The sequence below is a fragment of the Dictyobacter kobayashii genome, from assembly GCF_003967555.1.
Lineage (GTDB): Bacteria > Chloroflexota > Ktedonobacteria > Ktedonobacterales > Ktedonobacteraceae > Dictyobacter > Dictyobacter kobayashii.
In genome coordinates this window covers 2,768,227-2,822,873 of the sequence record NZ_BIFS01000002.1, presented here as the reverse complement: position 1 = coordinate 2,822,873, position 54,647 = coordinate 2,768,227, and the positions used below count along the sequence as shown (strand labels likewise).

Sequence of the window (54,647 nt, the reverse complement as noted above, 5' to 3'; positions counted from 1 at the left end):
GCAAATAACCACCTAGGGCAGGATTGGGATTAGATCTCTGGAGCACGCGGAACTCATGAACACGATATGACATCTGCGAGGAGAAGACGATAGTATGTGCTATATACCTCAATCGCGCCTTCCGAGTATAAGCTAAAGTAGTCAACAGACTAATGCACCAGCGACACACGCGCATCGCTATCAAGCAACAGATCACCCAACAATTCTGGAACTGTATCGAGGTCGAGAGCGAGTGGATCCCGTAGACCACCTCTTCATAAACTGTGTTTGTCCGTGGAGACAGAGTCAGCTGATTTGCCCATATAGCCTGGGGCATGAGCTTGGACTTCGCACATGTCGCGAACTGCGCTTTTCTTCTATACTGAGAACTGAGTAGATCCTACAACCTAAAGAGAGAGAGGAGGCTGGGCAAGGCCAACCTCTGAAAGATGGATACGGAATGCCTTCCGCTATGACATACACTTTCTCCAGACACGATGGCAGGTACTCATGGTGATGTCTCCGAATACGCGCTGCACCAGATGCGCAGTGTTGAGCGCTACTCTCACTGTTCCCACATCATACGAAGAGCACATGATACAACGCTACTCCGAGATATATCGGTCTGTGCTGCAGAGATAGTTGTGTATGTATTAGGTATATCTATATGAGGTGACTGAGAAGTCTCTTTATCGACTTCCTTGCACGTGAAGGTAATCATTGGTGAGACAAACGAACGATCCATTTATGCCCCCTCCTTGCGACACCATTTTTAGTTTCCACAGAGTGACGGTCCCATCGGCAGTGAATGAGGAGCAGTATAATGTAGACAGTGCTTATCAGTCGATTCGGAAAATTAAAACTCTGGTTAGGCTTCAATTGCTGCGCCGTCATGTGTGCTGATAGAGCGGTATTTCTCTCGGTTCAGGCGATTTGCTTGTGGTACCACGTATGTGGCGCGCTACCGCATACGATGTTATTACGCTCGGTTGATGTCTGTGTCATGACCGCTATCACCACTTCATCTCTATGTTACAAGACGAGATGCATATTGCAAGAGAACAACAGCTAGAGTAAAATTTGCATCTGGTGATAATGCAACATATTGATTTGGAAGAAAGACACAGTGCGATCTACTGCAATGCATATGAATCTAGGAGCCAGCCACTATTAACAAAGACTGGGTATTAGAACGCATGATGTAGGCTGTGTCAACCATTGTCAGTGAGAGTTCAAGTGAGAATAGAGCTGCTATGCGAGCAACCAGAAGAAAGTTGGGGCACAAATAAATAGCAACGATAGATTTTTCGAAGCGATCGATCCTTGTGGCTATGTGTCATTTTTTGATTCTATGGAAAGAGCATGCAGCAAGCGCTCCTCTCTTATGTTCACAACATTCATGTAATATTATTTATCGTGGAGCGATGATAGTGTATTATCTATTAGGGCAGCGAGAGTGGATAATTAGATAATTTTTCACAATGTTTAGTATCTTAAATCATTGTGTCATCTTACATAGCCGTGGAGGGATTGGCATCAGTTTATGGCAGAAAGAAGGCAGGGGCAAATGCCAGCACATTCAGCACACATGGCAGAGATTGGTATCATCCATAGATTATTTTGCGCCATGGCAATAAAATGATTCTTATAACTACAAAAAATGGCAAGAAAGATATAAAGCAATTTGATCCTCACAATGCCAATATAGCACGATCTATTCCGTGTTCGTACATCAGGCGTGAAATACGAGATGAAGTTAATCAATCTCTCATGATACATAACTATCAGTCTCCCTCACATTTAGATTTTTTTTGAAAAAAAGTACGATGATAGGGCATAATGAATATGTAGTACAGGTTCAGCTGAGAAAGGAGGAACGACTTGGCTCTTGAAGGGTCGTTCACCCGTCGACTAGTCTGGAGAGCTGTTGTCTTATGAAGTCGGAAATCTACAGAACGAACAATGCGACCCCTATTTCCTCTCGGGTTGTCTTATGATAATCATCATTAGTATGAACAATGAACGCGGAGGTCTCGGAGGTGCATAAGCAGTTCACCCCGCTGGCGTCACTGTGTTTGTAATTAGGCCCCGATTACGAAGCTCCATATGAATTACCGCGTGTACACTGACCAGTGGCAATGGGAGCATCTTAGATCACTGCGTCGCACGAGATAGTGATGTGTGCTACACCATCCCTAAGAAAATATTTCGTGCGCTTGTCTCGAGCGAAATTGTTTCGCGAAATTTTATCTATGAGGTTATGCTTATCGCCTGATATCGGTATCAGTTCGAGAGAACGCCTGATTACGCAATCAAGAAATGACTATTCCTTATGCTTTCACCAGAGCAATATCGCCGTGAAAAATTTGTTTGACTGCCGCACGGATCAGTTTGCAGTCTCTGTCATTCTTTACCAAATGCTCACAGGAGAATTCCCGTATAGCCAATATCCGAATGTAAATCCTCGTGTTCCTGTGATACCTCCAGAACGCATAAACAAAAATGTTGGTACAGAACTTAGCCACATAGTCATGAAAGGACTAAGTCTAGACAAAAATCAACGTTATGATACTAGTCAGGCCTGGCTCCAAGCTTATCTTTCTATTGAAGAAAAATTTAAAGCTCAAAATCACCAATCACCATTAACACCAGTATTAACACCATGGCAAAAATTCATGTCGATATTTTAAGTAATCACTTAAATATCGACTCGATTTACAATTGATTGTTAACATTACTTGCTCTGTAAGGTGCAACGCATGAAACGAAATTTTTTTTACAGACTTGCCCAGACACTATTCTCACAGCCAGTTATCCGAGTGAGGATCTCCACCACAGATCATAAATGTGCAACCATTACAAAAAAATCGAAGCCGCATGGTGGCTGACCATAATGATCCTGGATTTCTGTTAGCTTACTTGCCGAGAACACTTATTGTCCTCGTGCTGGAATCATTCAATTTGAAGAGAATTTAGAAGATGTCGGTGAAGAAGATATGTTTATCGGCAGCGGACAGAAACAAACGGAGTTGTTTTATGAACTTGCCAGATTAAAACAAACGATTGACCAACTGAATAAAACTATACGTCATAGCTGGAAGATTTTTCTTTGGTTAGTTGCTAGCATATTCATCTCTCTTTTGGCTGCTAACGTAGTAGCTATTATAGCAAATGCACTTAATGCTAGTTCTATTGGGACTATAGTTATGAATTTACTAGGATTTTTATATCTTGCTATTTTTATTGCTATTATCATATCTATAAGCTCACTAACATCAAAGTATTTTTATAGACATGAACTAAAAAAACAATACAATTATGCCATAAGCGTACATGCTTATATTCCTCTTTTTGATCATTCGCAACCCATTCAATTATCCTGGTGGAATTTGATGAATGCTGGCTTCCAACTTGTAAGGCCAATTGAACAATATCGCGATCCAAAATGGCATCTCGCCGGGAGACCCTGGCGCATTTTGGTTCGAGGGGATGTACGTATTCCAGTTTTCCGCCGTCGACCAAACCGCAATGATAAAGGCAATCGATTATTCAAACAACATTTTGTTCGTATGGCGGCATATTGTCATTTATTAGAGAAGTGCGAGCATGGTAAAAGCCCATTTGGGCTTGTATTAGAAAAAGGAACATATAGCTGTGTGACAGTTCCTTATAATCCATCATCTAAAAAAGCATTTCATGATAGTTTGATCCAAGCGCGCAAAACTATTTGTAATATAGGTGTGCTTTTCCCTCCTCCTGCACGCAATTGGCAAGCTTGCATTTTTTGTCCTCATAGTCGTCGTGAACGTTACACAATGGCTAGCACATGTGGAAATCGATTCAATTGGATTCCACCTAATTATAGAGATCAACAAAGTTACTATTGATCGAGCTATTAGCTATACAAAATCACTACGATCAGCATACTTAAGAGGAGCTTATTTGTATCATGAATAAGAAAACAGAGGAAGAGTCAAAAGATTCTTCAATTTTCAGTGCCATCAATACTATTGCCAGTTCTGCCCAAAAGCTTACAGGAGCAGATCATGGTTCAATACTCGTGTTACTTATATGCCTCCTCGTTATTATAGCCCTGCTATTTTTCTGGAAATCCTCAAACCCTTTAACGATAACAGTCGTCATATTAATTCTTCTTCTTTTCATTGGTACTTCTATATACGTTATCGCAAAAATGTATCATAAAGACAAAAACAACACAAAAATAGAAGAAAGGCGCAAAGACAGAGAAGCTAAATATACGGGCATACCATTGAGATTGTTGTCGCAAAAGAAAAATCCCCAGCTGACGTCATACCTGATGCCGAGGTTATTTTGAGCACAACAGATAGAAGGCAGGAGAAAACAGATCGAAATGGCCGTACATTAATTAAATTCAACCCACAAGATATGGATAAAAAAAATGGTTAACAATACGTGCAAACGGGTTTGAGGAAAAAAAATTAAACATTTTACTAAAACCAAGTGATGAATATCACATTGAACTTAAACCCATCCAACATAAAAATAGGTACTTTGACCAGATTGATGCCCTGGATTTCATTTATGTTTCAGATGCTAAAATTGCCAAACAACAGCAATTAATATGGCAAGAAGAACATATACCAACAATTCCACATCGTATTCGCGATCTAGATACAGTTCTGGCCCATTTACAAAAAAACAAACGCATTGGAACTATTCAAAGTGATAAGGGCTTTATTGAAGGGGAATGTGAATTACGATGGGGTGTAGTAGAATGGCAAATAAATGACAATGTTCCTTCAGCCTGTTTCTTCTTTTCTATCGACACCGATCCCATGCTATTAATGGCTGGATCTATGTATCATCTTTACGACAAAAATCCCCAGAGAGCATACAACTATAGCATGTCACCCAGCAGCATTCCATCTATGTTTCAAGCAATTAAATTTGCCATTTCACAAAACCAAACTTGGGCTAATGCGATCAGTGGAAATGCTTATGACTACTTATTTGCGCTTAGCTTTATGCAAGATAAACAACTTGACAATCTACGTATCCACAATCTATCGACAGATTTTCAAAAACAACGAATGAGATTTGTTGCCCGAAGCCATAAAAAGCTCATCCCACCCACGAACGAACAAATACAACAGCTTTTTATCAACCATACAGTCAAGGAAAGCGACAAAATATCTATAATAAAATTAATGGCAAATGCTCGAGATATTCAAATTTGCTCACCTCTCTATGTACTAGAAGTTAAGTAACATAGAGTCTTATAGAGAAGTGATGATTAGATATATTACTCATTAAAGATTCTTAATAACCCTGGTTTCTTGCACAGAGACCCTTCTTTTGAAGAGTCCCTGCGTGATTCATTGTACAATCTTAAACCAGGCACTCGTTCTTTGCTCGTTCGGCCAGTTCATGGCTGAACAGTTGGAAGGTGATGGCCTGATAGTTTCGATCGGGTCTGGCTTGCTGTAGGAAAGCAAGGGCTTCTTCTTGTCGATGGAAGCCTGTGTGGCGTTTCTCGATGGGAGTGTGGTCGTCGACAAAGTAGCGTATGGCCAGGGTTCCTAGTAGATCTATTTGCCAGATGGCATAGCGTATGGTGGGTTTTGAAGATACTGCAGGGTTTGTATGCTCTGGGTTTTGGTGGTCTGATATGTGTTCTGGGACCTGCGTATCGACATAATCCCAGAGTGACGGCGCGGTTGAAACCTGCTTGCTCTTTTTCTGAGATGCATGACTATGGGTGGCTTCATGGTTGGCTGGACCTCCTCTGATGGTGTGATGACGGGAATGTCGCGAACGTGAACCTGGATTTTGCTTTTCGGATTCCGGGTGGTAGCTTTTTTCTTTTTGCTAGTAGAACATTGACGCGCCAGCGCGATGTGGTCAATATTGCCAAAGAGCAAGGTAGGCGCTATCGAATTCACCACGGGCGCTTTATTAGATGAAGCTACAGGTATTAATGCCATGGGCGAAACGATCTCTTCCTGTGATGTTTCAGGCTGGTGGATGTGATCATCGTGAGCGGGCAACTCGCTAGAAGGTAAGATCCCTCTGCTAGAGGTGGCCGTTCTTGCGATGGCTCCGAGGTACTAAGTCTGGTATCTCTGCGTGGTGGCAAGATGGAGTGACGCTCGAGACGCTGGACAGGTGTTTTAGTTGGTGACTTGGCCCAGACATCTGGATGCGTTGAACTATAGAAAACAGGCAAGCGGTCAGGGAGCATATCGCTGGCTCCAAACCAGGTGCGGCCGTGCTTGAGTGCCTGGGATTCTTCGTTAGCGCGACGCGCAAAGGCCTGGGTCAGTTCGCTGGCATCATCGTTGCTGAGTAGGGAGAAGAGCGATGAGGAGGATGCATCCTCGTCAATGAGGAGTTCTGCCTCAACAGTTGCGGAGAAGCGGGCAAGCGTGGTCTCGTCAGCGCCGGCTTCTTCAATGAGGGCTCCTCGGGCTGGTTCTCCGGCGAATGCAGCAGCGGCCCACTTTGAGCTCCAAGTTTGCGCATCTTTTGATGTCCGACGGTCCCGGCATAGGCCAGATAGTAGATACGCACTTCTTCGCGTTTGCCTAATCGCCAGGCTCTCCTGGATGCCTGCTCAAGCATGAACAGGTTCAAGGCCATTTCCACCCAGATGATGGTGTCGACCACACTCTGGAGGTTGATGCCTTCGTTGACCCGAGAATATGGAACAATGGCTACACTCACAGGTGCGCCACCTTCAGAAGCCATACTCATGGCCTCGATGATACGCTGTTGCCGATCTTCCGGTTTGACGGTGTTGGGTAAGGTCCAACTTTTGACGCCAGCTTGTTGTAATACCCATTCCAGGCGACGAGCGGTGGAGCGTTCCTGATTCTGGTCGATGTATAACATCAGACGGCGGCCCTCCGCACGTTCTTTCTGGACGACTTCAAGCAGGCGCTTTTCCAGAGGATAGACATACTCCCAGGCTAATTGGGGCGTTTTGAGCAGGTATTGTTTTTCCTGGGCATCCCCCAGATGGACCGTTTGGTTTGCCAGAGTTCATATGGTTTCTCGCAGGGTAAAACTGCAAACCAGCGCGGAATTGTGCCCTGAGCCATACGGGCTGCTGGATTGCCTTTTTGGGCTCGATCGGCCAGCGACTTCACCACGCCCAGATAGGCTCCAAGCAAATCATGCTCGTGTACCCAGGCTTTCAGTTGCGCGCTCTCTTCTTGTGCTTGGACCAGGGCCAGTTGGGCCTGCTCCTCTTGTCGACTCCACTCCTGCAAAGCCTCACGATCGGTCACGCCATCACGTACGGCATCGAAAAGTCGCTGTTTTTCTTGCTGTAGAGCGGCCAGAGCCTTGCGCGGTGCAACCAGGATCTCTTCTGCTTGCCGCGCCTTTTCATCCACCTGCGGATCTTGCATCGAGACAATCTCTGGGATCTCTACTTTCGCAGGCATAAATGCTCCGACATCCAGCACAGTCAGAAAACAGAGATCTTCCAGCAAAGAGGGGAGTAATTTGGCGGAAAGGCCTGGAGCAGGTACGGTAGAGACCTGGACATTGGATTTACCGCTGCCACGCCTGGCGTCCGCTTCATATTCCTTAACCCACATCTGTATCACCCGTAACGGTGGAGTGCCTCCGACACCTGCTTCCAGTATTAAGGACGGTGTATACTCGAGCCGGTGAAGAATTGACCGACCCCAAGAAGGCGGTAGACTGAGGATATAAACACAACAATATTCTCAGGAGACCGACCATGCTTAGGAGTCAGACAGTGCTAACAATACACGATCTTTACACACAGGGGAAGAATGTACAGGAAATTGCTCAGGAGTTGGAGATCTCACGCACAACGGTACGCAAATACTTGAAACATCCCGAGGCGGTGATCCCGAAACCGCGTCCGGTGCGTCCCTCCAAGCTTGATCCATTTAAAGAACAGATCAAGAAGTGGGTCATGGAAGACCATTGCACCAATTGCGAGGTGATCTTCGAGCGGTTACAGAAGATGGGCTACACCGGCAGGATCAGTATCCTCAAGGAATACGTGCAGCCGCTGCGGGCTGCAGTGGCTGGCCACGCGCCCGTACAACGATACGAAACCAATCCAGGAGAGCAGGTTCAATTCGATTGGGGCGAGTTTGTATACGAGCATGAGGGTCAGATGCGTAAATTTTATGGATTTACGGCTATCCTTGGCTATTCACGCATGCGCTTTGTGACCTTTGTGAAGCGTTGCGACACACCCACGCTCATCCGCTGCTTAATGGAGGCATTTGAGTACTTTGGTGGCTTAACGAAGGTTGCGCTGACGGATCGCATGAAGAGCGTCCTCTTAGAAATGGAGGAGAACAAGCCGCGGTGGAATCCCCGCTTTGCCGATTTCATGGTTTCCATTGGAGTTGGCGCACGCGTCTGCAAGCCGTACACACCACAAACGAAGGGCAAAGTCGAGCGTACAGTCAGCCATGTCAAGAAGAGTTTATGGGGTGGGGTCACCTTTACCGATCTGGATGATCTCAATCGCCAGGCGCATGCGTGGTGCGAGCGTATCAACTCCCGTGTGCATCGCACGACCCATGCACGGCCCGTGGATCGCCTTGCCGAAGAGAAGCTGCTGCCCTTGCCCCAAGACTTTGCTTGGGAACGCTTCGCCACCGAAGAGCGCAAAGTCACCTGGGATGGCTACGTCTCCTACGATGGCGTGCTGTATGGGCTGCCAGGGACGCTGCAACTGGCAGGCAAACAGGTCCAGGTACGTGAGCGCAAGGGCTTGCTCACCGTCTGGTCGGCTGGCACTCAGGTGTTTGCTATCGAGAAGCGACCGCGCTCGCAAGAGAGCGTGCCGCACGCGGACCAGTGGAAGACCGTCGCCTCCGTCTCAGCTACCCGCCGTGCGCCCACGCCCTTAGGCCATTTGCAGCCTGCCCCGGACGTCGAAAGCCGTCCCTCCAGGAGTATGATCAGTATTGTGGAGTCGTGACCATGCAGGAGGTGGTCGCATGAAGAAAGGAGTATACAAACAACTGAACTTAACGCACTTGGAAGCAGCACTGCCACACGTCCTAAATGCGGCCCGGCACGAGCAGTGGACCTATGAGATGTTGCTGGAACGAGCTCTGGCTGCGGAGTTAGATGGACGTGAGCAGAAGGCCATCGCTCGGCGGCTCAAAGCGGCGCGCATTCCTGGAAAAAAGACCTTGGATGGGTTCGATTTCTCCTTTCAGCCGACCCTTTCCGAACGGCGACTGCGGGAACTGGCGGATCTCTCGTTTGTGCGAACCTGTACCAATGTAGTCTTCCTCGGCCCTCCGGGGACAGGCAAAACACACTTGAGCTTGGCGTTGGCGGATCGAGCGCTCGCAGCAGGGCATTCCGTGTTGTTTACGACCCTGGCTGAGCTCGCACAGGCCCTGGAAAGTGCATCGCATCCTGGCCTCATGCGGCAGCGTCTGCGGCGCTATATCGCGCCCAGTCTGCTGGTCATCGACGAAGTCGGCTACACCAAGCTGTCACAGGAGCAGGCGCACCACTTCTTTGAGTTGGTGACGGCACGCTATGAGCATGGCTCGATCATCCTGACCTCCAACACGAGCTTTGCTCAATGGGGCGCTCTCCTGGGGATGAAGTGCTTGCCACAGCACTGCTCGACAGGCTGCTTCACCATGCTGAGGTTATCCCCATTAATGGGCGCAGTTATCGCATGAAGGAGCGTCAGACCGAGCGTACGAGCCTCTCAGCCTCACCGGAAGTGGCTCTCAGCGCCACCGGCGGCAAATCTACCGGCGTTCGGTAAGCGGCGTTTGTGCGCCGGCGTTGGGATCACTTGATTCTGGCGCAGTTTGGTCGGCATTTGTTCGCCGGCGCTCATGGAATGTTGTTCTTTGGAGTTCGTTTCACTAGGGCGGCCAATTCTCAATCGGCTCGTGATTACACCGGCCTTGACATCTTGTCAGCGCCGACGCAAATGTGAGCCGATCCTGGCGCGTTTTGACTCAATGACCCAGGGAGTGTAGCAGGCTTCTCACCTGGTATAAAGGCCGCTGCGCTTTACCTTGACACCAGGTGAGAAGCCTGCTCAGATAAATGAGAAGCCATTGAAACGAAAAAAATAATCATTTCTTTCTTTGTTCAAAAAAGCACGCATTTGAGCTCGACACCGGCTCACATTTGCGTCGGCGCTAATAATCTGCCTGGTCGTGGCGTTCAGGCGATTAAAGAGGTTGGTGGTAGCAATCATGAGAATAATCGCCGCCAACTCCTTTTCGTTGTAGTGCCGGCAGGCCTCTTCCCAGATCTCATCGGGGACCGCGTCAGCCTGATCGGCCAGACGTGTGGCTGCCTCGGTGAGCGCGAGCGCGGCACGCTCCGCATCGGTGAAGTAGGGCGTTTCTCTCCAGGCAACCACGGCAAAGAGCCGCTCATCTGTTTCTCCGGCCTTCCTGGCGCTACGCGCGCCATAGTCCACACAGTAGCTACAGCCATTAATCTGGCTCGCGCGCAAATGGACCAGCTCAAGCGTCTTCTGTGGCACACCACCCTGTCGAGTGGCCTTGAGCAGCGCCTGGATGGGCTGCAGAACCTCCGGAAGGATGGTTGCCGGGTTGCTCATTCGTGCTTGCATGATGAATAGTTCTCCTTTAGGCGTTTTCAGTTCTGTCTGTTTCGATGAAGCTACATCGGGATGGTCTGCATCCCGCCTTCGCCGTTCTTGCGCTTCGGCGGCCTCATATGTCTCAAGGGAGAGCAAGATCAAACCCAAACGGTGGATCTTGAGCAGCACCCCAAAGAGGGCCGCCTGATCAGGCAAGGGCCGACAAGCCTCGTGGTTCCAGCTGGCTCATGGACCATCATGAGTCCAGCTAACCAGTCCTGTCAGAAAGGATCAAGGTATCCTTTGATCCGAATGTGATAGTGCATCAGCCGCTTCTCCCTGTGTGGTTCTCTCCACACACACAAGCATAGCGCATAGACAGCCTGGAGACAGTCGTCAAAAGTCTACCGCAGGGAGAATATTGCGAAGGGAAAGAGTGGTGTGTTGGGGTTCTCCGTTGGGGAGGAAAATCGAAGTCGATACCGCCTGCCACCTGGGAACCTGCTGTCGCGCGTCCCAGGTGGTGGTGGAAGCTGTTTAGAGGAGAGAGGCGGCACGTGCCTGGGCAATCGCCTGAGTGCGGTTCTCTGCTCCCAGTTTCGCGAGCAGACTGCTGACATGTTTCTTAACGGTGGATAGCTGGATCACGAGTTCGTTGGCGATCTGCTGGTTGGAGGCACCCTCTGAAAGCCACTGCAAAACCTCCTGCTCACGCTCGGTCAGCGGCTCGATGATCTGTGATGAGGCAGATGCAGCGCGTTCTGGAACAGGCACAGCTTGAGATGCTTGGATTAGAGGGACATGAGGCGAGCTCTCTGACTTTTCCTCTTGTTCAAAGGCAGCCAGCAGGCGCAAGATGTAGGGCCGAGAAACGGCCACAGCCGCTCCATCGGGTTCATCATCCTTCGGCTCTACGTCCAGCAGCGCTGCCAGAGCCTGGTGCATCGGTCTCCCTTCATCGAGATAGACACGCAGATGGCCTTCTGGTTCTGTGAGCGCAAACAGGCGTGCCGCGACGCACATTGCTTGCGCACTCTTGCCCGCGTGATGCAAGGCGAGCAGGTGTAAGGCGAGAAACTCGACTACCGTGTCAACAGAACCTTCTCGATCAAGGTGGTGACTGAAGCGCGAGAGCATCTCGCCCGCCTGCTCGTAGTGCTGTTGGGCCACGAGTACCCGCACCAGCATCAGCAGTTCCCAGCGACGTAAGGGATTCCAGGCATCGGAGGAGAAGGTGGTTTGCGCCGCCCATGCTGCTGCCTCTGCCAGCTTCCCCTGAGCCAGCCACAATTTGACGCGCAGAACAGTGACCCAGGGAGCATGATAGGCCAGCCCACCTTGCTCAAGCAGGGCTTTAAGCTGGTGTAGAGCCTCTTCTGCTGCTGCCAGATCTCCTCTTGCCAGCCCAAGCTGGGCTGAAAAAATCTCGGTAACGGCCAGGAGTTGCATGTGTTGCCAGTTTTGCGCAAGACGTCGCAAACGCTGGAGCCAGTCGGGGGCCTCTTCCAGCCGATTCCAGGCGTAGGAGATCACGAACAGGCAATAATACAGATAGCCTTCCCAGGGAGTATGCGCACCAATCTGTTCAGCCAGGGCGAGGGCTTCCAGACATTCCTGCTGTGCCTGATGTAATTGGATGGCATATGTCGAGCGGATTTGAGCTGACCAGCTTAAGACACGGGTCGCCATCAAGAGATCTCTTTCTTCCAACAACTGCTGCTTCGCCGCGCTGAGCCGGGGAAGCAGGGGAACCCCGTATTCCTGGTACATGGTGGTCAGCCAGAAGGTGAGGTAGAGCGGGATAATGTTGCAATGGGTATCCTCATCTGGAGGAAGCGCATCAAGTTCACGAATCAGATTCCGCAAGCGCCCGGCATCGTTCTGCCTGAGGATTCCTCTGAGTTCGATCAAGGCTCGCAACTGGAGCAGACGCTGCTCGATCCATACCGCCTCGGATTTGGAGATCTCGCGGTGTGGTTGTTCCTGCCGCAGCCGTGTATGGGGAGGAGGAAGGAGCGCTTCGAGGCGTGTAAAGGTGTGCTCTACCTGGGCAACTATGCCAACATAGATCTCCTGGCTACTCAAATTCACCGCGTCGAAGAAGCGAAATGCGGCACCAAGAGCCAGGTACAAGTGTTCACACAGAACAGCGTCTGGCAGCGAGAAGACCCAGCTATGCAGCGTTTTTGTTTCTCCACGAGACCAGAACGATCCCGAAGCCCTCTCCATCAAGGAGGCGGCATAGACGTGGTCAGAGGCAGCCAACGCGTGGGTAATAGCCTCGCGCCACTCACTTCGAGCCTCATAGAATCTGGCAGCTCGCAGGTGCAAGAGCGGCACCAGTTGGGGATGGCTGGAGTGGAGACGAGCGAGCAGGGCCTCTCGAAAGAGATCATGATAGCGATACCACTGGCGCTGCTCGTCGAGCGGGACGAGAAAGAGGTTGGCCTGCTCCAACGCCTGTAATCTCTGCTGGCTCTCAGACTCGCCTGAAGCATCGGTAACGGCCTGGCAGAGAGCCGCATTCATGCGAGGGACAATCGCTGTCTGCAGCAAAAAGTTTTGGAGGGACTCAGGTAGCGGCGCGAGAATGTCCTGCTGCACATAATCCAGCAAATGCCGATGGGTACCCGCAAAGTTTTTCACAAAAGCAGCGTGATCTGACCGTTTGCGCAGGGAGAGCGCGGCCAGATGCAGCCCGGCGATCCAACCCTCCGTCCGCTGGGAGAGGGTGCTCACGTCGTCTTCCGAGAGAGGCAGGCTCATGGCATTACGCAGAAAGCTGGCAGCTTCAAGCTTGCTGAAACGCAAATCCTGGTCGCGAATCTCCAGGAGTTGTCCACGCACGCGTAAACGCGAGAGCGGAAGATCAGGGTCGGTGCGGCTGCTCAAGACCAGGTGCAGGCTCGTGGGCAGATGCTCGACCAGAAAGAACATGGAATCAATGATGGCCTGGTCAGCGATCACATGGTAGTCATCCAGAAGCAGGATGAGGCCTTGCGCGTTCTGTTCCACTTCCTGAAGCAAGGCTGCAAGACAGATTGAGAGCGGCAGAGATTGGGGTGAGTGCAACAGGGTGAGTGCCGTCTCTCCCAAAGCGGGATGGCACCTGCGCAGGGCTGCAATGACCAGGTCCCAGAAGCGAATCGGGTCATTGTCCAGCTCCTCAAGAGAGAGCCAGGCCAACGCCTGCTCGCTTGCTTGTGTCCTCCCGCCGCGTTCCTGTCCCCTCTTTGACGCTGCCCATGCCGAGAGCAGGGTGGTCTTGCCACTCCCGGCAGAGGCTGAGATGAGTGTCAACGGGTGAGTGCTGATGAGATCCAGTTCAGTCAGCAAGCGAGCACGCTCTACCAGAAAGCTCGGTGGACGGGGGACCGAGAGTTTGCTGGAAAGGAGCAGGCCCTTCAACTCAGATGATGGCGCATCTGGCCTGGGCCGAGCTGTGGCAGACACAGGTTCTCCGATCAGGGCATGTGCCTCCTGCTCTAAGCGAGCGAACGTGACCTGATCCGTGCGTCCGAGATAGCGTTTGCGGGTGCGCTGACCCTGCCTATGATAGGCGTACCAGTAGCTGCTTCCACGAGGTCGGGCTTCTTTGAGGACTGAAAGCCGTCCAGCCTGCCCCACAAAAGCAAAGGCGGTGTGTATTTCCAACCAGCCAGAGAACGCGGAGTCATCTCCTGAGTGAAACCATTGAACAGATTGTCCCTGGGTTTGGAGTTCATAGCGCGGGGGGTCGTTTGACCAGATGAGCGTGTGTTGAGGTGGTTTGGGCATAGTATCCTTCCTATGATGTTGGGAATCATCTCGTTAATACCCAACAGAGGCGAGTATACCACAGAACCAGGGAAGCGAGCAAAGAGGCGGCCGGAGACCCGCGCATCCCTCAGAGAAACACAGACGGAGGAAGAGCCATTTCTCCTCTCTCTCCGATGCCTTGTAGAGCCTCTCAGCGAAATGGCCCACTCTTCTTTGAGTCAAAATTTCTACTCTCTATAGATCTCCGGACTGACATAGTCAAGGGCTAAATGACACCATTTCCGGCTGCAAAAGGCTTCCAGGTAGGATAAAATCGCTTGCCCTGCTTCTTTTCAAGTCCGATCGGTCTGGCAATCGACACACTCTTCCATATTGTCTATAGATCACTTTGTATACCATGTTATAATAAATGAACAAACGCATCGATGAATGGCACATTGTTACGATGAAACTTCTTGTAGATACCTACCAAGACATACCATGGGCAGCTGTTTGGTATGTGATGTCTGGTAGCAACAAACCCGTACACATGTTCTGTGACCTGGTAAAGAATACTATATAATCCAGGAATTGAGGCCAATCATTGCGGGAACAGTGGAATCAACAAGAGAACCCCGAGTTAACAACCCTCTTTCAGGCAGTGTTTGAACCGATGACTGTTGGTGTATTCCTCTATAATCGGGCGGGTTATGTTGTGCACATTAATACGGCTTCACAAAAAATGCTTGAGCTACAACCAGAAGAAATCATTGGACGATACTATTCAGAGTGGCCTGAGCGTTTTGGAGCACGAACCGAACAAGGGCAATTACCTGTCGACAGTAGCCTTCAGCACACTCCTTATTATCATGTTCAGCAGCAAGACGCCTGGATGCATCTCTCTTCAGGCCGGGAACTACTGGTCAATGTAACCAGTTCACCTCTCTTTGATCAGCACAATCGGCTCATTGGATACGCATCCCTCATGCGTGATATCACGCACGAATGGGAGAAAGAGCATCACACACTGAATGCATTTACCTCCCTCCTGAAACTCGTAGAGGAGTTCGCAACGATTCCCGATCAAAAGCATTTCTTTGGACAGGATGAAACTGGGGAAGTGGCTCCTATTATGGCGGCTGGGCAGTTACTTGCTGAAGTGGTTTCACAAGTTATCAGTTGTAGCTATATTGATATCTTCATGCTTGAGGCCCCAGATGAACGCCAACATATCATTGGTATCAGCGGCCTTTCTGCTCGTGAGCAACAACAATTGCGTAAAGAAGTAGAGGGTACTCCGCTCAGGGACTATATCGATGCAACTGCTATTGCAGATCTCCATGCCAATCATGTCGTCCCCCTTGATCTTCAACAAAAACCATATGTGACAACTCATACACACTTTGGCGCCCGCTACCGCCTGATCGCGCCGATGGTCTTGCATGGCCAATTAATTGGAATTTTAGTGATTGCCAAAACGGATGCGACATATGCGCATGTCACCATGGCTTATCCTCAAGAAGAGATTGCGCTGATTGTAGGAACGGCGAAACTGATTGCGCTGGTAATTGAGCGCGTCCATTTATTGCAAAACTGGGCTGAGGTACGCGCGAGTGAAATGGCATTGAAAGAATCGAACCGGCGGTATGATCTTTTTGTGAATCTGGCCAGCCATGAGCTGAGAACGCCACTTACCACCTTTAAAGGCAATGTTGACCTGGCATTACGCCGACTCCATAAAATGAGGCAGCAACATGCAGATAAAAGTGCGGTGCTGGAGAAATTGGCGTGTATCCAGGAACCTCTAGAACATGCCGTGGTAGGTGCCAATATGCAGGCACGCATGATTAGCGACCTGCTCGATACGTCTCGGATTCAAAGAAACACGTTCACGCTACAGATGGCACCTTGTAACCTGCAAGATATTGTAAGAACCGCCATTGAAGGTGCTCAAATGTCTATGCCTGAGCGCAAGGTGGTACTGCATCCACCAGAAGAGAAAGCAACACTTCTCATCGCCGATGCCGATCGCTTGACGCAAGTGGTCGCCAACTATCTCAGTAATGCACTGAAATATTCGCCCGTGAATACATCCGTTGAAGTGAACATCATGTCTACTAATACCGATGTTCGCGTGTCCGTGCATGACAAAGGGCCAGGTTTAACTGCTGAGAATCAGCAGAAGATTTGGGATCGATTTTATCAGCTCCCGGATATTATCGTACCGGGGAACTTTGCCATGAATGGTTTAGGACTTGGTCTCTATCTCAATCGCATGATTATTGCGTTGCATCAGGGGCATACCGGAGTCATCAGCACTCCCGGTCACGGATCGACGTTTTGGTTCCAAATTCCACGAGTACCTGAACCAGATCCACCACCCACACATGAAATGTCCACGCTAGTCTGATCAATTCGTACCAACAAACACTTTCATGCCACTGTTCAATAGTAACAGCAATCTATTTGTCTTTGATCGCTCGTTTGGAGTGAGTGTAGCAAGTGTACCTCGAGCCATAGCAAACGCACGTCCCTTTGGCCCGCCCAGGCGATTTTCCGCGTGGTTTGGGCGCCCACGCAGGTGTGCCCAACTGAGCCAAAATGGCAGGCATGCATCGGCGTACTTGCCGAGGGGTGACAACCTCATTTCATCAGCGTTTTCCTCTCTCGGTTGATAGGGAATATTCCTTTCCACCACTGCTCATCACTACATTGCGGTAAGTGACCACAGCGTTTCGAGCGTCGTATTACCACCACTCGCGATCGCGACTACCGGTTTGCCCGCAGGCAATGAGCCTTGATAAGATCGTGCTGCTGCCAAAGCAACGGCACCAGCAGGTTCAAGAACCAGATGTGTTTCAGCCAGCGCACTGAGGGTTGCCATAGCAATCTGGGTTTCACTGACCGTCACGATCTCATCAACATAGCGGCGAAGAACGACATAGGGTAACTCGCCGACTGCTTGGACGCGAATCGCATCCGCAATGCTCTTGCTCGCCGCCGGCAGCGAGACCAGCTTTCCTTGCGTGAACGATTGCCAGGCATCATTTTCCCATTCTGGTTCCACACCAATGATCTGAATGGAGGGATGAACGAATTTGATCGCAAGCGCGATGCCGGCGATTAATCCGCCCCCACCAATCGGGACAAAGACAGCAGCGGGAGCACACTGCTCCATGATTTCGAGCCCAATGGTTCCCTGTCCCAAAAGAATGTCTCGGTGATCATAGGGGGGAATGAGCGTCAGTTGGTGTTCTTCTGCCAATTTCTCGGCGAGGTCTCGTCGTGCCTGAGACATAGGTTCAGCCCACACAATGGTTGCTCCTGACTTCCGGGTGCGTTCGACCTTTAATGCGGGTGCATCGGGAGACATCACAATGGTCGCAGGCATCTGCTGGAACTGAGCGGCCAATGCCACTGCCTGCGCGTGATTGCCGGTGGAATAGGCGATGATTCCTCGTCTGCGCTGTTCTTGCGTCAGTTGTGCAATGCCATAGGAAGCCCCGCGCATTTTGAATGATCCAGAGCGTTGGAGGTTCTCGGCTTTGAGCAGGATGGAGTGCCCTCCAGGAGTCAACAACGAAGGAGCTTCCAACACAGGTGTCGTGATGATATATGGAGCCAGCATGGTCTGAGCCATGCGAAGATCAGAAAGCGTAATGTCCAGGTTCATCGGTCTGCTCCTCAATGCGCAGTGGTTATTCAGGAGGGGTGAGCGTTCCCTCTAACAAATGACGCAAGGGTTGATGGGGGTCGAGGCCAGCAAGCGTGATGCGGCTACTCAGATCGGTCAACTGCGTTGTCAGTTCGCTCTTGAGGTTTTCTGGCAAACGAGGCCAGAGTTGTAACGTGAAGCGTTCGTGGGCAACATAAAGACCGATGACGTTTGCCAGATAGCGATCCCAGGACCAAATTCCTGCACTGCTAGTCCCATCCTCGGTGAGAATACCGATGATCCCATGTGGCCATGAGGCGAGTAGCAGAAGCCGTCCTTGCTGCGCGTCGCGAATATCATCAGCCGCGAAATGCTCAAACGCGTCAGGCCATGCTGTCGGAGGTGCGCCAAAGGAAATTGCTTCGATCGGAAGATGATGTTGTTTGGCTTGTTGGAGAGCCGGGGCAAGCGCTTCCAACTCAGATGGAAAGCCTGCAAGAAAGAGCGGCCGATGGGCTTCCCGAATAACTGTGCGACACCGCTGTAGAAGCGCTTGAGCATCGGTAATCGAGACGACCTGCGCTGCTTCATGACTCCCTTGAAGACGATGAAGAGCAAGTTGTGCCTGCTGAGCAGCAAGAGAGAAATGCTCCTGCTGGAGAGCAACAAACTGTGAGAGAGGAAGCGCAAGAAAGCGATCTTCACTGGTACGCATAGCCATCTGTTTTTCAACTAATCGTCCAAGGCAGGCATAGACATTTCCACGGGCAATCCCACTTCGCTTGGCGACTTCGTATCCGGTTAACGGTCCAAAGTGCAATAAGGTAGCATAACTGCGAGCCTCATTATCGCTGAGTCCCAGAAGCATCAGATGATGTATCAGATCTTCCATCACGTGAACAGAACTCCTTTGTATCCGAGTGCATTTTCTCAAAGAGTCTCTTGCTTTAGTATATCTGATCGGGTATACTAAAGCAAGAGGCCTCTCCTCTGATTGCAGAGAAGCACGCGCGTCACAGAATGCGTGGAAAGGAAAAATGCGCTTGGGTATTGCTATCTATCACTATTCCGCTTTTTCGACAGTGCCAGGTAAGGGCAATCCGGCGGGTCTTGTTTTTGAGGCTGACCAGCTTACAGATGAGCGAATGCAAGAGATTGCTCGTCTGGTTGGCTTTAACGAAACGACTTTTATCTGTCAATCCACGACAGCAGATCTCCGCCTGCGCTATTTTACGCCTGGCCATGAGATGAATCTTTGTGGTCATGGCACGATTGCCGCTCTCTACGCGCTCAAAACGAGAAACATACTGGCAAACAGCACAGAGTTGTTGACCTTGACCGTAGAAACCAGGGCGGGTCTCCTCCCGATGTCTATCGCAACGCGAGAGGGGCGCCCAGTTGTCAGGATGCAGCAGGCCCAGGCGGAGTTTCGCCGGTTTACCAGATCTCCAGATCTGCTTGCGGCCGCCTTAGAGCTTGATCCCGCTGACCTCGATCAGAGCCTACCTACCGTTTACGCGAGCACCGGCACCTGGACATTGCTCGTGCCAATTCGCACGCTCGCAGCCTTTGAGCGTATGGAGCCTCATAATGAGCGTTTTCCTGAAATTTTACAGGAAATGCCGCGCGTTTCTGTTCACCCTTTTTGCCTTCAGACCTACGATCCACAGGCTTTACTCCATGGGCGTCATTTCTCCTCGCCCTTTTCCGGCACACGTGAAGATCCCGTGACTGGTACTGCCTCGGGTGCTCTGGGAGCCTATTACATCGAATACATCAAGCCTCTTGATCATTTGCGCCTGACCATCGAGCAGGGACACGAGATCGGGCGTGCCGGGCAGGTGATTGTTGAAGCGGAGCATTCTACGAGAAGTATCCAGGTGGCTATCGAAGGCACGGCGATTTACGAGGCATGCTGGGAGATCTGAAGCTTCCGTCCAGGCCACATAAAGCAGATTATTATGATCCTGAGCTACGTAAGGTGTTACCAAAGGATACATTATCACGCAGTGCCAGGCCTTGACAATATGTTGTATATACACTATGTTAAGGCCATAACAGTATGTTGTATATGAAACTATAGCAAGGATCGTAATGATGAGCACTGAGACAACCGATGCCGACGTGGTTGGCGAGATCACTCGCAACTGCCTGCTGACACGCGCGCGTCGCATATCGCGCATCGTAACCAACCTGTATGATCAGGAACTGCGACCTTATGGCATCAATGCTCCGCAGTTCTCGTTGCTCGTGCTCATTGCGAGGCTTGGAGGAGCCAGTCGCGCTGAGATCGGACGTGCCAACTACCAGGAGCGCTCGACCCTGACACGCAATCTCGCGCTTCTCCTGACAGAGGGGTGGGTCGAGGAAATGCTTTCTGACCAAGGCGGTCGAAGCCGTCCACTGGTCCTCTCGCAGGCCGGCAGAGCATTACTGGTTTCGGCAGCGCCTGCGTGGCGAGCAGCGCAGATGAAAGCCAAACAGTTGCTCGGCGAAGAAGGCGTGACTGCCATCGTCGGCGTGGCCGACAGCATCCCGCTTGACGAACTCGTGGAGTAAGCGGCCCATAGCGTTGTATATGTAACTTATAGCGTCACTAATGTTGTATATACAATATTCAATGGAACACATTCCGTCGTGTCAAGCTCGTAAAGAAAGCAGCCCTAATGTTGTGTATACAACACAGAGCGTAATGAATTCCGTAACGTTAACTTGAAAGGAACATACCATGAACACCATCGTGAAAGCCGCCGCCGTGCAGATCAGCCCCGTGCTGTACAGCCGCCAGGGTACCGTTGAGAAGGTCGTGAAGAAGATCCGTGAGCTGGGCAAACAGGGCGTCCAGTTCGCGACCTTCCCTGAGACCGTCGTTCCCTACTACCCCTATTTCACCTACGTGCAGGCACCGTACGAGTTGGGGAAGGAGCATCAGCGTCTGCTCGAAGAGTCGGTCACGGTCCCGTCTGCCGAGACCCGTGCGATCGGCGAGGCCGCAAAGGAGGCGAACATGGTCGTCTCGATCGGCGTCAATGAGCGAGACGGCGGCTCGATCTACAATACGCAGTTGCTCTTCGACGCGGACGGGGCGCTGATCCAGCGCCGCCGCAAGATTACGCCAACCTATAATGAGCGGATAGTCTGGGGCCAGGGTGACGGCTCGGGCCTGTGCGCCGTCGAGAGCGCCGTTGGGCGCATCGGACAGCTCGCCTGCTGGGAGCACTTCCAGCCGCTCGCACGTTACGCGATGATTGCCGATGGCGAACAGATCCACTCGGCGATGTATCCCGGATCGTTCGCCGGTCCGGGGTTCGCGGCGAAGATAGAAGTGAGCATCCGCCAGCACGCCCTCGAATCCGCCTGCTTTGTCGTCAACGCGACGGCGTGGCTCGATGCCGATCAGCAGGCTCAGATCATGAAGGATACGGGTTGTGCTATCGGGCCGATTTCCGGCGGCTGTTTCACCACCATTATCAACCCCGAAGGCCAGATCATTGGCGAGCCTCTTACAGCTGGTGAAGGTGAAGTGATTGCCGATCTTGACTTCACTCAGATCGACGCTCGCAAGAGACTCATGGACGCGCGCGGTCACTACAGCCGCCCCGAACTACTCAGTTTGCTGATCGATCGGACGCCCACTTCGCCCGTCCATGAGCGCGCCGCGCACCCGAAAGCTGAGGCTTTGCGCGCGACTGTCAACGAAGAGAGGATCATCGAGGTTCTGTAATCTGTACATAGTGGAACGAAGTTGTTGATTTTTTGGCAATTCCTCTGCTGATCAGAGGGCATTTCTCCTCGTCTCGTTTCCTCGAAATTGGTTTGGGCGCGCCAAAGGAGGGAAAGCTCTCTCGCCAGATAATTGCCGCAACTCCAACAGCTTCATTCCACTATGTACACATTGCTCAGCTTATCATGCTTTAACAAGCCAAGTAAATTCTGGCCTGCTCTTGTTGCATGCGTTTGTGTTTAGCCTCACGTTCGCGTTGCTCACGCTCCACATGCTGGGCAGCCCTGGCCCGCTTAGCCTGTTCTTGCTGCTTGAGTCACTTGTGTGCACAGAACAGATGCAATCTTTTCGCAGTTTTAAACCATAAATCGTCCAATTTTGGATAATTCCTGCATGTTTATGTGTCAAAAGCAAAACAATAGCAATCTTAGGTGTAGGTTTCGATTTGCCTCGATGACCGTGGGCACCATCTGGAAAGAGGTGGCACGCCTGGGTGGCGAACCATCTGGAAAGGCTGGCTTGAATTGCAAACGCTACTTGAGGGGGCTCACCTCGCTTTTCACCTCCATTTGTAAAATGTGGGTAAGAATCAGCAATAGATGTGGGGCGTCGCAATTGGCGTTGGTTTCGTCAATTTCGCCCATACGACCCGTAGCTTTGTGATTCTCCAAAGCGTGTTTTGGCAATGGAACGCCGTAAAGTTTTTCGGATAGGCACATTCTTGACGAGTTACCATATGAAGGAGGCTATCATGCCACTCTATACATGTATAACGCAGGAAGGAACCCTCTCCACTGAACAGCGGGCCTTTATCGCCACGGAGATCACTCGTATCCATACAACCTACACCGGGGCTCCCGCGAGCTTTGTGCGGGTCATTTTCGAGACAGTAGCGCCCGAGAGTATCTTTGCAAGCGGCAGGCCTGCCGTCAACGCCTTTATACTAGGCATCATTCGGGCGGGCCGCAGCACAGAAGTCAGGGCACAGTTGCAAAACGATCTCTGGACCATGTACAAAAACGCCACTGGTCTGACGGACGAGCAACTCTTCTTAGCGGTTATGGAGATTCCCGGGAGCAACGCAATGGAACTGGGTGCGATCCTGCCTGAGCCAGGGCACGAAGCCGATTGGTTCACCAGCCACGGCCTGACCAATCAATAAGTGTGAGCTTTACTCCCTTTGGGCGAGATCGTGTTTTCACAAAGGAAGAGGTCTGATCCGGAGCAGGAGTCCGCGAACAAATATCATGCGCGTGCCGTGCACTGGTGGTGCCAATCTTTGCTTTGTAACATACGTTACCACCGGTGATAATGTCATGACTGGATGCCAGGCAAAGCGCAGGCTGACAACATCAGTTCTTGATGCGTTATGGCGGGTTGAGGTGCAAGGCTACGATGTCAATTTCCTATAAACGCCGCCAGGTAGGGTGCTGTCTTACTTTCTTTTATGGTTGCCACCTTGCTCGGCGGGCCTGCCGCTACGATTTTCCCTCCCTCGTCTCCCGCGCCCGGACCGATGTCTATGACCCAATCGCTGCTGGCCACCATACGCATATCTTGCTCGACCACGATCACAGTATTTCCGGCATCCACAAGGCTGTTGAGCTGTATCATCAGTTTATCTACATCTGCGGGATGCAGGCCGGTCGTAGGCTCATCCAATATGTACAATGTATATCCCTTTCCCGCACGCTGCAACTCCGTCGCGAGCTTGATACGTTGCGCCTCACCGCCAGAGAGCTCTGGCGCTGGCTGCCCCAGGCGCAGGTATCCCACCCCGACTTCACGCAATACATCCAGGGAACGCTGTAAAGGTGGCTCCTCCTGAAAAAAGGCCTTTGCTTCATCTACCGTCATCGCCAGCACATCTGCTATGTTTTTATCGCGATAGACAATCTCCAGCGTTTTCGCATTATAGCGCGCGCCGTGGCAGGTAGGACACGGCGCATACACACTTGGGAGGAAAAGGAGTTCTATCATTACCGAACCCTCTCCCTGGCAGGTTGCGCAACGTCCCTTCGGCACGTTAAAGGAGAAGCGCCCCGCGTCATAACGACGTGCCTTTGCCATCTTCGTAGCTGCAAACAGTTGACGCACGTGGTCAAATAAGCCGGTATATGTGGCAAGATTAGAGCGGGGCGTGCGGCCAATCGGTTTCTGGTCCACCACGACCAATCGTTTGATGTTTTCCATTCCTGCTGTAATCTTACCGCTTTCGTTCACTGGTTCCGGCTGCCTCAGTTCTTCACCCTCTTCTGGCGCAGGCGCTTCGTAACCCAGGCGGGCTGATAGCAGGTCCACCACCGCCTGGCTCACCAGACTGGACTTTCCCGATCCTGAGACACCCGTGACGGTGACGAACACCCCCAATGGAAAGGCAACGTCAAGTTGGTTGAGGTTATTTCGTGCGATGCCCTCCAGAATGAACCATCCGTGGGGTTTGCGCGGTTCGCGATATGGCATTCTCTCTTCGCAAAAAAGATAGCGGCGCGTGCTGGATGCGGAGACCTTTGCAAGACCGGGAAGTTCGCCGCTATAGAGCACCTGACCCCCCTGGTCTCCTGGGCCAGGTCCGACATCGACCACCCATTCTGCATGGCGAATCACATCAAGATCATGTTCTACAATAAACAGGGAATTGCCTGCGGCTTTGAGTTTATCCAGCGCTCTTAGCAGTGCGGCGATATCGGCTGGATGCAGTCCCGCGGAAGGCTCATCCAGTACATAGACAACACCAAATAAATTGGAGTAGATCTGCGTGGCCAGGCGCAACCGTTGTAGCTCGCCAGGGGAAAGCGTTGGTGAACTCCGCTCCATCAGCAGATATCCTAAGCCAAGGTCCAGTAATAGTGACAGGCGCGCATATAGATTCTGCGCAATCTGCTGCGCAACCGCGACACGCTCAGGATGGAACTCTATCTCCTTCTTCTTAAACGCCCTCCCAGTGGCATACCACTCCATTATGACTGCCAGTTGCTTTAGTGGCAGCCGGGCCATTTCAGCGATATCCCGCCCGTCAAATTTGACAGCCAGTGCTTCTTTTCTCAGCCGCTTCCCATGGCATTCGGGCATATTCTACTGATCATGTAGCGCGCGACTCTTTTTTTCATCGACGCACTCTCTGTATTCGCAAATGTGTGCATCACATGCCTCTTTGCACTGGTGAACGTACCCTGATAACTCGGTTCCATCCTCCGTCTGTGGGCTTCTCTGACCTCTTCGGGCGTAAAGCCCGCATAGACAGGTACCACTGGTTGCTCGTCCGTAAACAATATCCAGTCACGTTCTGCCTTTGGTAATTCGCGCCACGGCTTATCTACATCGTGACCCAGCGACACTAGGATGTCGCGGAGATTTTGTCCCTGCCAGGCGGTTGGCCATGCCGCCACTGCCCGTTCGCGAATAGTGAGGGAATCGTCCGGAACCATGGAACGTTCTGTGACATCGTATATTCTGCCTAATCCATGGCAAACAGGGCATGCCCCCATGGGTGTGTTGGGAGAAAAGTATTCCGAGTCCATAAACTTCACGTGAGGTGGATAGTCCCCTGTACGTGAATAGAGCATGCGCAACAAATTTGACAACGTCGTCACACTTCCCACCGTAGAACGTGTGGTAGGCAGCCCTCGTTGTTGCTGCAGCGCCACCGCCGGGGGAAGTCCTTCAATTTCATCTACTTTAGGCACGGGCATCTGGTGAAATAAACGCCGCGCATAAGGAGAGACGGATTCAAGATAACGGCGCTCTGCTTCAGCATACAACGTCCCAAATGCCAGAGAGGTTTTTCCTGAGCCGGATACACCTGTAAATACCACCAGGGTATCACGGGGAATGATAAGGTTCACATTCTTCAGATTGTGCTCACGTGCGCCGCGTACACACACAAAGCGTGTATCTTTGGCCGCGGAGACGTTGGAATTGTGGTTCAGCATGCCTGCTCCTATACATTCACCTATCTGCTATGCTCTGCTATGCGGTCTCACATTTCTTATTAGCGTCAAAATAGTGCTGACTGGATGATAACATAGGGACAAAAAAGGATCAGTTTATGGCTCATGCCCGGTGGATCAGAACTCGAGTCGAGCGAAATGATGGAAGCCGTTGGCACAACCACCAGGTCCTTGCTCGGAGTGAAGCGCGTGGAGAGCGCCCACATCACCTGTTTCAGGTCGAAAGGATCAATATCATCATCCACGACAATCACAATTTTACAGTAGGCGATGCCATGTGTGGTGGTGATGGTGCGTAAACATATACATTATATATATATCACGAAGACACGCCAAAAAAGATGCCATGGATATCCATGCGCATGTGGGGGAGCCTTACAGGCTACGCGCCTGTGTGATTTCACACTGTGGTCTTGACCCGTTATCATCAAGGGGCGAAACAATTTTTGCACACATCCAATGAATATCTTGGCCTGAACCCTACTAACTCTCTCCTTAAATTCGCTTTAAATATCAGGCAGACGCAGTGGGTGCAGATTGTCCAGTGAACGACCTGATTGATGGGTAAAGCTATATTGCCCTATCAGGTTAATATGCTCCCATCCCAGGGGAGTGATGTGGGGAAGGTACTCTTCAGGAATGATCTCACCTTGCTTTTTATGAGTCATCCCGGATTTTTGAAAAATCCGAAAAATGGGTTTCGCGCTCCCAATGCGGGAGGTGCAGGAGGGCGGCGAGCCCTCCCTGCCGGGCGCGGGGACACCCCGCGCCCCGGCAGGGAAGACCCTGCACCCCAGTTTTGGAAACTTTTTCAAAAGTTAGGGTGACTCATATACCAGGTGCTTACTGTCGCACACAATGATAAGAGCAACAGCCAGCCATAGAGTTCCGGCATAGATGCCATACCACAGCGCCTCCTGCGCTGGCGTAATAAATAGTGGGCTAAACACCACCAGGGAGCCCGTCGAGCTTATATGGATAAGTTGAGCAAGCAAGATGCTTTGTGTATGAGAATAGACCCAGACAATCAGGAGGCGAATCGCCATCATAGCCACAATAAAGGAGAGAGCAAAGGACAGCCAGAACATACCATGCGGGTACGCAGCACCTAAAAAATCAATAACGGGTAGATGCCATATACCCCAGAGCAGCCCAAGTAGGAGGCCAGCAGAGAGCACGCTTCGCCCTCTTTGCATCCTGGGAAAGGCAAAACCCATCCAGCCAATCTCCTCAAGGAACCCCGGAACGATGCCATAGAGAATCCCTTTGGGATTGAGATGCGGACTGAAGCTTGACGAGAGCAACGCATGCAGAGAGAAGAGCACAGCCAGGACAAGCACTGGAGGAATAAGTATTGCTGCATACCAGCGCACATTTACGCGCCAGTGGCCTATCCGTGAGAAGAGCTCTCGCAGGCCCTCTCGACCATCGAGCATGCCAGTCAAGACAATCCCCGTTACACTGGGACCAAGAAGCAGCACCGGAAACATCAGCAACCCATTAATCTGCGTTATCGCCCTGCCCTGAATCACGGTCGGTAGCACAACCAACAGAGCCCCCAACCAGGAGATTGTATACGTCATACAAAAGTAACTGCTAACAGGATGGCGCTGAAGATATGCTTTTGCTTGCTGCATGAGTGAGCCTCTCATCCTTAAGATTTTTTTCTACGCTATAAGCATCATTAACAGCATCTAAGCAATTTATAACCTATGTATAATTTTTTGTCTATAGCAAAACCTAACATACATATAATTATTAGAGGTGCTTGTAAGAGTGAGCCTGGCCCGCTTTTGTAGCCTCTACAAATCAAACTCACTCAACTCTATTTTGCCTTATCGCTGAGCACGGGAGATGCAGAAGAGCCATAAAAGCGGGTCAAATTCAGATATACTATTCTCAAAGGTACTGCGTGCTGTGGGTACCTATGTAATGTTGCGACGGGCTGGAACGGCTGGCCCGTGAATGCCTGGATGGTATATTGTTGATGGATTTGGATTTTTGAGAAACTCTGGTCTAGTGGTCTAGATGTATTGACATATAACACGAAAAAAGGTATATTTTATGCAGATAGGTTCCCGAGGAATACAACGTACTTCATGGTCTGGATATCTTATCTTTTTTCTGGCCGTTGATGCACGAGGTATTTCGCATAAGTAATGCAGATAAGGCAAGATGCCTATCTTTGCTATTATCTGGGCATATCAAGGAGGAATGCCTTATGGAACTTTTTCGGAGGGTCCCGGTTTTTTATTGCAGTGGGCGGGCTTGTACTCGCCAGCCTCGTGACGGCAGTGGCTATACGAACAAGGATGTGAGCAATATGCATGCCACCTCTTCTTTTCCCCGTAAATATTCTGTTCCCAATCAAGGTGTTACCATTGGTGCGTCCCTACAATCAGCCACATTGAACCTCAGAGCCGCATAGACATTTATAAACTCAAGTTTTATCTTGAAGAGGAGATTTTCATGTTTGCGCATAAGAGGTACCTCATGCCTACAGGTCAGCAGAAATACATGCAATTCGTTGCTCGTCGCATTGCGTTACTGACTGTTAGTGTATTCGCCTTGATCCTGGGAACTACTCTGACCATTGCGCCTTTTAGCGCGGCGCCAAAAGCCCACGCAGCTTCCTGGAACGAAATTTGGAACGATGAATTCAACGGCTCCGCCAATTCGCCAGTGGATTCGCAATGGCAGTTTGATCTTGGTACAGGCTGGGGCAACAATCAACAGGAGACGGATACAAATAGCACAGCCAATATCTATCAGGATGGAAATGGCAATCTGGCAATTAAGGCCATCAATAATAACGGTTCCTGGACTTCGGGACGTATCGAAACCACGAACAGTAGCTTTGCAGCCCCGGCAGGCGGAGAGCTAGAAGTTACTGCTTCTATCCAGCTGCCCAATGTAACTGGCGCGGCTGCTCAGGGCTACTGGCCCGCCTTCTGGATGCTTGGCTCTGGTATACGCAATGGCGGCGTATGGCCCAATATTGGTGAGATTGACGCTATGGAGAGCGTCAATGGGACTAATGTGGAGTATGGCACGCTGCACTGTGGCGTAAATCCCGGCGGCCCTTGTAACGAAACAAACGGTTTGGGCGGCAATACCCCTTGCCAGGGAACAACCTGTCAGGCAGGCTTCCATACCTACACCGTCATTGTAGATCGCAGCACCTCTCCTGAGGAGATTCGTTGGTATCTCGATGGGACAGAATTTTGGCATGTCGCTTCCAACAACCCTGGGATGGATGCCACAACGTGGGCCAATGCAGTCGATCATGGTTTTTTCATCATTTTGAACGTGGCGATGGGTGGATATTGGCCGGGGTATCCCACCGGCTCAACACAGTCGGGGGCCCATATGAATGTTGACTATGTTCGCGTCTATACCGCCAACGGCTCCACTGGTGGCGGCTCTGGAGCTCCCATTGGTCACACTATTTGGCTCCAGACTACCAATAATTACAATTATGTGAGCGCCCGCACTGACCAGGCCAATACGCCTCTGGATGCAAACGTGACCCGGGTACAGGCCTGGGAGGAGTTCGACGTGGTTGATGCTGGCAATGGACTCATTGCTCTGAGGGCACATGCCAATAACAACTATGTGAGCGCGCGCAAAGATCAAACCAATTCGCCTCTGGAGGCAGTTGCTACCCAGGTGCAAGCATGGGAAGAATTCGTATGGCTCCCACAGAGCAATGGGACGGTCGCACTACAAGCCGTGGCTAATAACAACTATGTGAGCGCACGCACTGACCAGGCTAATACGCCCCTTGATGCAAACGTGACCCAGATCCAGGGCTGGGAGCAATTCACGTGGGGAATGGTCTAGGGGCGTAGGTATATAGCACTCGTTGTACCTTCGCTACGAGGTATGGATTGGTAGTTATAAATACAATGACACTCATTGTTGTTCTATATCTCCGTGATCTTCACGTCAGTTTGCGTGCCAAAGGCGCGCAAACTGACGTGAAGATGATTTTGTAGGTATCTCACGCTATCTATTGTACGGTGAGTCCACCATCCAGGACCAGCACCGCGCCAGTCATAAAGCTCGCTTCGTCGCTCGCCAGGAAGAGTGCCGCATTCGCAATATCGTCAGTTGTCCCGAGCCGGCCCAGCGGAATAATGCTACTCAGTTTTTGCTGCGCGAGCACGGGATCACGATACGTAGAGGTCATCGTATCAAGCATGGGCGTTGCTGTAAAAGCAGGCGCAATAGCATTCACACGGATATTTGAACGGGCCAGTTCAAGGGCTGCTGTGCGGGTGAGTTGGATACAGGCAGCTTTTGAAGAGGAGTAGGCGGCATAGCCAGGGTTGCCCACAATCCCGGCTGCGCTCGCCGTATTGATAATCGAACCGCTCACTCCGGCCTTCAGCATCGCTGCCGCGCCATATTTCAGCCCCAGAAACACCCCCTTCGCGTTCACTGCGAAGACGCGCTCCCACTCGTCTTCTTCTAACTTGATCAGTGAGGTATGCCTTTCACCCGTTCCAGCATTATTAAATAGAACGTGCAGAGCGCCAAAGTGCTCAACGGTGGCTTTGACCGCCACATCCACCTCTTGAGCCACTGTGACATTGAGCGGCAAAGCCAGGGCCGCCCCTCCCTGCTCCACAACCAACCGCACCGTTTCAGCAATGCCATCAGGATTGAGGTCGCCGACACCCACCCGCGCTCCTTCGCGCGCGAATAGCAAGGCGGTCGCGCGTCCGATGCCGCTACCTGCCCCGGTAATCAGGGCAACCTTGCCCTTGAGTCTATCTCCCATAGTGAAGCCTCTTCTCTTCGAGTTTCGTCCAGCTACTTCAAATAATCATGACGTGACAAGCTTTTATCTCAACAATACCACTCAATCAAGCACTACAAGTGATCGGCAACGACTACAATTTTACCCATTACCTGGCGCGCGGCGATCCGCTTGATGGCTTCAGCACCCTGCTCCAAAGGGAAGGTGGCTGAGATAAGAGGCTTGATCTTCCCCTCGTCGATCCACATCAGCAGCTGACGGAAGTTTTGCATGGTATGTTTGGGGTCGCGCTGCGCGAATGAACCAAAGAACACTCCGATGATAGAGCAGCCTTTGAGCAGTGCCAGGTTGAGGGGGATGCGTGGAATCTCTCCGTTGCTGAAGCCGATGACCAGGAAGCGGCCTCCCCAGGCTGTGTTGCGCAGCGCAATCTCCGAGTAAGGACCACCAACCGGGTCATAGACAACATCCACTCCATTCCCACCCGTCAGCGTTTTGAGGCGCACCTTGAGATCTTCGCGGCTATAATTGATCAGTTCATCCGCTCCGTATTGGTGGCAAACGGCCAGTTTCTCGTCGCTCGAAGCTGCTGCGATGACCTTTGCTCCCATCAAGTGACCTAGTTCTACTGCCGCCAGACCCACACCACCAGCCGCTCCTAGCACCAGCAAAGTCTCTCTCGGCTGCAGTCTGGCCCGGTCTTTGAGCGCATAGTACGAGGTTGCATAAGGCATGGCGAAGGCGGAGGCTGTAACAAAATTGAGGCTCGATGGAAGATGAATCAGACTCTCCTCGTTCGCCACGACCTCCTCGGCAAAACCTCCCCAGCCTAACACGCCCAGAACATGGTCGCCCACTTTCGTGCGCTTTACTCCCTCGCCAACTTTTGTGACAATTCCGGCCACATCACTTCCGGGCGCAAAGGGCATGTCTGGCTTGAACTGGTACTTGCCCTCGATGATCAACGTGTCGGGAAAATTGACGCCACAGGCTTTGACTTCTACTACCACCTGCCCTTCGCCAGGCTCAACCGGCACGATATCCTCCAGTACCAGTTTCTCCGCCGGGCCAAACTCTTTGCATAGTAGAGCTTTCATCTCATTCTCCTTCTCCATTGAATGAATATATGCTGCTATTAGAATGTCTGGACTGTACTATACTATTTTTCTATTGTTCCAACAATAACATACTCGTGCTGCAATGTCAATGAGAAACTATTAAATATTTCTGTTTCCAGGCAATATATTGATATTTTATCAATTCTATGGTATCGTAGAAGTAACACAATCTGATTTCAGCGTTGTGAACTGGTTCTCCTTAAATGTACATGCAAACTACAATGAATCGTAATTTTTCGCCATGGAGGCCACTTTATGGATTTTGCCTACTCAGAAAAAGTCAAAAACCTCTACCGGCAGATTAGCGACTTTATGGAACGCGATATCTACCCCCATCAGCAAACCTATCGCGACCAACTCGCAGCTGCGAACGATCCTCATCATCATGTTGAGATTGTGGATGAGCTGAAAGAGCGCGCCAGAAAGCAGAACTTGTGGAATCTATTCCTTCCGGATACTGAATATGGCGCGGGCCTGAGCAATCTGGAATACGCGCCTCTGGCCGAACTGATGGGACGCGTTACCTGGGCACCCGAGGTGTTTAATTGTGCCGCACCTGACACAGGCAATATGGAGATCCTGGCCCAGTTTGGCACACCTGAGCAGAAACAGCAATGGCTGATACCTTTACTCAATGGTGAAATCCGCTCGGCCTTCGCTATGACGGAACCGGCGGTGGCCAGTTCCGATGCCACGAATATCCAGCTTTCCATTCTCCGCGTGGGCAATGAGTATGTGCTCAATGGGAGGAAATGGTGGATTTCCGGAGCTGGACGTCCGCGCTGTAAGATCTTTATCGTGATGGGCAAGACCGATCCGCATAATCCCGATCGCCATCGCCAGCAGAGTATGATCCTTGTGCCCAGGGATACACCTGGTGTGACTGTGGTGCGTAGCCTACCGGTGATGGGCTATATGGATAATGAGAGCCATTGCGAGGTACTCTTTGAGAATGTACATGTACCCGCCTCTAATCTGCTGGGTGAGGAAAATAGCGGTTTTGCCATTGCTCAGGCGCGCCTGGGACCAGGACGCATTCACCACTGTATGCGCTCTATCGGTGCGGCGGAGTATGCTCTGGAATTGATGTGCCAGCGGGCGAATACTCGCGTGGCCTTTGGCAAACCATTGGGCGAACAAGGTATGATTCAGGATTGGGTTGCGCAATCCGCAATGGAGATCGCACAGGCGCGCCTTTTGACTCTTAAGGCAGCCTGGACGATTGATAATCTAGGCAAAAAAGCTGCCCAGCAGGAGATTGCGATGATCAAGGTTGTGGTGCCAGAGATGCTGACCAATGTGGTTAATCGTGCCATTCAGGTCTTTGGCGCCGCTGGCCTGAGCGACGATTTCCCGCTGGCCTTGATGTGGGCGCATGGCCGTACTATGCATATCGTGGATGGTCCCGACGAGGTGCATAAACGTGCGATTGCGCGCACGCTTTTGAGCCAGTATCAGCAAAAGTAATTTCCGCAACCAATCTTTACCAGAGGCGGAACAAAGGACGCACACAAGTCCGTCGCCTGGCTGTCTGCCCTTTGCTCCGCCAGACTTTACGCGTATGTTAAGTTGGAACAATAGAAAGTTAGTACGTTAAGGATACCTTATGGAAGACGCCCAGCACAACCCGATAGACATGTCCAACCGGCAACAGACCAGGGGCCGTTGCGAAAATACAAATCCTGCCAGCGCGGCTGGGAATGAGCCGGACGCGATGGGCAGCCCGGCCCGCAGTCTGCTCAATCAGCTACGTCAGAATCTTTCCCTTATGTCGCCGGCGGAAAGGCAGATTGGTGCGTACGTGTTGGAGCATCCACGCCAGGTCCTGCGCCTGCCAACCGATCAATTAGCCAGAGAAATCGGGGTGAGCCAGGGGACGCTCTCGAACTTCAGTCAGGCGCTCGGCTATAGCGGTTTCAAAGCCTTTCGACTTGATCTGGCGGCGGAAGTAAACTCTCCCTTGCACCTCAATTACGCGGCTATCGCACGCGGCGATACCTTGCAAGATATTGCCAACAAGGCTATCAGCGCAAATATCGATGCACTCCTGACGACACTGAGAAGCCTGGATACTGAGAACATAGAGAAAGCTATTGAAGCGATCCAACAAGCTCGCCGCGTCGATCTGTATGCTCTTGGCATCTCGGCATCGGTGGCACTCGATGCCTACAATCGCTTTCTGAACCTGGGGCTAGCAGTGAATTGGCTACCGGATATATCCAATCAGATTTCCTCGGCGGCGCTCTTAACCAGTCGGGATGTCGCGCTCGCCTTCTCGTACGCGGGTGAAACCAGGGCAACAATCAAAGCATTTAGTCTGGCCCATCAACAAGGGGCAACCACCATTGCGATCACTGGCAACCCTCACTCTTCCCTGGCGCGCTACGCCGATATCAAATTGGTGGCCACACCTCGCGAATCGACCGTATTCCAGCGTAATTTACGTATCTCGGCACGCACATCCATGCTCGGCCTGGTCGATATCATGTACCTGAGCCTGTTCAACTCATTAGATGATGCCGCACTCGAAAAAATGGAGCAAATCCTGCGCCTTCACACCTGGTTTGACGGACAACAAACCGATCTTACTGAAGAGTCTGGGCACTAACTATCTGTATCGTGTCTTATGCATGTATTCCCGTGGTTCATCAGTGGTAAATAAGGCGACAAGTGAGCAGATTTTAAGGTGACGGGTGAGCAATCGGTGTGAAGAGGAAGGATAGGGAATGCGCCGCCTGGAAAAGCCGCTTCCTATCTGGTATGCTCTCTTGGGTATTGTAAATTGCGTTCTCCCTGGAAAGGAAAGGGAACAGGTAACGTATGACAGCCTATCTCATTACCGGCGAAGCGGGCACGGGCAAATCAAGTCTGGCTGCCGAACTGCGAAGGCGTGGATATCTTGCCTATGATGCTGATGTGACGCTCGCCTCTCACATTGACCCTGCCATAGGCAAGCCGCTTGCTGAAAAACTGGACCACTATGCGGAAACCGGCTGGATGTGGGATGCTGCCAGATTGCGCGAGATCCTCGATACTTGTAAGGATGTGTTTCTTACAGGTGCCTCTGACAACCAGCACGAGTTCTACCCGATGTTTGCCAAAATCTTCATCCTGACTATCGATGCTACCACGCTGACGCAACGCCTCCAAAATCGGCACCCTGGAGATTACGGCATGCACCCGGAGGAATTGCAAGAGATTTTGCGAACATTTGAAGGGTTTACGCACCGAACCGTCGAAGACGGAGCTATTCCCGTCGATGCTACACAGCCTCTAGTATCCGTTGTCGATGAGATCCTTGCTCATCTCTGAGCAGGTTGAGTTGGCGGATGGGTCGGTTTCGGAAAAGCAGCCAATTTACGGGAGAGAGACGGATGAGGTGGGATGTGGAGCAGCTTCGCACATGGTGAGTAGTTGAACTGCTCACTCTTCGCGCCGATTGCCCACTCGTCACCTTATTTACCAACCAGGCGCTGAGGTGACACTTTAGACCGTTGCTTCCTCGTGGGACGCTTCTCCATTGGCCGAAACCGCGATGCGGCCTGCCTCTGCAGCAGTGGCGAGAGCCGCGTGATCTCGTTCGACTTGCACTGCATAGCTCAGAGCGAAGGTAACAAGAGCCTGATCGAATACATCGTTTTTGCCCAGGTAGCCGCTGATCAGCGCTGGGTCGCCAGAACGTGCATGCGCGCGGGCAAGTGCCCACCCACACAGGCTCACATACGTGATGAAATCACCCACCTTCATGTGCTCAAGATGTGGCGAGCCCGACATATCACGCAGTTGACGCACATAGTAGTCGCGCGTTGGGCTACTCGTCCAGCCGAGAAAGATGTCGCTGGCTCCCTGAATGAGTTGTTGCCCACAGACAACTCGTTGGGCGTGATTGCTATAACGGCTCCGTTCAAGATAGGGTTCCAGCACCGAAGTTTGTGCTTCCTTCATTTGAAGGAACAATGGATCTGTGCCATCTTCTCCCACCAGCAAGGCGATATAGCAGCGTGTGCCAACGCTGCCAACACCCACGACTTTCAGGGCAAAATCCACCAGATGATACCGACTCAGCAGGAGTTGTCGATCATCGGGGAGTGAGGCCATGTAGGTCTGCATCACTTCTTTCAGTTCACCGACTATCTCCCTGTCGGTAAGGTGCATAGTAAATGGTGGCTCATCTTTGATAGTAAAGTGACCATGCACCTGCTCAGCTAGCTTAGGGAAAACCTGGATAGCCGTGCGTTGCCGCGCTTTATTGAGTTCGCGCCGCATAGAGCGTCGCTCCGTAGGATGCATCTGGCGGAGCATTTGCTCGACATTGATTTGAGAATACCAGGCATCAAGGGGAGGCATAAAGGCATATGTCCACATGCGTTCACGGTACGATTGGACACAACGTACTACAGCCTGTTTCACGATAGCTTGAGAGAAACTCAGTGAGTGCCCCGCGAGCACAATGCTCGCCGCGAGTCGCTTGATATCCCATTCCCATGGTCCCGGCAGGGTTTCGTCAAAATCGTTGACATCAAATACCTGCAGGCGTTCCGGCGTAGCATAGGTGCCAAAATTTGCGAGGTGTGCGTCCCCACAGAGCTGGACATGAATGCCGGTCGAGGGAGTGGTTGCCAGATCGAGCGCCATAATGAGCGCGGAACCGCGCAAAAAAGCAAAGGGGAGAGCAGCATCCGGCTGTATCGAATAGGAACCAGTTGGGCCAGGCGAGAACGATTGGATGCTTCAAGGACATTGACGGGGTCGGGACGCCCCTCTGCTGGCTCCCACTGAGTATGATTGCTGCGCGGCACTAGCTTCCGTAGTGCCTGACCCTGCTTGAGCCGTTCCTCCAGGGAAGGGGCGTCTTGTGCTTTGAATGCCTTACTCATAGGAACTCCTTTTTCTTCTCATTCCACATGGGAAGAAAAAAACGGCGGTGCATGATCGGCACTGCCGCTCTAATCCAATCAGGAATCCTCACCCAATCGCAACACAAACTCTACGATCATCGTTATTTCCATTTTACACCTCCTCTCAAGGGTTTTGTCGGAACGAAGAATCCCAAATCCTATAGAGTTCGCAATTTCTCTGACAGAAACTAGCCATTCTACGAGGAAGAGGTAAAAGGAAGGAATTCCCTTCAACGGAAGAACGCAGGCGGTTCTGGTTCTGGCTGCTGGAGCGTACCTTGTCTCGCAGACTGGATGGTGGTCCACAGCTTTTCTGGTGTCAGCGGCATATCAATAGTTTTGACCCCCAGGGGGCTAGAGCATCCAGTGCAGCATTCACAATCGTGGGTGGGGCGCCGATCGTTCCGGATTCTCCGATACCTTTGGCCCCCAGGGGATTCAGCGGGGATGGCGTCTCGATCAGGTCCAACTCAAAGTTTGGTAACTGAGCCGATGTTGGGAGTGCATAGTCCATCAGCGTGCCGGTGAGGTTTTGCCCCTCGTCGTCGTAGACAACTTCCTCGAAGAGGGCCTGCCCGATTCCCTGTGCCAGCGATCCATGTATCTGCGCCTCTGTGAGATAATGGTTGATGATGTGGCCCGCATCGTCTACGGCGATATAGCGTAGAATCTCAAGGTTTCCCGTATCGCTATCGATCTCGACAATGGCGATATGCGTTCCCGAAGCGATGGCCGTGCCAGTTGAAGCGAAATCGTGCCATGCGGCCAGTCCCTCGATGGGATGTTATTGGCGGGATTGGGAGGCTCATGCTCTATCAGGCCTGGTTGCGCTTCAACCATGTGCGCCAACTCACCCAACGCGATCGTACGTGAAGGGACGCCACGTACAACGATATGTCCCTGTTCCAGTGTCAGATCATCCATGGACGCTTCGAGCACCTGGGAGGCAACCTGGAAAGCCTTCGTCCGAACTTTTTGTGCGGCCAGATAAATCGCCGAACCGGATATCTGGGTGATACGGCTGGCGTTCGTGCCGGTACTATAACCTGGGAGCGAGGCATCGTTCAAGCGTACTTCAACCTGTGATCCTGGGACTTCAAAGACTTCCGCTGCTATCTGCGAGAAGATTGTGATGTGACCCTGACCATTATGGGCAACCGCACTTTGAACCAGGATCGTCCCATCGCGTAGAATGCGTACCGTCGCAGCCTCTTCTAGTCCCTGTCGACGAGATGGCCCACCGGTTGTTTCAATGAAGGTTGAGACGCCAATACCGAGCAGCTTAGTAGAGGGTTGTGTGCGCTGTTGGCGTTGCTGTTCGCGCCAACCTGCGTAATCGGATAGGGCCAGCGCCTTATCCAGCGCTGCCTGATAATTGCCGCTATCGTAAACAAGGCCCCCCGCCGTGTAATAAGGGAAGGCATCCGGGGAAATCAAATTGCGACGCCGCACCTCGACCGGATCGAGCTGTAATTCGTGGGCGATGCGCTCGATTGTCCGCTCGACAATGTAGGCTGCCTCCGGGCGCCCCGCTCCTCGATAGGGCCCCGTTGGTACTTTATTCGTGAGTACAGAGACAATCTGGCATTCGATGGCCGGAATCTGGTAGGCACCACTTAGCATACTCGACGAAAACAGAGGGAGGAGGGGCCCAATGCTGTAGAGGAATGCACCAATATCACCCACGCTAAAGACACGGAGCGCGAGCAGGCGGCCCTCTGAGGTGTAGCCGGCTTCGACATAATTGATCTGCCCACGCCCATGCATATGTGCCTGCAAATTCTCACTGCGATCCTCAATCCATTTGACCGGGCGAGCAAATTTTTTGGCCAGAACTGCTGCTATAATCTCCTCACCTAGAAAAAGCGTTTTCGCACCAAAGGCACCACCAACATCCGCATTATGAACCTGAATATTTTCCTGCGGCAGATCTAGAAAACGAGCCAGCATACTACGTGCCTGAAAGACTGATTGCGATGAAATCCAGGCGGTCAATTGCTGGTGCGTTGCATCAAAATCGAACAGGCAGGCGCGTGGCTCTATCGACGAGGGGGCGAGGCGTTGATTCACCAGTCGTAATGTGACGGTGTGTTCCGCTTGAGCGAAGGCTGCCGCGATATCACCACCGTGCGTCTGGGTTCGCAGGACGACATTGCTCTCCAGTTCTTCATAAAGCAAAGGGGCATCTGGGGACAGCGCCTGTTCAGGATCAGTGATGGCGGGCAGGGGCTCGTAATCAACCTCGATCAGATCGCGTCCATCGAGCGCGGCATAGATGTCTTCTGCCAGGACGACCGCGACAGGATCACCCACGTAGCGTACCTTTTCGACCGCCAGAGGATGCCGTGCGGGCTTTTTCAGGTCAGATGCCATGTGGCCGAAAAGTGCCTCGATCAAGGGCAAATGCTGAACCAGATCAACACCTGCGTATACAGCCACAATACCGGGGACGGCTCGTGCCTCATCAAGATGTATCGCATTGATACGCGCATGTGCGTATGGACTACGCACAACTGCCATCTGGAGTGGCGCAGGACGGCCTGCCGGGAGACGTACATCATCAACATAGGCGGCATGGCCGGTAATCAGCCGATAGTCTTCTTTGCGGCGTTCCAGTCCGGCCGGGAGAGAATGTCGTTCACTCATCAATAAAATCCACCTTCTAGCGGATACAAAAGTATCTTGTTCGATTTTGAAGGGAGGTACCGTATACTATTGTAAACCATTCCGCCCTGAAGTGCATGCATATCAGTGGAGTATCTATACACAAAAAGAGCAAATTCTCCGAATTTTGCCTCTCATTCCCTGCTCTACTGTTTCCTGTAGAGAGCGTTGTTCCAACCTTATGTGTGTTTTCACACCCACTAATGAAGTGACACAAATATCTGCAAGATAAGTAAGCAAGCCATGCCACTTGAGATTGTCAGCAGGACGTTCTTTGTCCGCCAGGCGATCAGTATCGCGAGAATTCCCGCTATAAGGCGGATGTTACTCGACGATACCTCTAGTGAACCGTGGGGGAAGAAGAGCGCAGGTGAGATGAGTGCGGACAGTACTGCGATTGGCACAAAACGTAGAGCTTGCTGCACTATGGGCGAGACCTGCATCTTACCCATGAACACAATGAAGGATAGGCGAATTCCCAGGGTCAGCAGTCCAATAATGATAATAGTTATCCAGAGCCATTCCTGCGACATATTGGTCTCCTTACGATAAGGACGTTGTTTTCTTCAACTCTAAAATAAGTCCAACAGCGATACCAACCAGGGCGGCGACCGCTATCCCTAGTTTCAGCGGTAGCGCAATGACGAGTAGCGCGGCCAACCCCGAGGCCAGGGCGGCAGCTGTACTCATGCGATCCTTGAGCGCGGGCACAACAAGAGCGATAAAAGTAAGCGTAGAGGTGAAGTCCAGTGACCAGTTCGCAGGGATGTGCCCACCCAGAAAAATACCGGCAGCGGTACTTAACTGCCAGGTCGTCCACAATGCCAGCCCGGCCCCCAAAAAATATCGGTGCTTCTTCCCGTCGTCTCCCGGCTTTTGGTAGTGCAAGATGGTCACTGCATACGCCTCGTCGGTCAAGAGGTATGCCAGCAGCCACTTCCAGAGGGGATGAAGCTTGCGGGTATAGGCAGATACTGACGCGCTGTAGAGCATATGTCGGATATTCACGATAAAAGCTGTCAGGATAACGACAAGAGCAGGCGTGCCAACCGCGATCAACTGAGCGATTACAAATTGTGCCGATCCTGCAAAGACGATGAATGACATGGCCTGCGCGATACTCGCCGGGATACCCGCACTGATCGCTGACACTCCATAGATCATACCAAAAGGGAGCACACCCAACAGGATGGGAAGTTCGTCCCTGATACCATGTAAAAACTCAGAATGTGGTGCTTTCATGGGATCATTATAAAAGACAAGAAAGAAGCTGTCTTGTCTGATATTGCTATTTTGTTACAAATTATGGATCACGAATTACGGATTGAGCCGTATAGTCCGGGGGGAACACCAACAATACGCTTAAAATGTTTGGTGAAATGGCTCTGGTCTGCAAAGCCCACGGCTATTGCTGTGTCTACACAGGACAACCCTATGCCTAACAAAGACTTCGCATGCCTGATACGTGTTTGTATCTGATAGGTATGAGGAGGCAAACCTACCTGATTTCTAAACGAGCGCAGCAGGTGAAACGGGCTGAGTTGAGCAATCACGGCCAACTGTTGGAGCGAAATATTCTCGGCGTAGTTTTCCTCGAGATAGGTGCGGACACGCTGAATACCCATATGCTCTTTAGCGAACGGACGAGGACGGGGATGATCGTCGGCATAGCGCACAATTAAGCGCGCAAGGGTCCATAACATTCGCGATTCACGTTCGAGGACCGACGCCTGCTCTTCCAGAGCTCTATGTGTGAGGGAGATCTCGGCCATCATTTCAGGATCGTGAACTACTGGTTCAGCAAAGAAAGGAATCTCACGCGGTCGCCCGGTGAGATCAGAAACCGCACGCTGTAAGAGCTCAATCGATGGATAGAGTGTCCTATAGGTCCAGCCATGCTCGGCTGCGGCCGAACCGGTATGCACTTCGCCAGGATTGATAAACACAATGCTTCCGACCGGCGCTATGTGTTGGCGTCTACGATACGCAAACTGCTCCGCGCCCTGTTCAATAACTCCTATCACATAACCTTCATGAGTATGGGGAGCAAAGGTGTGCTTAACATAGGTCGCGTGGAGTAGTTCAAGGTTACTCAATGTGGCGTCCTGCCAGAATTTTACATACTCATGATTCATACGTTTCTACTTCTCTCAGGTAACCACGAATAGATCGATGAGAATCAATTATAACATACCCCAATTTGCACGAAAAACACAATGCCAGTACATACCTGCCACACTTTCCTGGAGGGCTGGCATACGTGTATACTTGCCATGGAAGTGGAGAACTATGGAATTACCACAGGCTTCAACGGGTAGCCATCCATCTGGTGGGAACCGGTGGAAAACCATTAACTGTCTTTTGTGTAGTGGTAAGAGGATGTCATAAAAATAAGCAGGGGAAGGTCAAATATGACTATTAAGCTGTATGGTACTAACTGGTGTAGCGATTGTAAGCGGAGCAAGAAATTCCTGGGCGAACAACGAGTACGCTATGACTTTATCGACATCGAAGAGGACGAAAAGGCACAGGAATATGTGCGTGAGCTGCAAAAAGGGGCATGTCGATCCCAACCATTGTGTTTGACGATCAGAGCGTGCTCATAGAGCCATCGAATGCGGAACTTGCCGAGAAACTGGGGCTGGATATCAAGGCACGTTGTACCTTTTATGATTTGATTGTTGTAGGGGGCGGACCAACGGCCCTCACCGCCGCTATTTATATTGCTCGCGATGGCTATGATGTGCTGGTGATCGAGCGTTCGAGCCTGGGCGGACAGGCGGGCATTACCGAGCGTCTGGACAATTATCCCGGCTTTCCTCAAGGCGTGACGGGAGGTGAGTTCGCCGAACGTGTGATTGAGCAGGCAAAGCGTTTCGACGTCGAGATGATTTCGGCCCAGAATGTTGTGCGAGTAGGAAATGATCTTGATGCACACTTCGTTGAGACCGAGGATGGGTACGCTATCGCTGCAATGCTGTCTTACTTGCCACAGGCTCTAGCTATAAACGCCTGGATGTGGCTGGTGAAAGTGAGTATATTGGCGCAGGTATTCATTTCTGTGCTACCTGTGATGGACCATTCTATAAGGGACGTGATGTCGTGGTGGTCGGTGGCGGCAATAGCGCCGTAGAGGAGGCAGTCTTCCTGACACGTTTTAGTCCTCAGGTGACCATCCTCGTGCGAGGAGACCGCCTCTCCGCCAGTAAGCTCGCGATAGATAAAGCTCTCTCTACCCCCGCGATCAAGGTGCGTTATAACATTGAGATTGTAGAGTTTAAGGGCGAGAATAATCGTTTTACGACGCTGGTGGTCAAGGATATAAAGACTGGAAAACAAGAGGAGTTACATCCCGCCGCGGCTTTTATCTTTATCGGTCTCCAGCCCAATAACGAGCCGTTTAGCACAACAGTTGCCACCAATGCTCAGGGTTTTGTACGCACAGGATCAGATTTCCAGACAACTATCGAAGGTATTTTTGCAGCTGGCGATGTGCGTGCGGGCAGCACCAAACAACTGGTCAGCGCGGCGGGTGAGGGGGCGGCTGCGGCCATTGCCATTCGCCAACACCTCAATACACATCACGCTGGAGAATGATTCTCCTGCTTCAGGCGTAAGGGAAATTGTAAACCTTGTTTACTACCCAAATAGGTTTTATGGCGGTTGGTAGAAAATTTGCGCTGCAAATTTTCTACCAACCGCCATAAAAAACAGTTCGGGCGCGTATGTGCACGTATTCAAAGGTGCCACACACTACCCATAAACTCATCAAGGCAAAAACTGACGAATAGCTTTTTGATATATATCAGTATATTTACGCGCCATCGCCGAGCACGAAAAATGCTCTTGAACATAGCCCCTTACTTTTTCCCGCTCGATCTCATCTATACGTCCCATAGCCTGAACCATCTCTTCCAGACTATTGACCAGAAAGCCTGTTTCTCCATCTGCTATAATCTCAGGAGCCGCTCCACGTGCAAACGAAATGACCGGACAGCCTGTAGCCATGGCTTCGATCATCACCATGCCAAACGGCTCTTCCCATGTAATGGGATTGAGAAAACCACGGGCGAAACCCATCAACGTCAGTTTTTCCTCATACGAGGCTGGCCCATAATTAGTTATTTGCTTCTTATGTGTACAGGGTTCAACGGTATCTTTATAATATTGTTCGTACCCCTGGCTGATGGTTCCAACCAGCATCAATGGTACCTGGGCCTGCTTGGATGCTTGAATAGCCAGGTGCGGACCCTTTTCAGGCACGAAACGACCGAGCCACATAAAATAGTCATTCGGTCGATCAGTTGTCATGGGATATTTTTCTAACGAAATGCCATGGTGCACAATTCCAATAAAATTCAAGCGGAGACCCTGGCTCTGGCACGCATGCTCACTTATCGCTACGATCGGGACATGTGCAGTGTAGCGCTCGATATCTTCCTGACTTATGTCTATCGGCACTTCTGCTGGCTCGAATGGCAGATTACTATGCAGGGTTGTAATATGGGGGATATGTGCATTCGCAAGCAGTGGAAATAAATACATATCTCCACCCGACGATAGATGCGTGTGTACTATATCAAAGGTATGATCGTAAACGTACTCCAGCGCTCTCTGTAGATAGTCTCGTTCAATTTGAGTGTCATGCCACGAAAATCCCTCTTCCAGCAAACTATGCTCAATCAAAGGGACAAGCTTTGCTGAGGTTTGACTACCAGCTGGCCCGAGCAAGGTTACGTCGTGCCCCTGCGCTACTTGCTCTTCCACCAACGTATGCAGGACTGTCTCTGTTCCGCCATATGTTTTAGGCGGTACTTCTATCCAGGGCGGAGCTACCTGGGCAATCTTCATCTCTATCCTCCTATTCATCCACTCACATTCTCTACGCATTTTCAAACATTGATGAACGCTAATATCCAAACTATTTATAATACGGAACACGTTCCTTTTATGATGGAGCCCGGCGACTTCCAAATTTTAGAGACCACTATTTAAGAGGTCATTTGCATGCCAACACTTGAACCATCAAATGGACAAATTGAGCCGTCAGCTGAAGTTACTGCCCATATTCTTATTACCATACTCAATGCAAATTCAGAGGAAGAAGTTTATTCCCTCTTGCTATCATTAAGGATCAGACATCTCTGATATTTGCATCATACGCTCGAACAGCCGGAAATGCCAGATGAGCCACAGTATAGTGGACCATAACAGTACAGCTCCTACAATGATCAAGTAGGATAGTGCGTTCAATGCCTGCAGGTTGAACAGCGATCGTAGCGGTGGCATGGCAAGAACGATCAGTAGGCAGGTGAACAGTCCCAGGACGAGCACCAGGAACCTCCAGTTACTATACGTTCCCTGCTTCCCGGCTCTCGCACGCATTGGTGGTTCCAGGAAGAGCAGCAAGATTAAGCCGCAGAAAACTAAAAAGGTTGTGAGGGCGGTCTGGGCCAAAGGAAGCGCACCTTCACGATAGGGATTAGCAGGCTCTGGAAGTCTCATTGAGGCCGGTATCAATACAGAGAGGTAGACACCCAGGGCAATCAGGCAGGTGGTCACAGCAACTGGAAACACGAAGCGCGTTAACATACGTAACAGGTTATCACGATCTACCCGGCCGGGGCGCGCCCAGTAGGCCAGGGCAAGCGCTGGTACTCCGACCGTGAGCAGTGTTAGTAAGGAGGTCTGCCGGGGCTGGAAAGGGAAGCTGCCGATAAAAGCAATGGAGATGATCAGCAGCGTTATTGAGGCAACACGCGCCAGGAAGAGTTTCAGAATATCCTGCATGCCGTTGCGGATGCGCTGGCCCTCTCGCACGGCATGTGGCAACGCGGCAAATGAATCTTGCAGTAGGACCAGGTCAGCGACTCCACGCGTTGCCTGGCTGCCGCTTTGCATGGCAATGCCCAGGTTTGCTTGCTTGAGGGAAAGAACATCGTTCACGCCGTCACCGATCATCGCGACATAGTGGTGGTGATGACGTAATGCCTGGACGATGCGCTCCTTTTGTCCAGGCGTGATGCGGCCAAATATCGTTGTCTCTTCGACCACCTGGGCGAATTGCATATCGTCGAGCGCGTCGATTTCGGTCCCAGTAATGGCCTTGACATGACTGTCCAGACCCACCTGCATAGCCAATGCCTTCACGGTTTGTGGATGATCGCCAGAGATAATTTTGATCTGTACATCCAGGGCCACAAATTGTGCCACGGTTTCACGTGCTTCGGACCGCAAAGTATCGCGCAGGCTGATTGCGCCAAGTGGAATTAATCCCTGTGGCAAGCGTGCCTCGCCCGCATACTGCTGAATTTGAACTGGCTCAGGATAATGGGCCAGGAGTAACACACGTAGCCCATGCCGGGATTCTTCGGCCACGAAGGTTCCCAGATCGCTGTCGGGCACTAGCAAGGGACGAAGCACATCTGGAGCGCCCAGAACGTAGACTCCACGCAAGGCTATATCATCTATGACCAGCGCACTCCACTTACGGGTAGATGAAAAAGGAATCTCCTGGCACACGTGCAATCCACTGATAGTCTGTTCCTGGCATGCGGCTCCAATGGCCTCGCTCGTCACATTGCGACTTGATGTATGAGCAACATAGCTGCCGAGCAGGGCACTCAAGGTTGCTTTATCGGTCGCATAGGGATACAGTGAGGCCAGTTCAAGCTTGTTTGCGGTGAGCGTCCCTGTCTTGTCCAGGCACAACACATCAACATGGCTGAGCGATTCGATGGCATTAAACTTCTGCACCAGGGCCCCTTTTCCAACAATACGCACCGCACCCAGGGCATAGGCTACACTAATCGAGAGGAATAATCCGTTTGGTACAATGCCGATAATCACCATGGCCATTCGTACGGTTTCTACGATTGGAATGAAGCTGACAAAGGAGGAGGCAATCAGCAGTAATTCCAGGAACAGGGCAATAAAGAGCAAGATCCGAATCACCAGGTTGACCTCACGCTGCAAGGGAGTATACACTTCGCGATGGGCCCGGGCCCTGGCAGTAAGAGAGCCTGCCATACTATACACACCCACATGCTCCGCGCGATACAGGGCGCTTCCCGTCACACAAAACGTTCCTGAGTAGAGCATGTCACCTTCACGCTTGGCAATCAGGTTCGATTCACCGGTCAGCAGCGATTCATCGACCTCAAGCTGACCATCACCGACCAACGGCCCATCAACGACGATCTGATCGCCTGGCTTTACAACCAGCAGATCATCAACCACCAATGCCTCTGGCTCCAGTAGCTGCTCCTTGCCATCACGCATAACGGTGGCTTTAGGCCGCGTCAACAATGCGATCCGATCAAGCTTCTGCTTGGCCCGTATCTCTTGTACCAGGCTGATGATCATATTGAATGAGATCACGCCAACGGAGATAAGCGCGTCGAGGTATTGTCCTAAGATAACCAGCGCCAGGGCAATGGAGAAGAGTATGACGTTGATCGTGTTTAATACATTCTCTCGAAAAATACGCAAGTATGAGCGACCAGTGACCGGTGGTGGCACACAGCCAAGCCCGCGTGCGCGCCGTTCCTCTACCTCCTGGGTGCTCAGACCTTGCCTATATTGTTGCTGACTTTGCATGTGCATGCCGAACCTCACTCCCCCACACTGGTCCAAAATTACCGTTACCATCCAGAACAACAATCACATCGCTACCTGCTTGTAATAACACGCTTGCGGCAGGCAGAATGAAACCAATAGCAGATGATATATCCCCTGGCGCTTGAAGAAAAAGTGATACATAGCCTTGCCATTTTAACCTGCGCACCTGGGTGCTGTATCTGTCGAAAGGACCATAAAATCGCCTGATCTTCGAGCCTGATCAGAATTTTTGTTCCTCCTTTTGCTGACGCATGGAACTCCGTCAACTTGGTGAATATTGGTTGCTTGTCGGGAAGCAAGCCGATGAATTGCTTCATGCTTTACAAGCAAATGAGGAACTCCATCAACCCTGGTGAACACAGCTTGCTTGTTTGGGAATGTCCCTTTGCCGAAGGGAAAGGAGAAAAACCTAAGTGGCCCTTGAGTATGAACGGACCCGGAAACACGCTAGCATTGTTTCCGGGTCCGTTCATACTCAAGGGCCACTTAAAGCTACTTTTGATGCAACTGTCGAATCTCCTGGATATCCTTGCAGTGCATAGCTGCATGTCCAGCCTGCATGTAGAGAATATCCCTGACAGTAAAGCGCTGCGGCTCCTGGCCGGGCCAGATAAACATGACATAGCGTTCCAGGGCATCGGGAAGGTGTTGCACCAGTTGCACAATATGCGCATGGTTAGCGTTATACAGTTGCACGGCAGGCTCTATTGCGCGCCCAGCATAGTCGAGCAGATCGGCGCTGGCATTGTCTGTGGTGTACCAGTCGTGGCTATACAGACACCCGGGACGCGTCAGCGCGGCCTTGGCGACCCGCATCCAGAGATCATCCCCATCCGAGATATGATGCACCATCTGGCAAATGCTCCATTCGCCTGGCGCCTTTGTCAGGTTCAGGTCCTGCTCAGTCAAGCCCTCCAGAGTTTCCTGGAGGAGACGCGGCCCCTGGGCGTATAGCTCAATAATCTCCTCGGGGGTACGTTGACCCTGCGCGATAAAGATCAGCAGGTGCCCATCCGGATCAGGCACAACCAGGGCAGGTTCACCAAGTGGAGTTTGGGTCTCATGGACCTTCAGACCACGCTCGGCCCATAGTGCTCGTTGCGCATCCAGGTTCTGGCAATAAAAGGGCAAAAACTCGCCAGATTTAATCACAGTATGTGTACTTGCCAGGTAAGGCGCAGCATCGCCCGCGTCAGAGCCAACCAGCAAGATGGGATCATTATTAAATCCAACTATTTCCACCAGTGTCTCTGGCAACGCGGTGGCTGTTTCTCTGAAACCAAGCTGCTCAAGGTAGAAAGTACGGCTCGCCGCAATATCCTTTACATACATAGCCCACGAGGGCTGAGACGTTGTCCGGGCATCTTGTTGCATACTATCTTGCTCCTCTTTTATTCCTATATTGAACCCTTTTACCATAGCTTGCCGCACCTGCACTTGTCAATCAAAAAGAACAAAGAAAAGGTATACTGGAACTCCGTCAACTTTGACAAATACCATCTGCCTGCTTAGCGTGAAGCCCTTTCAGATGGTGAACAGAATGAGCCAGCATCAGTATTTACATGACTTGATAGAGAACTCGTTGGCGCAGCAGAAGAAAGGAGGCTCGCCCGTAACCTTGCCTCTTAATCAATTTTAGGCGGTGGACATGCCCTTCTAGCAGACAGGCAGTATTCATCAAAGTTGACGGAGTTCCTTGACAGGCTCTTTTGTTCTCATGTATACTACGTTCAACGTATTAATACGTCGGACGATATAACGTCGGACGTAATTCTCTGGTTTGGAGAGAGTTGGTATGGATAAGTTCAATCTGGGTCGCTTTTCTGATCCACCCATCCTCATCCTGGCAAGTCTTGCTGGGAGCCCAAAACATGGCTATGCCATTATGGAAGATATCGAGACCTTTTCTGGTGTACACCTGGGCCCGGGACACTCTATGGAGCTATCGCGCGTCTTGAGACTCAAGGACTCATTAAACCACTTCCCGCCGAAGAGCGGCGGCGCCCCTATTGCTTAACCGCTGCCGGAGCTACTTTCCTGCAAGAACAGCTTACCGAACTGGAAACTTTTGCCAGTATGGGATTACGGAGGTTAGCCAGTATATGAATATAGGAAGACAGATTCTGCGCCTCTATCCGCGCCCCTGGCGTGATCGTTATGAGGATGAGATGCTGGCAATGCTAGAGCAGTGCTCGCCTTCTTTGAAGGATGAAGTGAACCTCCTTTTGGGTGTCTGCGATGCCCACCTCCACCCGCACTGGGGACTTACTGGTAAGCCACCGTATGAAAAGGTGTCTTTGATGCGTCAGACGCTTCTCTATTCATTGTTAACAATCTTTGCTGCTTATGTGGGTTTTATCATTGCTGGACTTACCTTTCAAAAAATATCGGAATACCGCGTTTTTATGCTGGCTTCCCAGACCGATACCACTATCGGTCTCTCATTTACACTGGTGCTTATCGGTTCGGTGGTTGCCCTGCTAGGGATACTGGTTGGTGGCCTGCCTATTGTTGCAACCGTTATCAAGCATGCTTTCACACAAAGACGCCCAGATCAACTCTTCCTGCTGGCGACTCCCATTCTCGCCTTTGCGGCCTTCCTTGGCATACTTTTTCTCTTGGAGAAACTTCCTTTTACCACTCTGACTGTTATCCTTTCCAGAAGCGCCTTTGCCGCTGTCTTTCTGATGGCGGCTACAATTAGCACTGGGGCGCTTTGTCGAGCAGTTGCGCGCTGTGAGATCGCGCAAAAACATCTGCGCTTCGCTTTGCACGCTGCAACACTGGCTACGGTTGCGATGATCTTGATGCTTATGGCGACTATTAGCTGGGGCCTGGGTTTGTGGAGCAAGATACCACAGTTTTTTATGCGCAATGACGGTATCTTTGGCTCGAGTACTTCCCTGACCTGGATCGGGATCGTTGCCGCCATGACCATTACTACCATGCTTGCGCTGATCGCACTCATGCGAGGTCTCTCAACACGTTCAATTTTGAGTACTGCTATAGAGTAAATAACCTTCAATAACTGGCTGGTGGCCAGCTCACAAGGGCCGGCCACCCTATAATACTACTTTTCATCAGGACACGTTCACTAGATAACCTATGTCCTGTTGATAGGTCATCATGTCTAATTTTCGAAGGAGGAGCTATATGAGCAATCACAGTATCGCAACCACCATGAAAAATACTGGCCCGATTCAAGAAAATGAAATCGTCTTGCGCACCTCTGATTTGACCAGGCGCTATGGCGACCGTGTCGCAGTCAACCAGCTCAACCTGGAGATCCAGCGGGGCGAGATTGTGGGCTTTCTAGGTCCCAATGGGGCTGGAAAGACCACGACTATCCGTATGATCCTTGGGCTCATCAAACCAACTGCCGGTCGGATAGCCTTGTTTGGACGCGATCTTGCCAGCGAGCCAGCCCACCTGTTACCACGTATTGGAGCCTTGGTGGAGATGCCTGCGCTCTACCTGCATCTGACTGGACGCGACAATCTGCGTGCGTTCGGTGCGGTCTTTGGTGGGGTATCTCAACAACGCATCGACGCCGTTATGGCCCGGGTTGGTTTACAGGCGCGCCAGAAAGATCGAGTTCGCACCTACTCACTTGGAATGAAACAACGACTGGGCCTCGCTGTTGCCTTGCTCAATAATCCTGATCTGCTTATCCTGGATGAGCCAGCGAATGGGCTGGACCCCGCGGGGATTGTAGAAATGCGCGAGCTTATGCATCGCCTGGTAAATGAGGGCAAGACAATCTTATTCTCCAGTCACCTGCTGGCCGAAGTCCAGCAGATCTGCACACGGGTAGCGGTCATTAATGCGGGCAAACTTGTCGCTGACAAGAAGATAGAGGAGTTGACACGCGGACAGGGTGAGTATGTGGTGCAGCTTGAACAGGCCCGAGCAGCATTGGCCCTCATTCAACAACAATCCTGGGGAAAAAAGGCCTATCTGGATACCACTGGAAAACTTATTACACCTTCCCCACAGGATAGTGGACGTGAACTTTCTGCTTTCCTTTTTCAGGCTGGCTTTCCTCCGGAGAGCCTTACCCCGGCCACACAAAACCTGGAACAGGTCTTCTTCTCTCTTATTAACTCTAATTCGCAAAAAGGAGCTGAATAATCATGAGTACACAGGCCGCTTATATGTCAACAAATCCTCAGCACATGACATCGACCCACGCCAGTTTCATCGGAATAATGCGCGGCGAGTTTCTGAAAATCGCGCGCCTCTTCTGTTTCCTCTTGCTCCTTCTCACTGTTGGTTTTCTTTTGTCCTTCTTGCTACTCTACTCATCGCCAGGGGCTGCGTCTGATCTACATCATACCCCGCTTCACTTTTTCTATAGTATGATGGAAAGCAATCTGGCCGCGTTCCGCATCATGGTAGGCATCGTGCTGCTGATCCTGACCTCATATACCATTGGACGCGATTATCAGTATGGTACGATTCGTATTCTGCTGGCCCGGGGTACTGGCCGCATCCAATTATTGCTGGCAAAAAGCGCACTGCTGGCGCTGCTTGCCCTGGCACTGGTAATCCTATTCTCCCTGCTGACAGCACTGCTTATCTGCCTGGCGATCATCTTGCTAGCAGGAAATCTTGATGCCATTAGTTCCTTGACGCCTGCTTTCTGGTCTCATACGGAAATCTGTCTGTCGGCGGTTATGATTAGTATGGGAGCAACGGTCTTGCTAGCCGTGGCTATGAATGCGTTTGGACGCTCATTGACGATTGGCCTGAGTGCCTCGCTGGCCTGGTTTGCCATCGATAACATGGGCGTTCTTCTCATGGGTCTACTAGCACGTCTGACCCAGAGCACGCTTTGGGCGAATGCCACCTCCTACTTTCTTGGACCATTGCTCAATCGCTTACCTGAGCTTTTGTTACCCAAACAGGCACAGAACGGCTTTGACGCCATTGGCCCAGCGCCTTTGGTGTCAACTAGTGGCTCACATGCGCTCTGGGTTATTTTCACCTATATGCTCGTCTTCTGTATTCTCGCCGTCGTTCCAACCTGGAAACGCGATGTAAAGGAGTAAGTGAGTGATATGTTGCTTAAGAAAACGCTTGAGGTGCCAGCATGATGCCTAGATCACTGAAAGTGTTCGCCTTGCTCACCTTCGTACTATCCATCCTGTTTTATCTTTTCTTTCAAGTGAGCAAGCATAATCCAGCTTTAATGCCGATCAATGTTTTTGCTGAAGATCCATATGATGCGGTTGGCTCGATTGGTGTTCAGTTTACATTGTTTGCTGCCTTGCTCTCATTATTGCGTGCTTTTCGTCCCTATCAAGCCAACCAGCAGTTAGATAGCCAGAAACTACTCCTGGTGCGAGGAGCATATCTCGCTTGCCTGTCGATCGCGGTGACATTAGTTGCCGATGTCGTGGCTATGCTACGCCACCTTTCGGTTTGGGTTGATAAACCCGCGGGGCTCGTGCTCGCTGCGTTGACTGCAGGCATGGCTCTTCTCACGGCGTTTGTGTGCTGGTATATCCATCATTCAGCACTCAATATACGTCTCCTCTCCACGCAAAATACATGGGTCAGGGCGCTCGGCCTTTCCATTGTGGACATACTCTTCATCGTTTTTTATCCTGAATATTGGCGTCAGGGAGTACCAGGAGCACTCTTCACAGCATTCTCTGGCATATTATTCTTCTGGATACTTGTATGGGCACTGGGCATGGCCATCACGCCCTATCCTGCCACATTTTTTGAGGATTGCATCGATGATCTTATATCAACATACCGTTGGCTAAAGACGCACACCAACCACTTCAGCATCTTCTACCATCTCTGGGAAACGGTGCTGGCCTGGCCCTTTATGCATGCTGTACTGAGCTGGCTAAATCCACGCCAGCATACCTGGAATATCATTGTCATTCTGTCAATACTGGTAGGCTTGGGGTTAGCTTGTATGGAATTACTGGGGGAGGGATTTGATCCACAGCAGTCAGAGCGCTTAGTTCTGGTAATCACTGTTTTTGTAGGCCTGGAATGCATAGGAGTATTTCTGGGTTACGCGCTCCTTGCAAAATCGCTGGGACTTTTTCGATCCACATCTAATAAAGAAGCGCCTTGGAAGGCCCCCTGAGCCTGGAAAAGCCCCATCCTGCATGAGAATAAAGCACTCGGATGGGGCTTTTCCATTAATTCATCCACTCATAAATAACCACACTAGCCACTCAAGTAGCCTCACTTCCTGGCACTGGCACAGATGCATCTCTAGTCAAACCAGCGTTGACACTATTCACCTTCTCATTTTCCACACACCTGAAAGGATAATGTTTTCTCCTTGAGCCAGAGTATCAAATCGATTCCTCGTGCACAATCTTTTTTTAATGCATCAGTACAATGAAAAGGGAGTAAGCATAGCCACAAACTATCATCATTATTAATAGGAGATTGATTTCAATGCACGAACATGAATCTGCTTCTGGGTCTTTACCAGGCCTCACAGACAACAGGATATCCCGACGTGTCGTCTTAGCCGGCATTGCAGGCGTCGCTGTTGCAGGTAATACGCTTCCTTTGTTCAATACCAGTAGCGCTCTGGCGGCAAATGCTCAGTTTGCAATTACTCCTCGCGCCTCTAGCGCGGGAGCCTCGACGTGGTCCCCCAATCGCCTCGACATCTTTGGCATTGGAACTGACAACGGCATGTACCATAAAGGCTGGAGTGGCTCACAATGGTATCCTTCCGTCACTGGTTGGGAAGCTCTCGGCGGCATCTTTAATAGCACACCTGGCGTTACCACCTGGAGCCCGAATCGGATTGACATCTTTGGCCTTGGCACCGACAACAGCATGTACCATAAAGGCTGGAGCGGCTCACAGTGGTACCCTTCTATCTCAGGCTGGGAATCTCTCGGCGGCATCTTTAATAGCCCTCCCAGTGCTGTCTCCTGGGGTCCAAATCGCCTTGACATCTTTGGCCTCGGCACCGACAACAGCATGTACCATAAAGCCTGGACTGGCTCACAGTGGTCCCCTTCCATTTCGGATTGGGAAGCTCTGGGTGGTGTCTTTAATAGCCCTCCCAGTGCTGTTTCCTGGGGCCTTAATCGTCTTGATATCTTTGGTCTGGGCACCGACAACGGCATGTATCATAAAGCCTGGACTGGCTCACAGTGGTCCCCCTCCATTTCGGATTGGGAATACCTTGGCGGCATTTTTAGTAGTCCTCCCAGCGCTGTCTCCTGGGGTCCAAACCGTCTCGACATCTTTGGCCTTGGCACCAACAATGCTATGTATCATAAAGCCTGGACTGGTTCACAGTGGTCCCCTTCCGTCACTGGCTGGGAATATCTTGGTGGCGATTTCAACAGTCCTCCCAGTGCTGTCTCCTGGGGTCCGAACCGCCTCGACATCTTTGGCCTCGGCACCGACAATAGTATGTACCATAAAGCCTGGACTGGCTCACACTGGTACCCTTCCATCAAAGGCTGGGAATCTCTCGGTGGCAATTTTAATACCCCCCTAGAGCTGTTTCCTGGGGTCCGAATCGACTCGACATCTTTGGTCTTGGGACCGACAATAGTATGTATCATAAAGCCTGGACTGGCTCACACTGGTACCCTTCCATCAAAGGCTGGGAATCTCTTGGTGGCGTCTTCAATCTCTTTTAGCGCTTTGTGCTACATAAAACGGCGTAACTATTGTGAGGTGGGGCAACAGCTAATTACCTGAATATTACACTACTTTACAAGACGAGATAGAGCAGAAACATGACTTGTATTTCATGTTTCTGCTCTATCGTTATATATTCGTACTATATCTGCGTCCAATCCCCAATATCCAGGCGCGCATTCTAAGAGCGGGCAAAATTTATGAGCCCCTTGCCATCCAGGTCATAATATTTCTCATCCTTATCTATCTGGTACACGTCCTCACCTTTGAACACCAAAAATGAATACTCAATTGATCTCTTGATGATCCGATCACCCATTAA

General features: G+C 51.1%; 43 protein-coding genes and 4 pseudogenes (1 of these 47 running past the window's edge). 24 read left to right on the top strand and 23 right to left on the bottom strand.

Annotated features, from left to right (window positions below; translation table 11 throughout):
* Positions 1-2,336: 2,336 nt before the first annotated feature.
* From EL645_RS38865 to EL645_RS46190, 4 genes are all read left to right on the top strand, one after another.
* A complete protein-coding gene (locus EL645_RS38865; protein ID WP_126557698.1) occupies positions 2,337-2,669 on the top strand; it encodes a hypothetical protein in 333 nt (110 codons plus the stop codon).
* A 306-nt stretch (positions 2,670-2,975) separates the two neighbouring features.
* Positions 2,976-3,866 (top strand): hypothetical protein, encoded by an 891-nt coding sequence (locus EL645_RS38860; RefSeq protein WP_126557697.1) that lies wholly within the window; start codon positions 2,976-2,978, stop codon positions 3,864-3,866.
* Between the two features lie 62 nt (positions 3,867-3,928).
* Entirely contained in the window at positions 3,929-4,315 is a 387-nt protein-coding gene (locus EL645_RS38855) for a PH domain-containing protein (protein ID WP_126557696.1), read from the top strand.
* A 94-nt stretch (positions 4,316-4,409) separates the two neighbouring features.
* Positions 4,410-5,228: a DUF7019 family protein gene (locus tag EL645_RS46190; protein ID WP_371865856.1), complete on the top strand. Its 819-nt coding sequence runs from the start codon at positions 4,410-4,412 to the stop codon at positions 5,226-5,228.
* 1,051 nt (positions 5,229-6,279) lie between these two features.
* On the opposite strand, the gene EL645_RS38845 is transcribed toward EL645_RS46190, so the two are convergent.
* A complete protein-coding gene (locus tag EL645_RS38845) occupies positions 6,280-6,852 on the bottom strand; it encodes a P-loop NTPase family protein (protein WP_126557694.1) in 573 nt (190 codons plus the stop codon).
* Positions 6,853-6,929: 77 nt separating this feature from the next.
* The gene (locus EL645_RS38840) at positions 6,930-7,565 is read right to left on the bottom strand and encodes a hypothetical protein (RefSeq protein WP_126556716.1); all 636 of its coding nucleotides are present in this window, start codon (positions 7,563-7,565) and stop codon (positions 6,930-6,932) included.
* A gap of 146 nt (positions 7,566-7,711) precedes the next feature.
* Here EL645_RS38840 and istA point away from each other — a divergent pair, with 146 nt between their 5' ends.
* Together istA and istB are read left to right on the top strand one after the other, a co-directional pair.
* Positions 7,712-8,938, top strand: coding sequence for an IS21 family transposase (gene istA, locus EL645_RS38835; RefSeq protein ID WP_126554888.1), 1,227 nt, complete (start codon positions 7,712-7,714; stop codon positions 8,936-8,938).
* A 19-nt stretch (positions 8,939-8,957) separates the two neighbouring features.
* A pseudogene (gene istB, locus EL645_RS38830) lies at positions 8,958-9,751 on the top strand (IS21-like element helper ATPase IstB).
* On the opposite strand, the gene EL645_RS45055 reads toward istB, so the two are convergent.
* From EL645_RS45055 to EL645_RS38820, 3 genes and pseudogenes are all read right to left on the bottom strand, one after another.
* Positions 9,698-9,826: a hypothetical protein gene (locus EL645_RS45055; RefSeq protein ID WP_281276353.1), complete on the bottom strand. Its 129-nt coding sequence runs from the start codon at positions 9,824-9,826 to the stop codon at positions 9,698-9,700. The pseudogene istB and the gene EL645_RS45055 sit on opposite strands and share 54 nt — an antisense overlap.
* A gap of 318 nt (positions 9,827-10,144) precedes the next feature.
* Positions 10,145-10,579 (bottom strand): annotated as a pseudogene (locus EL645_RS46185) (carboxymuconolactone decarboxylase family protein); the annotation flags it as partial.
* Positions 10,580-11,086: 507 nt separating this feature from the next.
* On the bottom strand, positions 11,087-14,326 hold the full coding sequence (locus EL645_RS38820; protein WP_126557693.1) for a DUF6788 family protein: 3,240 nt from the start codon (positions 14,324-14,326) through the stop codon (positions 11,087-11,089).
* 565 nt (positions 14,327-14,891) lie between these two features.
* Here EL645_RS38820 and EL645_RS38815 point away from each other — a divergent pair.
* Positions 14,892-16,697, top strand: a complete 1,806-nt coding sequence (locus EL645_RS38815) for a sensor histidine kinase (RefSeq protein WP_126557692.1) — start codon at positions 14,892-14,894, stop codon at positions 16,695-16,697.
* Between the two features lie 297 nt (positions 16,698-16,994).
* Here EL645_RS38815 and EL645_RS38810 read toward each other — a convergent pair whose 3' ends face one another.
* Both EL645_RS38810 and EL645_RS38805 read right to left on the bottom strand, forming a co-directional pair.
* Positions 16,995-17,960, bottom strand: coding sequence for a threonine/serine dehydratase family protein (locus EL645_RS38810; protein WP_126557691.1), 966 nt, complete (start codon positions 17,958-17,960; stop codon positions 16,995-16,997).
* A 25-nt stretch (positions 17,961-17,985) separates the two neighbouring features.
* Positions 17,986-18,834 carry a TrmB family transcriptional regulator gene (locus tag EL645_RS38805; protein ID WP_126557690.1) on the bottom strand — a complete coding sequence of 283 codons (849 nt, stop codon included), beginning with the start codon at positions 18,832-18,834 and terminating at the stop codon, positions 17,986-17,988.
* 145 nt (positions 18,835-18,979) lie between these two features.
* Here EL645_RS38805 and EL645_RS38800 point away from each other — a divergent pair, with 145 nt between their 5' ends.
* From EL645_RS38800 to EL645_RS38785, 4 genes are all read left to right on the top strand, one after another.
* Positions 18,980-19,870, top strand: coding sequence for a PhzF family phenazine biosynthesis protein (locus tag EL645_RS38800; RefSeq protein WP_126557689.1), 891 nt, complete (start codon positions 18,980-18,982; stop codon positions 19,868-19,870).
* 166 nt (positions 19,871-20,036) lie between these two features.
* Positions 20,037-20,501: a MarR family winged helix-turn-helix transcriptional regulator gene (locus tag EL645_RS38795; RefSeq protein ID WP_218032298.1), complete on the top strand. Its 465-nt coding sequence runs from the start codon at positions 20,037-20,039 to the stop codon at positions 20,499-20,501.
* A 169-nt stretch (positions 20,502-20,670) separates the two neighbouring features.
* Entirely contained in the window at positions 20,671-21,666 is a 996-nt protein-coding gene (locus tag EL645_RS38790) for a nitrilase-related carbon-nitrogen hydrolase (protein WP_126557688.1), read from the top strand.
* 751 nt (positions 21,667-22,417) lie between these two features.
* Positions 22,418-22,828: a tautomerase family protein gene (locus EL645_RS38785; RefSeq protein ID WP_161978054.1), complete on the top strand. Its 411-nt coding sequence runs from the start codon at positions 22,418-22,420 to the stop codon at positions 22,826-22,828.
* 236 nt (positions 22,829-23,064) lie between these two features.
* Here EL645_RS38785 and EL645_RS38780 read toward each other — a convergent pair.
* The 4 genes and pseudogenes from EL645_RS38780 to EL645_RS38765 form a co-directional block, all read right to left on the bottom strand.
* Positions 23,065-25,598: pseudogene (locus EL645_RS38780) on the bottom strand (excinuclease ABC subunit UvrA).
* A 65-nt stretch (positions 25,599-25,663) separates the two neighbouring features.
* Positions 25,664-25,906 carry a UbiD family decarboxylase domain-containing protein gene (locus tag EL645_RS38775; protein WP_281276507.1) on the bottom strand — a complete coding sequence of 81 codons (243 nt, stop codon included), beginning with the start codon at positions 25,904-25,906 and terminating at the stop codon, positions 25,664-25,666.
* 216 nt (positions 25,907-26,122) lie between these two features.
* Entirely contained in the window at positions 26,123-26,284 is a 162-nt protein-coding gene (locus tag EL645_RS38770; protein WP_126557686.1) for a Tn3 family transposase, read from the bottom strand.
* A 150-nt stretch (positions 26,285-26,434) separates the two neighbouring features.
* On the bottom strand, positions 26,435-27,199 hold the full coding sequence (locus tag EL645_RS38765; RefSeq protein ID WP_161978053.1) for a CPBP family glutamic-type intramembrane protease: 765 nt from the start codon (positions 27,197-27,199) through the stop codon (positions 26,435-26,437).
* 886 nt (positions 27,200-28,085) lie between these two features.
* Here EL645_RS38765 and EL645_RS43715 point away from each other — a divergent pair.
* Positions 28,086-29,459, top strand: a complete 1,374-nt coding sequence (locus EL645_RS43715; RefSeq protein WP_246035728.1) for a glycoside hydrolase family 16 protein — start codon at positions 28,086-28,088, stop codon at positions 29,457-29,459.
* 169 nt (positions 29,460-29,628) lie between these two features.
* Here the strand turns inward: EL645_RS43715 and EL645_RS38755 are convergent, their stop codons facing one another.
* Both EL645_RS38755 and EL645_RS38750 read right to left on the bottom strand, forming a co-directional pair.
* Positions 29,629-30,402: an SDR family NAD(P)-dependent oxidoreductase gene (locus tag EL645_RS38755; protein WP_126557684.1), complete on the bottom strand. Its 774-nt coding sequence runs from the start codon at positions 30,400-30,402 to the stop codon at positions 29,629-29,631.
* A gap of 92 nt (positions 30,403-30,494) precedes the next feature.
* Complete coding sequence (locus tag EL645_RS38750) at positions 30,495-31,478, bottom strand: NADPH:quinone oxidoreductase family protein (RefSeq protein ID WP_126557683.1); 984 nt, start codon at positions 31,476-31,478, stop codon at positions 30,495-30,497.
* 276 nt (positions 31,479-31,754) lie between these two features.
* Between EL645_RS38750 and EL645_RS38745 the strand changes: the two genes are divergently transcribed.
* From EL645_RS38745 to EL645_RS38735, 3 genes are all read left to right on the top strand, one after another.
* Positions 31,755-32,966 carry an acyl-CoA dehydrogenase family protein gene (locus EL645_RS38745; RefSeq protein ID WP_126557682.1) on the top strand — a complete coding sequence of 404 codons (1,212 nt, stop codon included), beginning with the start codon at positions 31,755-31,757 and terminating at the stop codon, positions 32,964-32,966.
* 139 nt (positions 32,967-33,105) lie between these two features.
* Positions 33,106-34,107, top strand: a complete 1,002-nt coding sequence (locus EL645_RS38740; RefSeq protein ID WP_126557681.1) for a MurR/RpiR family transcriptional regulator — start codon at positions 33,106-33,108, stop codon at positions 34,105-34,107.
* Positions 34,108-34,319: 212 nt separating this feature from the next.
* A complete protein-coding gene (locus tag EL645_RS38735; protein WP_126557680.1) occupies positions 34,320-34,811 on the top strand; it encodes an AAA family ATPase in 492 nt (163 codons plus the stop codon).
* Positions 34,812-34,985: 174 nt separating this feature from the next.
* Here EL645_RS38735 and EL645_RS38730 read toward each other — a convergent pair.
* The 6 genes and pseudogenes from EL645_RS38730 to EL645_RS38710 form a co-directional block, all read right to left on the bottom strand.
* Positions 34,986-36,376: pseudogene (locus EL645_RS38730) on the bottom strand (DUF2252 domain-containing protein).
* A 340-nt stretch (positions 36,377-36,716) separates the two neighbouring features.
* The gene (locus tag EL645_RS46380; RefSeq protein WP_503827034.1) at positions 36,717-37,094 is read right to left on the bottom strand and encodes a molybdopterin cofactor-binding domain-containing protein; all 378 of its coding nucleotides are present in this window, start codon (positions 37,092-37,094) and stop codon (positions 36,717-36,719) included.
* Positions 37,046-39,043, bottom strand: coding sequence for a xanthine dehydrogenase family protein molybdopterin-binding subunit (locus tag EL645_RS38725; protein WP_281276477.1), 1,998 nt, complete (start codon positions 39,041-39,043; stop codon positions 37,046-37,048). Before EL645_RS38725 ends, EL645_RS46380 begins: the two co-directional genes overlap by 49 nt.
* Before the next feature lie 218 nt (positions 39,044-39,261).
* Entirely contained in the window at positions 39,262-39,594 is a 333-nt protein-coding gene (locus tag EL645_RS38720) for an AzlD domain-containing protein (protein WP_126557679.1), read from the bottom strand.
* A 10-nt stretch (positions 39,595-39,604) separates the two neighbouring features.
* Positions 39,605-40,303, bottom strand: coding sequence for an AzlC family ABC transporter permease (locus EL645_RS38715; protein WP_126557678.1), 699 nt, complete (start codon positions 40,301-40,303; stop codon positions 39,605-39,607).
* Between the two features lie 68 nt (positions 40,304-40,371).
* On the bottom strand, positions 40,372-41,196 hold the full coding sequence (locus EL645_RS38710) for an AraC family transcriptional regulator (protein WP_126557677.1): 825 nt from the start codon (positions 41,194-41,196) through the stop codon (positions 40,372-40,374).
* A gap of 276 nt (positions 41,197-41,472) precedes the next feature.
* Between EL645_RS38710 and EL645_RS43705 the strand changes: the two genes are divergently transcribed.
* The 3 genes from EL645_RS43705 to EL645_RS45035 are packed head-to-tail and all read left to right on the top strand — an operon-like array spanning position 41,473 to position 42,658.
* Positions 41,473-41,667: a glutaredoxin family protein gene (locus EL645_RS43705; RefSeq protein WP_246035727.1), complete on the top strand. Its 195-nt coding sequence runs from the start codon at positions 41,473-41,475 to the stop codon at positions 41,665-41,667.
* Positions 41,622-42,194 (top strand): NAD(P)/FAD-dependent oxidoreductase, encoded by a 573-nt coding sequence (locus EL645_RS45040; RefSeq protein WP_281276476.1) that lies wholly within the window; start codon positions 41,622-41,624, stop codon positions 42,192-42,194. Before EL645_RS43705 ends, EL645_RS45040 begins: the two co-directional genes overlap by 46 nt.
* Complete coding sequence (locus EL645_RS45035; protein WP_126557676.1) at positions 42,080-42,658, top strand: NAD(P)/FAD-dependent oxidoreductase; 579 nt, start codon at positions 42,080-42,082, stop codon at positions 42,656-42,658. The genes EL645_RS45040 and EL645_RS45035 overlap by 115 nt, the downstream gene beginning before the upstream one ends.
* Before the next feature lie 171 nt (positions 42,659-42,829).
* Here EL645_RS45035 and EL645_RS38695 read toward each other — a convergent pair whose 3' ends face one another.
* The 3 genes from EL645_RS38695 to EL645_RS38685 form a co-directional block, all read right to left on the bottom strand.
* Positions 42,830-43,912, bottom strand: a complete 1,083-nt coding sequence (locus EL645_RS38695) for a glycosyltransferase family 4 protein (RefSeq protein ID WP_161978052.1) — start codon at positions 43,910-43,912, stop codon at positions 42,830-42,832.
* Between the two features lie 276 nt (positions 43,913-44,188).
* Entirely contained in the window at positions 44,189-46,666 is a 2,478-nt protein-coding gene (locus EL645_RS38690; RefSeq protein ID WP_161978051.1) for a cation-translocating P-type ATPase, read from the bottom strand.
* A gap of 507 nt (positions 46,667-47,173) precedes the next feature.
* The gene (locus tag EL645_RS38685) at positions 47,174-48,055 is read right to left on the bottom strand and encodes a DinB family protein (protein WP_161978050.1); all 882 of its coding nucleotides are present in this window, start codon (positions 48,053-48,055) and stop codon (positions 47,174-47,176) included.
* Between the two features lie 421 nt (positions 48,056-48,476).
* On the opposite strand from EL645_RS38685, the gene EL645_RS38680 reads away from it, so the two are divergent.
* The 6 genes from EL645_RS38680 (at position 48,477) to EL645_RS42140 (ending at position 54,385) form a co-directional block, all read left to right on the top strand.
* Positions 48,477-48,698: a hypothetical protein gene (locus EL645_RS38680; RefSeq protein ID WP_218032294.1), complete on the top strand. Its 222-nt coding sequence runs from the start codon at positions 48,477-48,479 to the stop codon at positions 48,696-48,698.
* An 85-nt stretch (positions 48,699-48,783) separates the two neighbouring features.
* The gene (locus tag EL645_RS38675) at positions 48,784-49,695 is read left to right on the top strand and encodes a hypothetical protein (protein WP_126557672.1); all 912 of its coding nucleotides are present in this window, start codon (positions 48,784-48,786) and stop codon (positions 49,693-49,695) included.
* Positions 49,696-49,834: 139 nt separating this feature from the next.
* Positions 49,835-50,812, top strand: coding sequence for an ABC transporter ATP-binding protein (locus EL645_RS38670; protein ID WP_161978049.1), 978 nt, complete (start codon positions 49,835-49,837; stop codon positions 50,810-50,812).
* 2 nt (positions 50,813-50,814) lie between these two features.
* On the top strand, positions 50,815-51,732 hold the full coding sequence (locus EL645_RS38665; RefSeq protein ID WP_126557670.1) for an ABC transporter permease: 918 nt from the start codon (positions 50,815-50,817) through the stop codon (positions 51,730-51,732).
* A 41-nt stretch (positions 51,733-51,773) separates the two neighbouring features.
* Positions 51,774-52,790 carry a hypothetical protein gene (locus EL645_RS38660; protein ID WP_126557669.1) on the top strand — a complete coding sequence of 339 codons (1,017 nt, stop codon included), beginning with the start codon at positions 51,774-51,776 and terminating at the stop codon, positions 52,788-52,790.
* A 320-nt stretch (positions 52,791-53,110) separates the two neighbouring features.
* On the top strand, positions 53,111-54,385 hold the full coding sequence (locus tag EL645_RS42140) for a PLL family lectin (RefSeq protein ID WP_126557668.1): 1,275 nt from the start codon (positions 53,111-53,113) through the stop codon (positions 54,383-54,385).
* Positions 54,386-54,636: 251 nt separating this feature from the next.
* Here the strand turns inward: EL645_RS42140 and EL645_RS38650 are convergent, their stop codons facing one another.
* Positions 54,637-54,647: the 3' end of a hypothetical protein gene (locus tag EL645_RS38650; RefSeq protein WP_126557667.1), read on the bottom strand. Its footprint extends 265 nt past the window's final position; the window shows 11 of its 276 coding nt (coding positions 266-276); its start codon lies beyond the right edge, outside the window; its stop codon occupies positions 54,637-54,639.

Coding starts and splice junctions, on each gene's coding strand:
- EL645_RS38755 (WP_126557684.1), bottom strand. CDS start 30,402: ATGGGAGATAGACTCAAGGGCAAGGTTGCCCTGATTACCGGGGCAGGT.
- EL645_RS38765 (WP_161978053.1), bottom strand. CDS start 27,199: ATGACGTATACAATCTCCTGGTTGGGGGCTCTGTTGGTTGTGCTACCG.
- EL645_RS38715 (WP_126557678.1), bottom strand. CDS start 40,303: ATGAAAGCACCACATTCTGAGTTTTTACATGGTATCAGGGACGAACTT.
- EL645_RS38695 (WP_161978052.1), bottom strand. CDS start 43,912: ATGAAGATTGCCCAGGTAGCTCCGCCCTGGATAGAAGTACCGCCTAAA.
- EL645_RS38710 (WP_126557677.1), bottom strand. CDS start 41,196: ATGAATCATGAGTATGTAAAATTCTGGCAGGACGCCACATTGAGTAAC.
- EL645_RS43705 (WP_246035727.1), top strand. CDS start 41,473: ATGACTATTAAGCTGTATGGTACTAACTGGTGTAGCGATTGTAAGCGG.
- EL645_RS45040 (WP_281276476.1), top strand. CDS start 41,622: ATGTCGATCCCAACCATTGTGTTTGACGATCAGAGCGTGCTCATAGAG.
- EL645_RS38735 (WP_126557680.1), top strand. CDS start 34,320: ATGACAGCCTATCTCATTACCGGCGAAGCGGGCACGGGCAAATCAAGT.
- EL645_RS38740 (WP_126557681.1), top strand. CDS start 33,106: ATGGAAGACGCCCAGCACAACCCGATAGACATGTCCAACCGGCAACAG.
- EL645_RS38750 (WP_126557683.1), bottom strand. CDS start 31,478: ATGAAAGCTCTACTATGCAAAGAGTTTGGCCCGGCGGAGAAACTGGTA.
- EL645_RS43715 (WP_246035728.1), top strand. CDS start 28,086: ATGTTTGCGCATAAGAGGTACCTCATGCCTACAGGTCAGCAGAAATAC.
- EL645_RS38770 (WP_126557686.1), bottom strand. CDS start 26,284: ATGACTCATAAAAAGCAAGGTGAGATCATTCCTGAAGAGTACCTTCCC.
- EL645_RS38670 (WP_161978049.1), top strand. CDS start 49,835: ATGAGCAATCACAGTATCGCAACCACCATGAAAAATACTGGCCCGATT.
- EL645_RS38660 (WP_126557669.1), top strand. CDS start 51,774: ATGATGCCTAGATCACTGAAAGTGTTCGCCTTGCTCACCTTCGTACTA.
- EL645_RS38805 (WP_126557690.1), bottom strand. CDS start 18,834: ATGGAAGATCTGATACATCATCTGATGCTTCTGGGACTCAGCGATAAT.
- EL645_RS38860 (WP_126557697.1), top strand. CDS start 2,976: ATGTTTATCGGCAGCGGACAGAAACAAACGGAGTTGTTTTATGAACTT.
- istA (WP_126554888.1), top strand. CDS start 7,712: ATGCTTAGGAGTCAGACAGTGCTAACAATACACGATCTTTACACACAG.
- EL645_RS38855 (WP_126557696.1), top strand. CDS start 3,929: ATGAATAAGAAAACAGAGGAAGAGTCAAAAGATTCTTCAATTTTCAGT.
- EL645_RS38785 (WP_161978054.1), top strand. CDS start 22,418: ATGCCACTCTATACATGTATAACGCAGGAAGGAACCCTCTCCACTGAA.
- EL645_RS38810 (WP_126557691.1), bottom strand. CDS start 17,960: ATGAACCTGGACATTACGCTTTCTGATCTTCGCATGGCTCAGACCATG.
- EL645_RS38690 (WP_161978051.1), bottom strand. CDS start 46,666: ATGCACATGCAAAGTCAGCAACAATATAGGCAAGGTCTGAGCACCCAG.
- EL645_RS38725 (WP_281276477.1), bottom strand. CDS start 39,043: ATGAGTGAACGACATTCTCTCCCGGCCGGACTGGAACGCCGCAAAGAA.
- EL645_RS38675 (WP_126557672.1), top strand. CDS start 48,784: ATGAATATAGGAAGACAGATTCTGCGCCTCTATCCGCGCCCCTGGCGT.
- EL645_RS38685 (WP_161978050.1), bottom strand. CDS start 48,055: ATGCAACAAGATGCCCGGACAACGTCTCAGCCCTCGTGGGCTATGTAT.
- EL645_RS38665 (WP_126557670.1), top strand. CDS start 50,815: ATGAGTACACAGGCCGCTTATATGTCAACAAATCCTCAGCACATGACA.
- EL645_RS45055 (WP_281276353.1), bottom strand. CDS start 9,826: ATGAGCGCCGGCGAACAAATGCCGACCAAACTGCGCCAGAATCAAGTG.
- EL645_RS38840 (WP_126556716.1), bottom strand. CDS start 7,565: ATGTGGGTTAAGGAATATGAAGCGGACGCCAGGCGTGGCAGCGGTAAA.
- EL645_RS42140 (WP_126557668.1), top strand. CDS start 53,111: ATGCACGAACATGAATCTGCTTCTGGGTCTTTACCAGGCCTCACAGAC.
- EL645_RS38790 (WP_126557688.1), top strand. CDS start 20,671: ATGAACACCATCGTGAAAGCCGCCGCCGTGCAGATCAGCCCCGTGCTG.
- EL645_RS38800 (WP_126557689.1), top strand. CDS start 18,980: ATGCGCTTGGGTATTGCTATCTATCACTATTCCGCTTTTTCGACAGTG.
- EL645_RS38845 (WP_126557694.1), bottom strand. CDS start 6,852: ATGTTATACATCGACCAGAATCAGGAACGCTCCACCGCTCGTCGCCTG.
- EL645_RS38820 (WP_126557693.1), bottom strand. CDS start 14,326: ATGCCCAAACCACCTCAACACACGCTCATCTGGTCAAACGACCCCCCG.
- EL645_RS38680 (WP_218032294.1), top strand. CDS start 48,477: ATGGATAAGTTCAATCTGGGTCGCTTTTCTGATCCACCCATCCTCATC.
- EL645_RS38720 (WP_126557679.1), bottom strand. CDS start 39,594: ATGTCGCAGGAATGGCTCTGGATAACTATTATCATTATTGGACTGCTG.
- EL645_RS38745 (WP_126557682.1), top strand. CDS start 31,755: ATGGATTTTGCCTACTCAGAAAAAGTCAAAAACCTCTACCGGCAGATT.
- EL645_RS38795 (WP_218032298.1), top strand. CDS start 20,037: ATGATGAGCACTGAGACAACCGATGCCGACGTGGTTGGCGAGATCACT.